This is a genomic window from Streptomyces sp. XY431 (assembly GCF_001279805.1).
Classification (GTDB): domain Bacteria; phylum Actinomycetota; class Actinomycetes; order Streptomycetales; family Streptomycetaceae; genus Kitasatospora; species Kitasatospora purpeofusca.
This window is the reverse complement of sequence record NZ_LGDO01000496.1, coordinates 1-40,613: the sequence shown is the minus strand read 5'-3', so window position 1 is coordinate 40,613 and position 40,613 is coordinate 1. Positions and strand designations below refer to the sequence as shown.

The window sequence follows — 40,613 nt, the reverse complement described above, 5'->3', positions numbered from 1 at the left end:
CACCGCCTCACCGTCGCCTGGCGCCGGGCCGAGCGCGCCTTCCCGGCCCCCGCGCCGGCCCCCCGCTCCGGCCCCCCGCAGCTGGAGGAGTCCCACGCACCCGCCGACACCGACCACGAGACCCGCGCCCTCGCCTCCCCGCAGGAGGCCCTGCTGGCCCGGGTCGCCGAGGTCTGCCGCACCCGCCACCCCGGGGCCCAGATCCGCCCGGTGGCCGGTACCACGACCCAGCTCTTCGTCACCTGGGCCGAGTCCGGTCTGGTCCGCCAGCAGCGGGTGGCCGCCTGCGTCGGCACCCCCACCGAGCAGGAGGTCGAGCAGTTCGTCGACGCCGTGCACGCCGACGGCGCCGGGCTCGACGCGGAACTCGTCCACGACGGCCCGCCGCCCTCCCGCGAACTGCGCGACCGGGCCCGCCGCCGCGGCGTGCGACTGCGCAGCTTCCTGGAGTTCCAGGGCCTGCTCGACCTGCGCGGCTACGTCGGCGCCCAGACCGAACGGCTCTCCACCGACAGCCAGTACCACCCCGACCTCTACCTCCCCCAGCGCTACCGCGACGCCGAACACCCCGGCGCCGACGAGCGCGAGGGCCTGGTCGACGAACTGCTCCGGCTGCTGGACTCCGACCACGGCCGCTTCGTGCTGCTGCTCGGCGACTTCGGCCGCGGCAAGACCTTCGCCCTGCGCGAGCTGGCCCGCCGGCTGCCCGCCGAACTCCCGCACCTGGCGCCCCTGTTCATCGAGCTCAGCGCGCTCGACAAGGCGCACTCGCTGGACGGCCTGGTCGCCGCCCACCTCACCGAGCACGGCATCGACACCCTCGACCTGCGGGCCTTCCGCTACATGCTCCGGCAGGGTCGGGTGGTGCTCCTGTTCGACGGTTTCGACGAGCTGGTCAACCGGGTCAGCTACGAACGCGCCGCCGACCACCTCCAGGTGCTGCTGGACGCGGCCGTGGACAACGCCAAGATCGTCGTCACCAGCCGCACCCAGCACTTCAGCTCCCACGAGCAGGTGCTCACCGCCCTCGGCGAGCGGGTCGGCCTGCTCCCGCAGCGCCGGCTGATCGCCGTCCAGGACTTCACCCCGCACCAGATCCGCGGCTACCTCGGCAACCGCTACGGCGACGAGGAGACCGCAAGCCGCCGGATGCGGCTGCTGGAGGCCGTCCCCGACCTGCTCGCGCTGTGCCGCAACCCCCGGCTGCTGAGCTTCGTCGCCGACCTCGACCACGACCGGCTGCGCGCCGTCGCCGGCGCCGGGCGGGCGCTCAGCGCCGCGGGCCTCTACGAGGAGGTCTTCACCTCCTGGCTGCGGTTCGAGGAGCAGCGCGGCCACGGCGGCCCCGGCGCCGCGCCCGGACTCGAGCTCGACCAGCTCTGGCAGGCCGTCACCCTGCTCGCCCTGCGGCTGTGGGAGAGCGGGCGCAGCTCCATCCCGCTGGACGAGATCGTCGACATCGCCGGTGTGCTCAACGGCCTCGCCGAGAACCGGATGCCCACCCCGCAGGTCGCCCACGCCGTCGGCTCCGGCAGCCTGCTGGTCCGCTCCGACGAGGGCATGTTCCACTTCATCCACGGCTCGGTGGGGGAGTGGCTGGTCGCCCGGGCCGCCGCCGAGGCGCTGGCCCGCGCGGACACCACCCTGCTCGCCCGCGGCCCGCTCAGCCGGCTCGCCGTCGAGTTCCTCTGCGACCTGGCCGACCACCAGGCCTGCCAGCAGTGGGCCCGTTCCGTCCTGGACGTCCCCGAGACCGCCACCGAGGCGGCCAGGACCAACGCCGTCAAGGTGCTCGACCGGCTGCGCGTCCCCGCCCACACCGACCTGCGCGGCGCCACCCTGGCCGGCGAGGACCTGTCGCACCGCGACCTGTCCGGCGTCGACCTGTTCGGCGCGGACCTGCGCGGCGCCCGGCTGCTCGGCGCCAACCTGTCCGGCGCGGACCTGCGCGGCGCCCGGCTGGCCGGCGCCCGCCTCGACTCCGCCGACCTCACCGGCGCGGACCTGCGCTTCGCCGACCTGCGCGGCGCCCGGCTGGTCCGCACCGACCTGCGCGGCGCCCGGCTGCGCGGCAGCCACTGGCAGAGGTCCGCGCTGATCTCCGCCGTCACCGACGAGGAGGTGCTCGCCGCCCCCGAGCTGCGCGCCGCCGCGATCGCCCCCGGGCTCCCGGTCGAGGCCGGGTTCAGCCCGTCCGAGGTCGGCGTCCCCTACGGCTTCGACGTGCGCTCCACCCGGCTGCCCGAGCCGGTCGCCTTCAGCCGCGACGGCCATCTGCTCGCCGTCGGCTCCGAGGACGGCAGCGTGCTGATCTGCGACGCCGTCACCGGCATCGCCCTGCGCACCCTCAAGGACCACATCGGGCGGGTCTACTCGGTCAAGTTCGCCGACGACGTGCTCGCCACCGGCAGCGCCGACGGCACCGTCCGGCTCTGGGACCCGGTCTCCGGCGAGTGCCGCCACCGCCTCGACGTGCACCCCGGCGGCGTCTGGCCGCTCTCGCTCGCCCGGGACGGACGGCTGGTCGCCACCGGCGACCTGAACGGCGTGGTCACCCTCTGGGACACCGTCACCGGCGAGCCCCGGCACCGCCTGCCCGGCCATGCCGCGCCCGTCTACACGGCGGTGTTCAGCCCCGACGGCGCGCTGCTGGTCACCGGCGACCAGCGCGGCGGCGGCCGGCTGTGGTCCACCGCGAACGGCCGCCGGCTCGCCGAACTCCCAGGCCACCGCGGCACCCTCTACCGCTCCGCGTTCAGCCCGGACGGCACCCTGGTGGCCACCGCCGACGGCGGTCCCGACGACGGCACCGGCGGCACCGTCCGGATCTGGGAGGTCGCCTCCCGCCGGCTGCGCCACAGCATGCCCGGCCACGCCGGTCGGATCTACACCCTCGCCTTCCACCCCGACGGCGACCTGCTCGCCAGCGGCGACACCGAGGGCCAGATCCGGCTCTGGAACCCGCTCGACGGCACCGCGGTCGGCCGACCGGAGGACTCCACCGGCAAGATCTACCAGGTCACCTTCGACGAGGCCGGCACCCGGTTCGCGGCCAGCGACAGCGACGGCGGCGTCCGGGTCTGGCGGGTCGGCCCCGCCGACGGCACCGGCGGCGCCCGGGAGGTGACGCCGCTGCGCCGGCAGCCGCCCGAGCACCGGGGCTCGGTCTGGGCCTGCCGGTTCCGGCCCGGTTCCGGCCGGGGCGGCGCGGAGAGCGACCCGCTGCTGGTCACCGGCGCCAACGACGGCCGGGTCCGGCTCTGGGACCCGTCCTCGGGTCGCAGCCGCCAACTGCTGCGCGGCCACGGCCGGCGGATCGGCTCGCTCACCTTCAGCAGTGACGGCGCCCTGCTGGCGGCCGGCGGCAACGACGGCCGGGTCCGGCTCTGGGAGCCCTCCACCGGCCGCCGGCTGCGCGAGCTCTCGGGCCGCAGCAGCCGACTGGTCTCGGCCGTGTTCAGCCCGGAGGAGGCGGTGCTGGCCACCGCCACCAACGACGGCGACCTGTGCCTGTGGAACGCCCGCACCGGCGAGTACCTGCGCGAGATGGACGTCGAGACCGAGCACGTCTGGGCGGAGGCGTTCAGCGCCGACGGCGTCCTGGTGGCCACCGCCAACGACGACGACACCGTCCGGATCTGGTACCGGCGCACCGGCGCCCACCTCAGCACGCTCCGCGAGCACCGGGGGCGGGTCCGCTCGATCGCGTTCAGCCCGGACGGGCGGCAGCTGCTGACCGGCTGCGACGACAGCCGGGTGCGGATCTCCGACATCGACGCCGGGCGGGTGGTGGCCGAACTCGACGGCCACACCGACCGGGTGTACGCCGTCTCGCCGGCCGCCGACAGCACCTGGCTGGCCAGCGCCTCCTGGGACGGCACCGCGGTGATCTGGGTGGACCGGGCCGTCCGGCACCGGCTGACCGGCCACGTCGGCCGGCTGTGGACCGCGGCCGCCCACCCGCGCCGCCCGCTGCTCGCCACCGCCGGGGACGACCGGGTGGTCCGGCTCTGGGACCCGCTCGCCGGCACCGAGGTGGCGGGGCTGCGCGGCCACACCGGCCGGATCCTGGCCGTCACCTTCAGCCCGGACGGCTCCCTGCTGGCCAGCGGCGGCGAGGACGGCACGATCCGGCTCTGGCGGATCCCGGAGGAGGGCCGACCGACCGCGCTCGCGACCCTGCTCGGCACCCCCGACGGCTGGGCCGCCCTGTTGCCCTCCGGCGCCTACAAGTGCGAGGGCGACGTCGCGGGCGAGTTCTGGCACGCCGTCGGCATGTGCCGCTTCGAGCCGGGCGAACTCGACTCCCACCTCCCCGGCGTCCACCGCCTCCCCCCGGAGGCCCTGCTCTGAGCCGCTCCGGCCACGGCCGGAGCGGAACGGGGCACGGCTGACGGGATTGCGGGGGCCGGGGGCGCACGGCGAGGGCCCCGCCGGTGGTACCGGCGGGGCCCTGCTGTGCTCAGTGGTTCACCCTGGTGGTGCGGATTCCGTTACCGGTACTGCTACTGGTACTGCACGGAGAGGGTGGCGCCCGCGAAGTCCTGCTGGGCGGCGAGGCTGAAGTAGACCCAGCCGGCCGGGGGGTTGGTGATGGTCAGCGTCTCGCCGTTGCCCGCGTTCGTGGACTTGGCGAGGAAGTTGCTGGTGGTGGCCCAGCTCGGGCCGCCGTAGTACAGGTCGGCGTTGCCGGTGCCACCGCTGCTGGTGAGGGTCAGCGTCTTGACGCCGGCCGGCAGGTTCAGGAAGTGGTAGCTGTAGTTGCCGGCGGCGGCGGCCAGGTTGTCACGGCGGCAGTTGTTGTCGAACTGGCGGGTGTCCGCGATGGTGCAGAGCGGGGTGGTCGGGGCGACCGGGCCGGTCGGGGCCTCCGGCAGCGGGCCGCAGTCGTTGCTGGCGCAGGCGCCGAGCCAGTTGCTGAAGTCGGCGTCGTAGCGGGTGCCGATGGTGGTCTTCAGGATGGTGCGGGCGCCGTTCCAGTCACCCGTGCGGTACTTGGCGAGCACGGCGTCCATGTCGGAGCGGTGCTGCTGCAGCATGTAGCGGGTGGCCAGCCAGCCCCAGCGGTAGACCCGGTTGGAGTTGGCGTCGGCGTCGGCGGTCTGGTCGTAGACGGTGTCGAAGAGCTCGCTGAGCTTGTAGGTCTTCTTGCCGGCCTCGGCGATCGCGTCGGCGTTGCGCACGTTGCGGTAGCCGAAGGAGATGTTCTCGGCGATGCCCTCGACCCACCAGATGGTCGGGGTCACGATGCCGGCCTCGAAGTCGCCGTACATGTTGTAGCGGCCGTCGAGGTAGTGGGTGTACTCGTGGTTCAGGTTCCAGATCTGGAAGTCCGGACGCAGCCAGGACGCCTCGTGGGCGATGAAGCGGGCCTGGTTGCCGGCCACGGCCGGGTTGCCCTCCTCGTACATGCCGCCGTTGTCGACGGCGATGTCGTAGAAGGCCCAGGCGTACAGCGAGTACTGGTCGTAGTCGTCGAAGGCGACGACCTCGAGGTTGGTGTTCACATCGCCGGCGACGGCGCCCTTGTCACCGATGATCTTGTGGAAGTAGGCATCCTGGTTGATCAGGCTGGTGCAGGTGCTCGCAAGCTGACCCGGGGACATGTCCTGGGCCTTGATCTGCAGGCCGTCGTTGCAGACCTTCTGGATCGGCAGGATGACCGGCATGAGGCGGGTGCTCAGGTCGCAGATACCGAAGTCCGCGCAGTGGCCCTTGTCGAACTCACGCGTGGCCCAGGCCAGGTTCATCGTGATCGGGGCCGTCGGGCCGACGTTCGGGTAGCGGTTGATCAGGTCCTTCATGATCGGCCGCAGCTGGGTCTTCAGCTCCGGGACCTGCAGCGCGTAGCCGAGGTAGCGGCCCATGTTGCTGACGATGTCGAAGCGGTTCAGCAGGGAGTCGTTACGGGTGATGAAGCCGGACCAGGCGTTGAGGATGCTGGGGTCGGCCTTGAGCGCGGCCTTCCAGCCCTTGCTGTCGTCCTTCGCCGCGAAGCCGTCCTTGAGGACCCACTCGAACTCGGTGACGGTCGCCGACATCCGCTCCGGCCAGGTGCCGGTGTAGTTGTTCAGCAGCCACTTGAAGAAGCCGGAGTAGCGGCCGAGGGTGTCGGTCTGGCCGATCACCTTGACGACCTCGACGAGGAGGTCGCCGTTGGCGGTGGTGGCGTCCTTGCTGTGGTTGTTGGCGAAGAACGCGTCCAGCCCGCCCTTGAGGGCGGTGGCCAGCGTCGGGCTGTAGCTGCCGATGGCGTTGGGGTTGGTCTCGTGCAGGTAGTAGCCCGCCCGCAGGAAGAGCACCAACTGGCCGACGGCGGTGCTGTTGTCGCCCGGGTAGGCCGGGGCGGCGTCGCGCAGGGCGTTGGCGACGGTCACCATGTTGGCCTCGCGGAAGGCGGAGCCCGAGGCGTTGACGTCGATGTTGAACAGCGGCCAGGTGCACTCGACCCGCGGCAGGGCCTTGAGCTGCTGGACCAGGGTGCTGCCCGAGGCGTTGAGCACCCCGGACAGGTCGGGACAGGGGTCCGCGGCGGCGGCCGAGAAGCCCTTGGCGGCCTTGACCGGAGCGGTGACCGGGGCGGCCGGCGGGGCGCTCTTCTCGGTGCTCTCCTGGGCGGAGATCTTGTAGGGGCTGGTGCTCTTGGCGTCGGGCGACTTGGGGACCGGAATCGACCGCGGCGTGGCGGTGGTGGTGGTGCTGGTGCCGGCCGGGGCGGTGGTGCCGGCCGGGGCGGCCTGGGCCTGCGGGGCGAACAGTCCGAGGGCGATGAAGAAGGCCGCGCCGAGCGCAGGGAGCTTGCGCGCGTTGGCCGTGTTTATCCGGGAGGGACGCATCTGTGGGGGCCTCCGGGGCCGTTCGGGGCCGCGATATGGGGGACGCGGCCACTCGATGTGTGACATGTAAAATGGCACACGCTCCCAGCCGTCGGGAAGGCCCGGGGGTCGAATAATCGATCGCCGCAACCGAAACGTTGTCAGGGGGCCCCGAGGTGGGGCATTTGTCCTGGTAGAGCTCAGGCGGCCGGGGCCGTGGAGCGTCCGGCGGCGGCCCGCGGAGTGAGTGCCGCCGCCTCCAGCGGGGCCGAGGGGTCGACCGAGAGGTCCGCCGGGGCCGGCTCGGCACCGGCCCGGACCAGCAGGTCGCCGACGGCCGCGACCATCGCCCCGTTGTCGGTGCACAGCCGCAGCGGCGGCACCCGCAGGGTGATCCCGGCCGAGGCGCAGCGCCGCTCGGCCAGCTCCCGCACCCGCGAGTTGGCGGCCACCCCGCCGACCACCACCAGCGTCCCGATCCCGTGGTCCAGGCAGGCCCTGACGGCCTTGCGGGTCAGCACGTCGGCGATCGCCTCCTGGAGCGCGGCGGCCGCGTCCAGGACGTTCGGCTCGGTGCCGGCGGCCCGCTGTGCCTCCACCCAGCGGGCGGCGGCGGTCTTGAGGCCGGAGAAGGAGAAGGCGTAGGGCGGGTCGTTCGGTCCGCTCAGCGGGCGCGGGAGGCGCACCGCGCGCCGGTCGCCCTCCCGGGCCGCCCGGTCGATCGCGGGCCCGCCCGGGTAGGGCAGGCGCAGGATCCGGGCGACCTTGTCGAAGCACTCGCCGGCCGCGTCGTCCAGGGTGTCCCCGAGGTGGACCACCGGATCGCGGGCCAGGTCGCGCACCAGCAGCAGCGAGGTGTGCCCGCCGGAGACGATGAGCACGACGCACGGGTCCGGCAGCGGCCCGCCGTCGAGCGTCGCGGCGGCCACGTGCCCGGCGAGATGGTGCACCCCGTACAGCGGGACGCCGAGCGAGAAGGAGTACGCCTTGGCGGCCGCCACCCCGATCTGCAGTGCCCCGGCCAGGCCCGGACCGGTCGTCACCGCCACCGCGCCGACGTCGGCCAGGGTGAGTCCGGCCCGCCGCAGGGCCTCGTCGACCACCGGCGCCATCGCGTGCAGGTGCGCGCGGGCGGCGATCTCGGGGACCACGCCGCCGTAGCGGGCGTGCTCGTCCATCGAGGACGCCACCGCCTGGCCGAGCAGTACGCCGTCGCGCACCAGCCCCGCGCCGGTCTCGTCGCAGGACGACTCGATGCCCAGCACCACCGGCGATCCGGCCACAGTGTCCACCCTTATTGCTTGTAGCTACTACCTGCAACTATTGTGCAACAAGGAACTGCGGTGAAGATCTCCGGGGTGGGAGGAATACGCAGGAGCCGGTGCTTAGTTTCTGCAACTGATACGCAATAGTGTTGACCCGGCACGATCGTCACCGTTGAACTCGCCGAAAGGGGCCGTGTCCTGATGGGCACCTACTCGCTTCCCGACCTGCCGTACGACTACTCCGCGCTGGAGCGCGCGATGTCCGCGGAGATCCTGGAGCTTCACCACTCCAAGCACCACGCCGCGTACGTCAAGGGCGCCAACGACACCCTGGAGCAGCTCGCCGAGGCGCGCGACAAGGAGCAGTTCGGCGGTCTGGTCGGCCTGCAGAAGACCTTCGCCTTCCACCTGTCCGGCCACGTGCTGCACTCGCTCTTCTGGGAGAACCTCTCCCCGGAGGGCGGCGACCGCCCCGACGGCGCCCTCGCCGACGCGATCACCGAGCACTTCGGCAGCTTCGAGGCGTTCAAGAAGCAGCTCACCACCGCCACCACCGGCGTCCAGGGCTCCGGCTGGGGCATCCTCTCCTGGGAGCCGCTCGGCAAGCGCCTGATCGTCGAGCAGGTCTACGACCACCACGGCAACGTCGGCCAGGGCACCACCCCGCTGCTGGCCTTCGACGCCTGGGAGCACGCCTACTACCTGCAGTACCGCAACGTCCGCCCGGACTACGTCACCAAGCTCTGGGACGTCGTCAACTGGCAGGACGTCTCGGCCCGCTTCACGGCCGCGACGAGCGCCTGACCCCTGCACAGGGGTGAGCCGCCCAAAAACACCTGACCCAGGGCAGGGCAGGTAGCGAAGGGCCCCCGGCCGGTGCGAACCGTCCGGGGGCCCTTTCGTTCCGGTCGGGAGGTTCATGCCGCGGGAACTGCTTCGGCTCCGAACTCCCTGTCACTCTGCGGCGTTGGCGCGCTTGGCGAGCTTGACCAGCTCCGGCGGCGCGCTCCGGCCCGCGAGGAGAACGAGCTCCCGAATTGCCGACCGGGCCGCCAGGTGAGCCCGGACACTCTCCGGTGCCAACTCCTCGGCTCGGAGGAGGCAATCGACGGCCTCCCCGAGGTGCCGCCGCTGCGCGTGAGCCCTTCCGAGGTCGACCAGCAGTCGTGACCTCCGCTCGGGCGAGAGCTGACCCGCATCGATCTGCTGCCCCAGGTCCAGCGCCTCGCCTGCGTCGCCGAGGTCGATCGCCGCCGACACCGCCTGGATCTCGACGTTGGTTGGGCCGAACTCCAGGTTGAAGTCGTTGCGATCCTCGCCGAGCAGCGCCGCGACCTCGCGTGCGTCGGCGAGTTCCTTGCGGGTCTGCTCGCGTTGGCCGGCGCGGGCGGCGGCCAACGCGAGGACCAAATGGAGTGAGCCGAGTACGGAGAGCGCTTCCGGCGAGGGCGGACCCGCAGCCGAGATGTGGGTCCGAAGGGCTGTCACGCCCTTCCCGGCCGCGTGTTCGGCCTGGTCCAAGCGCCGGAGCCGGACGAATGCGTGGGCCAAGCGGTAGATGCCTGCGAAGACTTGCAATGGTTGTCCGGACTGCTCGGCTGCGCGGATGGCCCGATCGGCGGCCACCCAAGCCGCATCGGCCTCGTCCTGGCGGACGAACGCTGCTGCGACTGCCTGATACGCCTGGCTGAGGAGGAGTTGGAGCTCCGATCGCTTCTCCGGCGAGGCGGTCCGTGCGGCGCTTTCGAGTCGTGGCAGGGTCTCGGCGACGGCGGTGCTGAGTTCCGCGAATCGGGCGTTGTGCGTCAGATGCCAGAGTTCCGCCACGGCGGTGGCCAACTGGGTGACGTCGGGCGCGGCCGCGGCGGGGTGCTCATCGAGCACGGCGTCGAGCGCGGGATGCCCCGAGAGCGAGAGCCGTACCAGGTCGAGGTCGTTGACTCGATCCGAAGTCGCCGACGTGGATCGGGACGGTGACGGGGCATCCGGCCTCAGCGTCTGGACGGAGACTCCGAGACCGTCCGCGAGCAACTGGAGTACGTCGAGACGTACGACCGGTTGGATGCCGCGCTCGACCTGCGACACCCAGCTGGCGGTCCGGTTGACGGCTGCGGCGAGCTGATCCTGGCGCATGCCACGACTCTTTCGGAGCTGGGCCACCCGGGCACCGAACGCTCGCTGCTCCTCGGGACTCACCGGCCGACCCCGTGGGCGGCCGACCTCTTGCCGTCGATCTCGTTCAGGAACGTGACCTCGAACGATTCGAGGTACTGGCCGCGCTCGGCCAGGAATCGGCGGACGTGAGGCTGCCGCTCGTGCTCCTCGAACGCCTCGCGGTCTGCGTACAGCTCGTAGAAGACCCGGATGCGCGGCTCGTCCGGCACGGCGTGATTGACATAGACGAGAGTGCCGGGCTCCTTGGTGCGGATCCCTTCAAGTGCTTCCCGTGCCAGTTCGTCGAAGGCGTGAGCGGCTGTCACATCACGGGCGACGAAGCGTACAACAAGGCCGAATCCCATGCTTCTCCCCTTCCTGGATCGGTCGAGTCTCGCACGACTCGGTGAAGAACTGCGAGTAGAAGAGATTCTTGACTCGCAGTTTTTCTGCGACTACTTTCAGTGTCGCTGCCGTGGCGGACAGCCACGATCGGCTCCCTTTCGCTGCCGTCTTCCGGCAGCGCTGTCCATCTGTGCTGGTGGAGGATCGATGGAGTGGAATGTGACCGTCAGCCCGCTCAGCAGTGCCCGGTTCCCGGTTCCGTTGGAATGGGGGGCGCCGCCGGCACCGGAGGCGGTGCCGGCGGCGCGGTGGCTGGTGGCGGCGATCGTGCGGGAATGGGGTGTGCCGCTCGCAGACGACGTGTTCAAGGACCTGGAGCTGTGTGCCAGTGAGGTGATCGCCAATGCGCTGCTGCACACCGGGGGCCGTTGTGCCGTGACCGTGCTCCGGCGTCCTGGACGGCTGCGGGTCGAGGTGACCGACAGATGCCCCGCGCTCCCGCGGCGGGAGCGCGGGGCCGAAGCGACCGGTGGGCGTGGGCTGTTGCTGGTGGAGGCCCTGGCCGAGGCGTGGGGCTGGTACCCGGAAGGCCCGGGCAAGGTGGTCTGGTTCGAGTTCCCCGAGCAGCACGAAGTGCCGTGCCCCCACGGGTGGGGCACGGCACTTCATCTCGCTGTGGCGTAGCGGGTTGCTCAGGTCGCCGGCGGCGTCCCGAATGCGTCCAGGATGCGGTCCGCCGCGAGCGTCGCGGTCATCGTGCCCTCGCGCACCCGGCGCTCCAGCTCGGGGACCAGGCGGCCCACCTCGGGGTGGGAGTGGAGCCGAGTGAGCAGTTGGTCGTGGACCATCGCCCAGGTCCACTCCACCTGCTGGTCGCGGCGCTTGGCGGCGAGCGCGCCGGTGGCGTCCAGGACCTTGCGGTGCTGCTGGAGCCGCTCCCAGACGACGTCCAGGCCGCCCCCGTCGCGGCCCGAGCAGGTCAGCACGGGCGGCGTCCACGGGGCGTCCGGGGGCTGCAACAGGCGCAGTGCGCCGGCGAGTTCGCGGGCGGCGGCCTTGGCGTCGAGTTCGTGCGGGCCGTCGGCCTTGTTGACCGCGATGACGTCGGCGAGTTCCAGGACACCCTTCTTGATGCCCTGCAGCTGGTCGCCGGTGCGGGCCAGCGAGAGCAGCAGGAAGGAGTCGACCATGCCGGCCACGGTGGTCTCCGACTGGCCGACGCCGACCGTCTCGATCAGCACCACGTCGTAACCCGCCGCCTCCATCACCAGCATCGACTCCCGGGTGGCCTTGGCCACCCCGCCGAGGGTGCCGGAGGTGGGCGACGGCCGGACGAACGCCTGCGGGTCCACCGCGAGGCGCTCCATCCGGGTCTTGTCACCCAGGATGGAGCCGCCGGTCCGGCTGGAGGTCGGGTCGACGGCCAGCACCGCGACCTTGTGCCCCTGCCCGGTGAGCATGGTGCCGAAGGCGTCGATGAAGGTCGACTTGCCGACCCCGGGTACCCCCGTGATGCCCACCCGGACCGCTCCGCCGGCGTGCGGCAGCAGCCTGGTCAGCAACTGCTGCGCCAGCGCGCGGTGGTCGGGCCGGGTGGACTCGACGAGGGTGATGGCCCGCGCGATGTACGCGCGCGAGCCCTCCCGCACACCCGTCGCGTAGCTGTCGAGGTCGATCGTCCGGGGCGGCATCCGACCCCCGCCTCAGAGCTCGTGGCCGAGGTCGGCGGCGAGCGACTTCAGGAGGTCGTAGGCGGCCTCCGGGATCACCGTGCCGGGCGGGAAGACCGCCGCGGCGCCCGCCTCGTAGAGGGCGTCGAAGTCCTGCGGGGGGATCACCCCGCCGACCACGATGGTGATGTCCTCGCGCCCGGCGGCGGCGAGTTCGGCGCGCAGCGCGGGCACCAGGGTGAGGTGGCCGGCGGCGAGCGAGGAGACGCCGACGATGTGCACGTCCGCCTCGACGGCCTGCCGGGCGACCTCGGCCGGGGTCTGGAACAGCGGGCCGACGTCCACGGTGAAACCGAGGTCGGCGAAGGCGGTGGCGATCACCTTCTGGCCGCGGTCGTGGCCGTCCTGGCCCATCTTGGCGACCAGGATGCGGGGCCGGCGGCCCTCGGCCCGCTCGAACCGCTCGACCAGTTCCCGGGTGCGCTGCAGGGGGGCGGAGGGGCCCGCTTCGTCTCGGTACACACCGGAGATGGTACGGATCTGGCCCGAGTGCCGGCCGTACACCTTCTCCAGGGCGTCCGAGATCTCGCCGACGGTGGCCTTGGCGCGGGCCGCGTTCACGGCCAGGTGCAGCAGGTTGCCGTCGAGCGAGCCGCCGCGCGAGGGCCCGGCCTCGGCGGCCCGGGTGAGCGCGTCCAGGGCGGAGCGGGTGGCGGCCTCGTCGCGCTCCTCGCGCAGCCGGCGCAGCTTCTCGATCTGGGCGGCGCGCACCGCGGAGTTGTCGACCTTGAGCACGTCGATCTGCTCGTCGCTCTCCACCCGGTACTTGTTGACGCCGATCACCGGCTGGCGGCCGGAGTCGATCCGCGCCTGGGTGCGGGCGGCCGCCTCCTCGACCCGCAGCTTGGGGATGCCGGCGTCGATCGCCTTGGCCATGCCGCCGGCCGCCTCGACCTCCTGGATGTGCTGCCAGGCGCGGTTCGCCAGGTCGTGGGTGAGCTTCTCGACGTAGGCCGAGCCGCCCCACGGGTCGATGACCCGGCAGGTGCCGGACTCCTGCTGGAGCAGCAGCTGGGTGTTGCGGGCGATCCGGGCGGAGAAGTCGGTCGGCAGCGCGAGCGCCTCGTCCAGCGCGTTGGTGTGCAGCGACTGGGTGTGGCCCTGGGTGGCGGCCATCGCCTCCACACAGGTGCGGGCGACGTTGTTGAAGACGTCCTGGGCGGTGAGCGACCAGCCGGAGGTCTGCGAATGGGTGCGCAGCGACAGCGACTTGGCGTTCTTCGGGTCGAACTGCTTGACCAGCTTGGCCCAGAGCAGCCGGGCCGCGCGCAGCTTGGCGACCTCCATGAAGAAGTTCATGCCGATCGCCCAGAAGAACGACAGCCGCGGCGCGAACGCGTCCACGTCCAGGCCGACGTCCAGTCCGGCCCGCAGGTACTCGACGCCGTCGGCCAGGGTGTAGGCCAGCTCCAGGTCGGCGGTGGCCCCGGCCTCCTGGATGTGGTAGCCGGAGATGGAGATCGAGTTGTACCGGGGCATCTTCTGCGAGGTGTACGCGAAGATGTCGGAGATGATCCGCATCGAGGGCTGCGGCGGGTAGATGTACGTGTTGCGGACCATGAACTCCTTGAGGATGTCGTTCTGGATGGTCCCGGCCAGCTTCTCCGGCGGCACCCCCTGCTCCTCGGCCGCCACGATGTACAGCGCCAGTACGGGCAGCACCGCGCCGTTCATGGTCATCGAGACGGACATCCGGTCCAGCGGGATGCCGTCGAACAGCTGGCGCATGTCGTAGATCGAGTCGATTGCCACGCCCGCCATGCCGACGTCGCCGGTGACCCGCGGGTGGTCGCTGTCGTAGCCGCGGTGGGTCGGCAGGTCGAAGGCGACCGACAGGCCCTTCTGACCGGCCGCCAGGTTGCGGCGGTAGAAGGCGTTGGACTCCTCGGCGGTGGAGAAGCCCGCGTACTGCCGGACCGTCCACGGCTGGTTGACGTACATCGTCGGGTACGGGCCGCGCAGGTACGGGGCGATGCCCGGGTAGGTGCCCAGGAAGTCCAGGCCGGCGAGGTCCTCGGCGGTGTACAGCGGCTTGACGCCGATGCCCTCGGGGGTGTCCCAGAGCTGCTCGTCGACGTCCTTGCCGGTGGCCTGCCGCCAGGCGGCGCGCCACTGGCCCTCGGTGGCTTCCGGACGGGCGGCGGGGGCGCCGTCGGCGTCCGGGTCGAGCCCGATCGCGGTGAAGTCGGGGATCATCGGGCCACTCCGATCTCGTCGAGCAGGGAGGTCAGGACAGCGACGGCGTCGCCGCCGGCGAAGACGAAGCCGTCCACGTCCGCGGGCGGGTTCTCGCCCGGCCGGCCGGCCAGCAGGATGCGTCGCGCGCCGGCCGCCCTGAGTGCGCCGGCCACCGCCTCGGCGTGCTCGCCGTACAGGGCGTCGCTGGAGCAGAGGCAGGCCACCGCGGCGCCGCTGGCGGCGAACGCCTCGGCGAAGGCCGCCGGGTCGGTGCCCTCGTGCGCGGTGGTGGCGATGCCGCCGGCCTGGAACAGGTTGGCGGCGAAGGTGGTGCGCGCGGTGTGCGCGGAGGCGTTGCCGATCGAGGCCAGGAACAGCGCCGGCCGCCCGCTGGTGGCCGCGAGGTGCGCGTCCGAGCGGTCGCGCAGCGCCTCGTAGGCCTCGGCGCGCCGCACCGTCGGCAGTCCGCCGCCGGGGCCGGCCGGGGCCGGCTCGCGGACCAGCGCCTGCTCGCCGAGGTTGGGGAACTCGCTGACGCCGGTGACCGGTTCGCGCCGCTTGGCGAGCCGGACCGAGCGCTCGGCCCAGGTGGCGGCGATCCGCTCCTCGACCAGGCCGGACTCCAGCGCGGCGCGCAGGCCGCCGGCCCGCTCGATCTCCTGGAACCACGCCCAGGCGGCGTGGGCGAGTTCGTCGGTCAGCCGCTCCACGTACCAGGAGCCGCCGGCCGGGTCGACGACCCGGGCCAGGTGCGACTCCTCCAGCAGGATCGCCTGGGTGTTGCGGGCGATCCGGCGGGCGAAGGCGTCCGGCAGGCCGACGGCCGTGTCGAACGGCAGCACGGTCACCGCGTCGGCCCCGCCGACCCCGGCGGCCAGGCAGGCGATGGTGGTGCGGAGCATGTTCACCCACGGGTCGCGGGCGGTCATCATCACGTCGGAGGTGACGGCGTGCTGGCGCTGCGCCGAGGCGGCCGGGGTGGCGCCGGAGGCCTCGGCCACCCGGGCCCAGAGCCGGCGCGCGGCGCGGAGCTTGGCGATCGTCAGGAACTGGTCGGCGTCCGCCGCGTAGCGGAACTCCAGCTGGCCGAGCGCGGCGTCCACGGAGAGGCCGGCGGCGGTGAGCGTGCGCAGGTAGGCGACGCCGGTGGCCACCGAGACGCCCAGCTCCTGGGCGGGCGAGGCGCCGGCCCCGTGGTACGGCAGGGCGTCGACGGCCAGCGCGCGGATGCCGGGGAAGCCCTCGGCGCAGCGGGTGGCGAGCGCGGCGGCCTCGGCGAGCAGGGCGTCGGTGCGCGCGGCGTCGCCGGTGCGGGCCTGGAGGCCGAGCGGGTCGGCACCCAGGGTGGCGACGGCGGAGCCGGGGGAGACCTCGCGCTCCCGGTACAGCGCGAACAACTGCTCGGCGGCGGCGGGGAACTCGGCCCCCGCGTCGAGGACCACGCCGGCCAGGTCGAGGTAGACGCCGGTGAGCGCCTCGCCCAGCGCGGTGACCGGCAGCCCCGCCCCGCCGAGCTCCAGCCAGAGCGAACCGCCGCCGTGCTCCAGGTCGGCCAGCGCGGCCTGGTTGGTGCGGCGCGGATCGGGGTCGCTGTGCCGCTGGCGGACGTCCCAGCCCGAGACCGAGGCGCCCTGCGGCCGGGCGCCGCGCACGAACGGCGGGAAGCCGGGGAGTCCGGGGTCGGCCGGGGCGTCCTCGGCGGTGTACAGCGGGCGGGCGCGCAGCCCGTCCTGGAGCGCGGTACCGAGCGCGTGCTCGGCCGCGGCGCCGTCCTCGGGCTGCGCCCCCGCCTTGCGGAGCACACCCTCGACGAGGGTCTGCCACTGCTCGCGGTGGGCGGCCGGGAACTCGGCGGCCAGGGGAAGCCCTTCGGGCGGGACCGTCATGCCCCGCAGGTTAGCGCCCGTGCGCGGGGGCGCAGGAGAGGCGAAGGGTGTGACCTTGCCCTCTCTGTGCACTCTGTTGCACTACCGGTGCCGCCGGGGGCGCGCGAGGGGGGTGCGGGAGGTGGTGCGGGCCGGGTGGTGAGTGGGCGGCATGTGGGCGGGTCGGGGGCTGTGTGCGGGCGGCTTGCGCAGGCCCGGCGGTCATCTACTAAGTTACTTGGTAGAACGTGGGTGGAGGGCGTCGCACCCCCGGCGCGCCGGCCTGCCCGTTCACCCGCCCGAGTTCGCCCCGTTGGGTCCGTTCAGTCCGTTCAGTCCGTTTGCCCCGTTCGCGCCGTTCGGTCCTTTCGGTCCGATCCTCACCCCTTCTCGCCGCCAGGAGACCGCCACCATGGGAAAGCGCCGTAAGCCCAGCCCGCCCGGCCGGGCCCGTCTGGCGGTCCTCACGACCGCGATGGCCGGTGGCGTCGTGCTCACCGCAGGACCCGCCCAGGCCGAGCCGGCACCGGGCCTCGCCGCCGTGAAGGAGGAGGTCGACCGGCTCAACGAGGAGGCCGAGCAGTCGATCGAGCGCTACAACGGCTTCCAGGAGAAGCAGCAGAAGCTCCAGGGCGAGGCGGGCCGGATCCAGGAGAAGGTGGCCCGGGGCCAGGACGCGATGAACGAGCTGCGCACCCAGCTCGGCGGCATCGCGGCCGAGCAGTACCGCAACGGCGGCATCGACCCGTCCGTCCAGCTGATGCTCGACTCCGACCCCGGCATCTACCTGGCCCGGGCCGCCGCCCAGAACCAGGTCGTCGACTCGCAGGCGGCCCTGCTGCGCCAGGCCCTGGCCGAGCAGCGCCGGCTCGACCAGGACCGCGCCGAGGCCACCGCCACCCTCGCCCAGCTCGACGGGGCGGCCGTCGCGCTCGCGGGCGAGAAGAAGGCGGTCCAGGAGAAGCTGGCCAAGGCCCAGGCGCTGCTCAACAAGCTGAGTGCCGCCGACCGGGCCAAGGTCAACGCCCAGGAGGCCGCCGCCACCCGGGCCTCGCGCTCCGCCGCCGAGCGGCCGGCTTACCCGGGACCCGCCACCGGGCGGGCCGCCGCCGTCGTGCAGTTCGCGTACTCCCAGCTCGGCAAGCCGTACGTCTGGGGCGCCACCGGCCCGTCCGGCTACGACTGCTCCGGCCTCACCGGCGCCGCCTACCGCGCGGCCGGGGTCCAGCTGCCGCGCGTCTCCCAGGCCCAGTGGAACGCCGGCGCCCGCATCGCCCGCGCCGACCTGCAGCCGGGCGACCTGGTCTTCTTCTACGGCGACCTGCACCACGTCGGCCTCTACATCGGCGACGGGAAGATGATCCACGCCCCGCGCACGGGGAAGAACGTGGAGGTCCTCCCGATCGACGCCATGCCCTACGTCGGCGCCGTTCGGCCGTGACCGGTGCAGTCCGGCCGTGAGCGGCGCCGTCCGGCCGTGACCGGTGCAGTCCGGCCGTGACCGGTGCAGTCCGGCCGTGACCGGCACAGCGGCCGGGCGGAGGCACCGCCGCTGTCAGTCGACGATCAGCAGACTGGCGCCGTTCGGCGCGCTGGAGCGGTGGGCCTCCGCGTCGTCGGCCACCTGGTAGCTGCCGCCCCGCCCGGTGACCACGACGCGGCCGTCGTCGAGGGTGGTGACGAGCTCGCCCTCCAGGACGAACAGCACGTGGCCCTTGCGGCACCAGTGGTCCGCGACGTAGCCGGGGCTGTAGTCCACCCGGCGGACCCGGACCTCGCCGAACTGCTGCACGCGGCTGGTCACTTCCCCGCTCTCGCCCGGCTTGCGGTCCTCGTCGACCTGGTTCCAGTCGGTGGCGGTGAAGGGGAAACCGGTGAGATTCATGCGGTCACCCTAGTCACACCGGACGCGGCCGGGCCCTCCCGGTGTCACGGGTGCGGGGCGCAGGCCAGCAGGTAGGGGAGCAGCGGGGCGGCGAGGGCGGCCAGCCGGTAGGCGGGGGCCGGGGGCGCGGGGGTCCGGGCGAGGCGCTGGACGCGGGCGAGCACGCCGGTGGACGCGGCGGCGAGGCCGGCCGGTCCGGCCCCGGTCCCGGCGGTGGCCAGGGCGTAGAGCGCGCCCGCGAGTTCGCCGGGGGTGACCCGGGCGAGCGCGGCGTCGTCGGCCGCCATCTCCAGCAGCAGCGCCACCTCCGCCCGCCCGAGCCGGGCCAGCGGGAGCCGGCCGAGGAGGAGCGCGAAGGTGTCGGCGGCGAGCAGGACCAGGTGGTGGCGCCCGCGCAGGTGCCCGTACTCGTGGGCGACGGCCGCGGCGAGCCGGCGCTCGTCCAGCAGGTCGACGGCGCCCCGGGTGGCCACCACCCGGGCCCGGCGGCCGGGCAGGCAGTAGACGGCGGGCCGCGGGTCCTCCAGGACGAGCAGCCGACGCCCCCGGTCCCGGGTGGCCACCAGGTCGAGCGTCTCCCGGTGCCGCCGCCGGGCCCGGGCGGCCCGCGTGGCGAGCACGGCGGCGACCGCCGCGACCGCGCCGCCGGCCGCGGCCGGGGCCCACCAGTCGTGGGCGTGCGGCGCGACGGCCGGTTCCAGGTGCGGGAGCAGGCCGACGAGCCCGGCCGGTTCGTGTCCGAGCGGCGCCACCAGGTGGTGCGCGGCCAGCAGCAGTCCGGTGCCGAAGGAGGCCATCAGCGCGAGCCAGACGGTCGCGCCGAGGGCCGGCCGGGCCTGGAGCCGCGGCGAGCCGGCCAGCCGCCGCGGGAGCAGGACGCCGACCAGGAGCAGGTGGAGCGCGAGCAGGGCCAGGGTCACCGGTCGCCGTCCCGCGCCTTCACCTGCTCCAGGGCGGCGAGCAGGGCGGTCGCCTCGTCGCCGCTGATCCGGTCGACGAAGTGCAGCAGGGCCCCGGCGCGGTCCGGGCTGGTCTCCAGGGCCTGGTGCATCAGCTGCGCGGTGTACGACTCCCGGGTGCAGGTGGGCTCGTAGACCCAGGCCCGGCCGACCTTGGTCCGCCGCAGCCAGTCCTTGGTGTGCAGGATGTCGGCGACGGTGTTGACGGTGGTGTAGGCGACCGGGCGCTGCCGCTGCAGGTCGTCGACGACCTCGCGCACGGTGGCCGGGCGGCCCCAGGACCAGAGCCGGTCCATGATCTCGGCCTCCAGATCGCCCAGTCCGCGCAGCACCCGTCCGCTCCTCCGCCGTCCCGCCCCCGGGCGGTCCTGCCCCTGGTGGCCCTGCTCCGGTGCCCTGTCCCGGGTCTCCTGTCCCTGTGCCCGGCGCCCGCCCATCGTACGGCCGGGCCCGGCCGCGGGGCGGGCCGGCGCTCAGCGGCGCATCCGCCGGAGCAGGTCGGTGGCCGCCGCGGGCCAGTGCGGGTGCTCGAAGCCGAACCCGGCCGCCAGCAGCCGCCCCGGGGCCACCGCCCGGCTCTTCAGCAGCAGTTCGGTGTCCGAGCGGAGCGCGAACGCGCCCAGTTCGGCCATCCAGCGGGTGGCCGGGAGCCCCACCGGGATGCCCTTGGCCCGCCGGATCGTCCGCATGAACACCCGCTGCGGCACCGGCGTCGGCGCGGCGAGGTTGACCGGTCCGGCGATGTCCTCCCGGTCGAGCAGGAAGCGCACCGAGCGGACCAGGTCCCGGTCGTGGATCCACGACAGGTACTGGGCGCCGCCGTCGACCGACCCGCCCAGGCCGGTCCTGGCCAGCCGCAGCAGCTGGTCGAAGGCGCCGCCCGCCTCCGGGCTCATCACCATGGCGCAGCGCAGCGCGACCCGCCGGGTGTGCGGGGTGGCCGCCTCGGTCTGCTCGCGCTCCCAGGCGCGGGCGATCCGCACGCTGCGCTCCCAGTACGCGGGGACGCCGGGCTCCTCGCCGCCGATGACACCGGTGTCCTCGTCGTGCGGGGTGCCGTAGGTGTGGGAGTAGATGGTGGCGGTGCTCATCTGCAGCCAGACCCGGGGCGGGCGGCGGGCACCCGCGATCGCGCGGCCGACGGCCCGGGTGGAGTGCACCCGGGAGTCCATCATGTCGCGCAGGTTCTCCTCGGTGTAGCGGCAGTCGACGCTGCGCCCGGCGAGGTTGACGACGGCGTCGGCGCCGTCGATCGCGGCGGTCCAGCGGCCCAGCGAGCGGCCGTCCCAGAAGATCTCCTGGTCGCGCCGGGGCCGGCGGGTCAGCACCAGGACCTCGTGGCCGTCGGCGGTGAGCGCCCGGTCCAGGATGCGCCCGATATGGCCGGTCCCGCCGGGTATGACGATCCTCATCTCGGATCCCCCCTTTGAACGATTGGTCGTGCGCACCCTAGCGGTCGACCTGAACGTGTTCAAAATGCCGGTGTCGCCAGGACATGGCCGGAAATGTGTCCGAATCCGTGGAACCACCACCGCTGTTCACCCGACTGGTGGTCCGGATCCGATCGTCTGCTCGCCCAAGCTCGCCCAAGGAGTGCTCGCGCATGTGCGGAATCACCGGCTGGGTGTCCTTCCACCAGGACGTCCGCCACAGCGCCCCCGTCATCGAGGCGATGACCGCCACCATGACCCTGCGCGGCCCCGATGCCGGCGGTGTCTGGCTCGGCCGCCACGCCGCCCTCGGCCACCGCCGCCTCGCCGTCATCGACATCGACGGCGGCGCCCAGCCCATGCCCGACCGCCGGGACGAGCCCGGCGTCGTCCTCACCTACAGCGGCGAGGTCTACAACCACCACCAGCTGCGCGCCGAACTCCGCGCCAAGGGCCACCGCTTCGAGACCCGCAGCGACACCGAGGTGGTGCTCCGCGCCTACCAGGAGTGGGGCGACGCCCTCGTCGAGCGGCTGGAGGGCATGTACGCCTTCGCCGTCTGGGACGAGCGCGAGCAGCGCCTGCTGCTGGTCCGCGACCGGCTCGGCGTCAAGCCGCTGTTCTGGGCCGAGATCGACGGCGGCCTCGCCTTCGGCTCCGAGCCCAAGGCGCTCTTCGCCCACCCGGAGATCACCCCCACGGTGGACGCCGACGGCCTGCGCGAGGCCTACAGCCTGCTCTTCAACACCGGCCCCACGGTCTGGGCCGGCGTCCGCGAGGTCCACCCCGGCGCCCTGCTCGTGCTCGACCGCGCCGGGATCCGCGAGACCCGCTACTGGGAGCTCACCGCCCGCCCCCACACCGACGGCCTGGACGCCACCAAGGAGCGGATCGGCGAGCTCGTCAACCGCGCCGCCCGCGCCCAGCTGGAGGCCGACGTCCCGCTCTGCAGCCTGCTCTCCGGCGGCCTGGACTCGACCATCGTCACCGCCCTGGTCGCCGACGAACTGCGCCTCCAGGAGGGCCCGCAGGCCAAGCTGCGCTCCTACGCGGTCGACTACAGCGACCAGGCCGAGCAGTTCACCGGCGACGTGCTGCGCACCGGCCACGACACCCCGTTCGCCGCCGAGGCCGGCGCGTTCATCGGCAGCGACCACTCCACCGTGGTGCTCGACCCGCGCACCCTGCTGGACCTGGAGCACCGCCGCGCCGTCGTCGTCTCCCGGGACTCGCCGATCGGCGTCGGCGACATGGACACCTCGCTCTACCTGCTGTTCGGCGAGATCCGCAAGCACTCCACGGTCGCGCTCTCCGGCGAGGCGGCCGACGAGGTGTTCGGCGGCTACCCGTGGTTCCACAACCCCAAGGCGCTCGCCGCGCAGACCTTCCCCTGGCTGCTGGTCACCGGGGACGAGGCGGCCATGCCGATCAACCCGGACCTCGCCGCCCACCTGCGGATCGCCGAGTTCCGCGACGACACCTACCGCAGCGCGCTGGCCGCCGTCCCGCACGCGGACGGCGAGAGCCCCGAGGAGCACCGCCAGCGCGAGATGCAGCACCTGTCGATGACCCGCTGGCTGCGCCAGCTGCTGCACCGCAAGGACCGCCTCTCGATGGCCCAGGGCCTGGAGGTGCGGGTGCCGTACTGCGACCACCGGCTGGTCGAGTACGCGTTCAACACCCCCTGGGCGATGAAGAGCTACGACGGCCGGGAGAAGAGCCTGCTGCGCGCGGCCGGCCAGGGCATCGCCCCGGACTCGGTGCTGTGGCGGCCCAAGAACCACTACCCGGCGACCCACCACGCCGACTACAACGGCGGGCTGCAGCGGCTCGCCCGCGAGGCGCTGGACGCGCCGCACGTGCGCGACATCGCCGACGAGACGGTGATCAAGGCCAGCCTGGACACGCCGGCCGACCAGCTGGAGTGGGGCCACCGGCTCCGGCTGGAGCGGGTCGTCGACCTCGCGCTCTGGCTGGACCACCACCGCCCTGCCCTCGCGGTCTGACGGACCCTCCGCACCGACCGGCCCGGTGGGGCCCGACACACGCGTGTCGGGCCCCACCGGGCCGTCCCGGTTAGGCTGCCGGGAGGCGAGGGCGAGCGGCAGGAGGGCCAGGATGCGCGACCCCCGGCACGGACCGCTGGTGGCGATGCTGCTGGTGCTCACCGTGGTCACCGGACTGGTCGACGCCGTGAGCTACCTCGCCCTCGGGCACGTCTTCGTCGCCAATATGACCGGCAATGTGATCTTCCTCGGCTTCGCCCTGGCCGGCGCGCCCGGCCTCTCCGCGCGGGCCTCGCTGGCCGCCCTCGCCGCCTTCCTGGCCGGCGCGCTCGCGGGCGGGCACCTCGCCCGGCGCCGCCCCGCCCACCGCGGGCGGCTGCTGGTCCTCACGGTGGCGGTCCAGTCGGCGCTGTTCGCCGTCTGCGCCGTCCTCAGCGCGGCCCTCGGCCACACCGCCGAACCGGTCCGCTACACCCTGATCTGTGTCCTGGGCGGTGCGATGGGCCTGCAGAACGCGGTGGTCCGCGCGCTCAAGGTGCCGGACCTGACCACCACCGTGCTGACGATGACCCTCACCGCCCTGGCCGCCGAACGCGCCGGCCCCCGCCGCCTGGCCTCGGCCGCCTGGATGTTCGCGGGCGCCCTGCTCGGCGCCGTGCTCGTCCTGCACGCCGCCGTCCCGGTCGCCCTCGCCGCCGCCCTCGCCCTCCTCCTCACCGTCGCCGCCCTCACCCACCACGCCTCCGGCCACCCCGCCGCCCCCTGGACCCGGCCCGATCCGGCCGGCTGACCGGCTGTCGGCGGGTGCGGCCCCGCCCCGCCCCGGCTCAGGGGCGGGTGGCGAGGAAGGCGTCGAACTCGGTGCCGCCGTACCAGTGGGTGGTGCGGCCCTGCGGGGTCATGCCGAGGCGGCGGCAGACCGCGGCGGAGCGGTCGTTGCCGGGGCGGACCATGGCGTGGATCTCGGTGAGGCCGTCGGCGAAGCCCTTGGCGAGGGCGGCGGTGGCGGCCTCGGTGGCGAAGCCGTGGCCCCAGGAGTCGGGGTGCAGGTGCCAGCCGACCTCGATCTCGCCGTCGCCGGTGCCGTCCGGGTCCGTCAGCGGGATCAGGATCACCGAGCCGACCACCACACCGGTGTCCTTGCGCTCCAGGGCCCAGATCCCGTAGCGGGGGTCGGCCGAGCGCTGCCGCCAGCGGTCGATCATGGCCGGCGCCTCGGCGGGCGACTCCAGGGCCTTCGGGGTGGCGCCCAACCACCGGGCGACCTCCCAACGGGAGTAGGTGTCGAACGCGCGCTCGACGTCGCTGTGCTGCCAGAGGCGGGCGGTCAGCCGTTCGGTACTGAACAAGGGTGTCTCCACAGGGTGGTCGGGGGTTCTCGTGCCGTTCAGTCGTCCTGCGGCTGGCTGGCGCGGCCGGACCAGCGGGGCTCCCAGTGGGCCCAGGAGCGTTCCCAGTCGCGGGCGGCCCGCCGGTCGAGGGCGCGCAGCCGCAGGGCGAGCAGGCCGCCGATCAGGGCGGCCAGGGTGGCCGTGGCGGCCAGGCCGGTGCAGACCACCCCGACGGCCAGGCCGACCGCGGTGGCCGGGGGAGTGGCGGGCCGCCCGTCGCCGTCGACCCAGAGGGTGACGGTGGATCCGGTGGCGGCGCTGCGCGGGGCCTCGACGGTGCCGGTGCGGGCCAGGCCGTCGGGGGAGGTCCAGGAGACCGAGGTGTCGACCCGCTTCTCGTAGCCGCCGCTCCACCGGCCGGCGCCGGTGTCCTCGGCACGGAGCCGGCCGAGGACGAGCGCCTCGGTGCGGTGCAGTCGGCCGCGTTCGGCCTCGGCGGCGCGCCCGGCGGTGCGGTGGCCGAGGACGGCGGCGGCGGCGATCCCGGCCAGGCCGAGGACCAGGGCGAGGCCGGCGGCGAGCCAGGCGCGGCTGCGGGCGCGGTCCACCGGACGGGCGAGGGGTTCGCGGGCCCGGACGGTGCGTCGGCGGCCGAGGGCGCGGCGCAGCGCGCGGCCGGCCCGCCGGGGCGGCGGCACGGTGCGGGCCGGGCGGGGTGTCCTGGACACGATGCGTGCTCCTCACGGCGGTTGGCGTGCGTGGGCCCCGTCGACTCCAATTTCCCCCGGCACCGCCCCCGGGCACAAGAGTCGGTCACCAGGCCGGGGCGAGGGACTCCCGGTCCCCGACCGGGTGCCGGGACCGGGACGTTCGGCCCTCGGCGGGCCGGGGGTCGAAGGGGCAGGCTGGCACCGGCCGCGCCCCCCGTGCCGGGGGCGCGGTGGTCCGGCCCGCTGTGGGGGCTCGCCGGGCCGCCGTGCAGGGCGGGGGACGGGTTTTGGGGCCGTCCCCCGCCTGCGGTGTTCCAGGCCCCAGGATCGGCCCGCCCGGTCGGGCGACACGGTGTTTTCGCAGGTCATAGCCGTATTCTCGCGAGCTATACACTCGGTGTATATCCCTGGTGTATGTTCTTCCTATGAGTGTTCCCCTCACCCTTCTCGGGCTGCTGGAGCGCGAGCCGAGCCACGGCTACGACCTCAAGCGCGACTACGACGCCTTCTTCGGGCGCGGCAAGCCCCTGCCGTACGGTCAGGTCTATTCCACGCTCGGCCGCCTGGCCCGGGACGGCAAAGTCGTCGCCGGCGAGGCCGAGCCCGGCGACGGGCCCGAACGCAAGCGCTACGTCATCACCGAGGCCGGGGTGACCGAGTTCGAGCACTGGCTCGCCGAGCCCGTCGCCCCCGAACCCACCCTCCAGTCGGTGCTGTTCACCAAGGTCGTGCTCGCCCTGCTGCTCGGCCGCGACGCCGAGGCGTACCTCGACACCCAGCGCGCCGCCCACCTGTGCCGGATGCGCGAGCTGACCGAACTGCGCCGCACCGGCCCGCTGGTCGACGCCCTGCTCGCCGACCACGGCCTCTTCCACCTGGAAGCGGACCTCCGCTGGATCGACCTGACCACTGCCCGCCTGGACGCCCTCGCCGCGGAGGTACGCGCATGAGCCCCCTGATAGAAGCCCGCGACGTCGAACTCGCCTTCGGCGAGACCCCGGCCCTGCGCGGCGCCAGCCTGGCCGCCGAGGCCGGGGAGGTGCTCGCCGTGATGGGCGCCAGCGGCTCCGGCAAGTCCACCCTGCTGCACTGCCTGGCCGGAATCCTCGTCCCCGACGCGGGCGAGGTGCACTTCGACGGACAGCGGATCGACCGGCTGGACGAGAACCGGCGCAGCGCCCTGCGCCGGGACGCCTTCGGCTTCGTGTTCCAGTTCGGCCAGCTCGTCCCGGAACTGACGGCCGAGGAGAACATCGCCCTGCCGCTGCTGCTCGGCGGCGTCCGGCGGGCCGCCGCCCTCGCCGAGGCCCGCCCCTGGTTCGCCCGGCTCGGCCTCGACGGCCTGGGGAGCCGCCGCTCCGGCGAACTCTCCGGCGGCCAGGCCCAGCGGGTCGCGCTCGCCCGCGGCCTGGTCACCCGCCCCCGGGTGCTGTTCGCCGACGAGCCGACCGGCGCGCTGGACTCGCTCACCGGCGAGCAGGTCATGGAGCTGATGGTCGGCGCCGCCCGCGAACAGGGCACCACCGTCGTCCTGGTCACCCACGAGCCCCGGGTCGCCGCCTACGCCGACCGCGAGGCCGTGGTCCGGGACGGCCGGGCCCGGCTGCTCTCCACCGGGTACGCGCCGGGTGTCGCGGAGCGGGTCGCCCCGTGATCACCTTCGCGCTGCGCCTCGCCGTCAGCGGCGGCCGTCAGGCCGTCGCCCGGCTGCTCACGATCACCGCCGCCACCGCCGTCGGCGTCGGCCTGCTGCTCTCCACGCTCGCCGCCGTGAACGCCGTCGGGGCCGCCAACGACCGGATGCTCTGGTCCAACAGCGGCGCCAAGAGCCGCACCGAGACGGCGAACGTCGATCCGCTCTGGTGGCGCGACCACGGCCCCGAGTTCTACGACGGCAAGCGGCTGCTGTACATCGAGGTCGCCGCCACCGGTCCGACCTCGCCCGTCCCGCCGGGCATGGCGAAGCTCCCCGCGACGGGCGAGTACTACGCCTCGCCCGCCCTCGCGAAACTGATTCGCGAGACACCGGCCGACCACCTGGCCGACCGCTTCCCGGGCCGGCTCGTCGGAGAGATCGGCAAGGCCGCGCTCGCCTCCCCGGACTCCCTGGTCCTGGTCGAGGGCCAGGACCGGACCGCCCTCGCGGCCCGCCCCGGCGCCCGCCCGATCACCACCATCGCCGACCGGCTCCCGGACTGCCAGGCCGACTGCCCGGGGGGCGGCGTGCGCGGCGACGCCATGACACTGATCCTCTCCGTGGTCGCCGGGGCGCTGCTGTTCCCCGTGGTGATCTTCATCGGCACGGCCACCCGGCTCTCCGCCGCCACCCGGGAGCAGCGCTACGCCGCGATGCGCCTGGTCGGGGCGACACCCCGGCAGATCACCGCGATCGCGGCCGTCGAGTCCACCCTGGCCGCCGTGGCCGGCACCGTCCTCGGCTTCGTGGTGTTCCTGCTGCTGCGACCGCTGGTGGCGACCGTCCCGTTCACCGGGGAGCGCTTCTTCACCGAGGACCTCACCCTCACCGCCGTCCAGTGCGCGGCCGTGCTGCTCGGCGTCCCGCTCGCCGCCGCCGTGGCCGCCCGGCTCGCCCTGCGCCGGGTCACCGTCTCCCCGCTCGGCGTCAGCCGCCGGGCCACCCCGAAGCCGCCGTCCGTCTGGCGGGTGGCGCCGCTGCTGGCGGGGCTCGCCGAACTCGCCTGGTTCGTCGGCCGCCGCCCGCAGACCACCAACGGCCAGACCGCCGCCTACCTGACCGGCTTCCTGGTGGTCATGTTCGGCCTGGTGGTCGCCGGCCCCTGGCTGACCATGGCCGTGGCCCGGCTGGTCGCCGCCCGGACCAGCCGCCCGGCCACCCTGATCGCCGTGCGCCGGCTCGCCGACGACCCCAAGGCCGGGTTCCGCTCGGTGGCCGGCCTGATCCTGGCCCTGTTCGTCACCACCGCGACGGTCGCCATCATCGGCACCATCGACCTCAACCGCGGCGAGCTCAGCGGAGACCCGCAGACCCGGGTCGCGGTGGAGCACGGTGTCATGGCCGGCGAGCCGCCGATGACCGATGCCCTCCCGGAGCGGGTCCTCGCCGACCTGCGGGCCGTGCCCGGCTTCCAGGGCCTCGCCGTCGCCCACGCCAACCCGGACGGCCTGGCGCACGATCCGGACGCCCCGCCCGACTGGCCCGAGGCCTCCCTGGTGTCCTGCGCCGACCTCGCCCAGACCCCGGCGGTCGGCCACTGCGCCCCCGGCGCCGCCGTCGCCGCCGTCGAGCCGTTCGGCTTCCTGAGCCTGACCTCGCAGGCCGCGAAGGAATGGCCGACCGCGCCGATCACCGCCGAGGCCGTCGACCGGCTGCCCGTGGTGTCGCTCTACGTGACGACGGACGGGACGACCGCCGCCAAGGAGCGCGTCCGCACCCTGCTCAGCCGGGCTTTCCCGGACCAGCACGCCCGGATGGTCCAGGACTGGGGCTCCGCCCAGCAGAAGGAACTCGCCGGCTGGCGGCAGCTGGCCGACGTGGTGCTGCTCACCACCCTGCCGATCGCCGGCTGCAGCCTGGCGGTCAGTGTGGTCGCGGGCCTGTCCGACCGGCGCCGGCCGTTCGCGATGCTCCGGCTCACCGGGGCGCCGCTGCGGATGCTGCGGGTGGTGATCGGCCTGGAGAGCGCGCTGCCGCTGCTGGTGGTGTCGGCCATCGCGATCGGGACGGGCTTCGGCGCGGCCGCGATGTTCCTCAAGTCGCAGATGGACTACGACCTGGTTTCGCCCGGCGCGGTGTTCTTCGGCCTGGTGCTGCTCGGGCTGGCGTCCTCGCTCGGGATCATCGCCTCCACGCTGCCGCTGCTGAAGCGGATCACCGGACCGGAGGCGGCCCGCAACGGCTGAGGCCCGGCCTCGCCGGACATGCGTGGAGCCGGCCGGACGTGCGTGAACCCCGTGCAGGACAAGCGCGAACCCCGCCCCCCTCGAACCGGGGGAGCGGGGTCCACGCGCGTGCGGACCGGCGACGGCTCAGCGGAGGACGGGGTAGGCGTGCGTCCCCGGCCGGGGCGCGAACCCCAGCTCCGCCCGCCAGGCGCCCAGCACCAGCCCGGACGGGTAGAACATCGGCTCCGGCAGCGCGTCCAGCGGCGGCCGCTCCCAGCCGCCGCAGGAGTGCGGCTCGGTGACCACCGCGGCCGCCAGGCTCGGCGGGGCGAGCACCGCGGCGGTGAGCCGGGGGCGGCCCAGTTCGTGGTCGAGCAGCACCGCGAGCACCCGCATCTCCTCGGCGGGCAGCACGATCCCGGTCTCCTCGGCGAGCTCGCGCGCGGCCGTCCGCTCGAAGGACTCGCCGGGGTCGACCTTGCCGCCGGGCAGGCTCCAGGTCGGCGGCTCGCCGGCCGTGGTGCGGCGGCCGATCAGCACCCGGCCGTCCCCGGTGGGCACGATCACTCCGGCGCCGAGCAGCGGTGCGTGGGTCACGTCGGTTCCTCCGAACGGGGTGACGGGTTGACGGGACGGCGTGACGGCGGGACGGCGTGACGGCGTGACGGCGGGACGGGGTGGCAGGACGGCGCGGGGACGCGACGTCCTGCCGGACGGCTACCAGGCGGCGCGCTCGAAGTCCTTGAGGAAGCACCCGAAGAGGTCCTCGCCCTGCTCGCCGCGCACGATCGGGTCGTAGACCCGGGCCGCGCCGTCGACCAGGTCGAGCGGAGCGTGGAAGCCCTCGTCGGCGAGGCGCATCTTGTCCGGGTGCGGGCGCTCGTCGGTGATCCAGCCGGTGTCGACGGCGGTCATCAGGATGCCGTCGGTCTGGAACATCTCCACCGCGCTGGTGCGGGTGAGCATGTTGAGCGCGGCCTTGGCCATGTTGGTGTGCGGGTGGCCGGCGCCCTTGTAGCCGCGGGAGAAGACGCCCTCCATGGCGGACACGTTGACCACGTACTTGCGGCGGGACGCCGAGGCGGCCATCGCCGGGCGGAGCCGGCTGATCAGGATGAACGGCGCGGTGGAGTTGCAGAGCTGGACCTCCAGCAGCTCCACCGGGCCGACCTCGTTGACGGTCTGCACCCAGCTGTTGGTGTCCGCGAGGTCCGGGACCAGGCCGCCGGCGTCGATCGCCGTCCCGGCCCGGATCCGCTCCGGCGTCGCCGAACCGGTGACCAGGGCGAGCGAGGTGACGTCCTCGGCGGAGATCCGCTCGGCGCTGTCCGAGGCCTGGTGCGGCAGCGCGGGCAGGTCGACGCTGCCGCTGTTGAAGCGGCCGATGGTGGTCGACTGCGGCAGCTCGCCGGCCGGCAGCGGCGCCGACTCGGCGGCGACCAGCTCCCGGTAGGACTCCGGCGGGCGGCGCACGGTCTGCGCGGCGTTGTTGATCAGGATGTCCAGCGGGCCGTCCGCCGCGACCTCGTCGGCCAGCGCCATCACCTGGGCCGGGTCGCGCAGGTCGATGCCGACGATCTTCAGCCGGTGCAGCCACTCGGCGCTGTCCGGCATCGCGGTGAAGCGGCGGATCGCGTCGTTGGGGAAGCGGGTGGTGATGGTGGTGTGCGCGCCGTCGCGCAGCAGCATCAGCGCGATGTACATACCGATCTTGGCGCGGCCGCCGGTCAGCAGCGCGCGCTTTCCGGTCAGGTCGGCGCGGGCGTCGCGCCGGGCCCGGTTCTTGGTCGCACAGCCCTGGCAGAGGTTGTGGTAGAACGCGTCGACCTCGATGTAGCGCTGCTTGCAGATGTAGCAGGAGCGGGGGCGCTCCAGGATCCCGGCGATCTCGGTGGTGGTGACGGTGGTCAGGCCGAAGGCGCCGGCCGTCTCGTCGTCGATCCGGCTCGGGGCGCCGGTCGCGGTGCGCGCGGTGACCTCGCGGTCGTTGGCGGTCTTGCGGGCCCGGGTCTCCTGGCGGCGGCGCTGCTTGAGCGTGCGGAATATGCCGCCGACGGCCTGGCGGACGGTGATCGCGTCCGGGTGGTCGACGTGCAGCTCGTCCAGCTCGGCCAGCACCTCCAGGCAGAGCCGGAGCCGCTCGGGGTCGAGGCCGGGGCCGTAGTCGATCTCCTCGATGTCCTCTTCGCCCCGCTGCTGTCCGCTGTCCACGCCCGCTGCTGCCGTCGATCCCGCCGCCATGCCTCTGCCGTTCCCGCTCGCCTCGCCGATCACGGCGTCCGCCGCGTCTACCGCGTGAATGCTACGGGAGCGGCCCCGGCCGGGGCGAAAGCCCGGGATTTGGATGATCCTCCATATCTACGCGCGGAGCTTTGATCATGGCTTGTACGCAGACCCAGCAAACAGCGGCCAGCTGGCGTTTGTCCTACCGGTACCGGAGAATCGAACGTTGGGTGCAGGGGCGCCCGAGTGCGCCCTGCGGCCGTGCCGCACCCGCACCCGAGGTGTAATTTCTCCCAGCCAGAGAGCCCCGTTTCATGCGCTTCCTGAACGACCTCATGCCCTCGTACGACCTCACGTACGACGACGTCTTCATGGTCCCCAGCCGATCCGCCGTGGGCTCCCGCCAGGCTGTCGACCTCTCCTCCAACGACGGCACCGGCACCACCATCCCGCTGGTCGTGGCCAACATGACCGCCATAGCCGGCCGTCGGATGGCCGAGACCGTCGCCCGCCGCGGCGGCCTGGTCGCCATCCCGCAGGACATCCCGACCGAGGTCATCGCCGAGGTCGTCGGCTGGGTCAAGCAGCGCCACCTGGTGCACGACACCGCCATCACCCTCGACCCCGGCGCCACCGTCGCCGAGGCGCTCTCGCTGCTGCCCAAGCGCGCCCACGGCGCGCTGGTCGTGGTCGAGGACGGCCGCCCCGTCGGCGTCGTCACCGACTCCGACTGCCAGGGCGTCGACCGCTTCACCTCGCTCGCCGAGGTGATGTCCCGCGACCTGCTGCTGCTGGACGAGGGCATCGACCCGCGCGACGCCTTCGACAAGCTCAGCGAGGCGCACCGCAAGCTCGCCCCGGTCGTCGACCGCGACGGCCGGCTGGTCGGCCTGCTCACCCGCAAGAACGCGCTGCGCGCCACCCTCTACACCCCGGCCGTCGACGCCGCCGGCAAGCTGCGGATCGCCGCCACCGTCGGCATCAACGGCGATGTCGCCGGCAAGGCCAAGGCCCTGCTGGAGGCCGGCGCCGACACGCTGGTCGTGGACACCGCGCACGGCCACCAGGAGTCGATGATCAGCGCGCTGCGCGCCGTGCGCGGGCTGGACCCGCAGGTCCCGATCGTCGCGGGCAATGTCGTCTCGGCGGCCGGTGTGCGCGACCTGGTCGAGGCCGGCGCGGACATCCTGAAGGTCGGCGTCGGCCCGGGCGCCATGTGCACCACCCGGATGATGACCGGCGTCGGCCGCCCGCAGTTCTCCGCCGTGCTGGAGTGCGCCGCCGAGGCCCGCCGCCTGGGCAAGCACGTCTGGGCCGACGGCGGGGTGCGCCACCCGCGCGACGTCGCCATGGCGCTGGCCGCCGGCGCGTCCAATGTGATGGTCGGCTCCTGGTTCGCCGGCACCTACGAGTCGCCCGGCGACCTCCAGACCTCCGCCGACGGCCGGCAGTACAAGGAGTCCTTCGGCATGGCCTCCAAGCGGGCCGTGAGCAACCGCACCGCCCAGGACTCCTCGTACGACCGGGCCCGCAAGGCGCTGTTCGAGGAGGGCATCTCGCACTCCCGGATGTTCCTCGACCCGGCCCGCCCGGGCGTCGAGGACCTCATCGACTCCATCGTCGCGGGCGTGCGCAGCTCCTGCACCTACGCGGGCGCGGCCAGCCTGGAGGAGTTCCACGAGAAGGCCGTGGTCGGCATCCAGAGCGCGGCCGGCTACGCCGAGGGCAAGCCGCTGCACTCCAGCTGGGCCTGATCACCGCCCGGCGCGCGTTGCGTCGGTGGCCGGCCTGCTCCTCGCCACGGGGAGCAGGCCGGCCACCGGCGGTTCGGCCGTACGCAGGCCGACCGCCGGGGCCCGCAGGCCCAGCGGCAGGAGCAGCGCACGGCCGAGCAGCCCGACCGCCCCGTCCAGCGCCGTCGCGCACGCCCGCGCCGCCGACGGCCGCCCGCGCAGCCCCCAGAGCAGCCGCACCGAGCCCCAGGCCGCCTCCCGAGCGGTGCCGACCGACCACGCCCCGATCCGGTGCGTCATCGGCTCCAGCCGCTCCAGCACGTCAGGACCGGGCATCAGCTGCTCGCGCACGGCCGTCTCGGCCTCCGCCAGCAGACCGTTGATCCGGTGGTAGTCGTCCTCCAGCTGCTCCGGCTCCCGGCCGAGCCGCCGGCAGGTGTCGACGACGGCGAGCGGCAGGTCGTGCTGGATGTGGGCGTTCATCCCGGCCAGCGCGAACTGCAGCGGGTGCACCTCCGGAGCGGCGCGCAGCTCGAACAGCGGCCGCCAGCAGGCCGGTGGCCGCCGCCCCGCCGCGACCGCGTCCACCGCCAGCAGGTAGCGCCCGGCGAACAGCACGTCCAGCTCGGCCACGGCGGACGGATCGGCGAACGTGCCCAGTCCGGCCCGGACGCCCTCGGTCACCGTCAGGTACATCCGGTTGAACACCGCCACCCCGTCGGTGGGCGGAAGTCCGGCCTCGATCGCCCGCAGCCGCCGGACCACGCCGTCGACCCCCCGCGCTCCGTCCGTGCTTCCCGTGGGCACCCCGACCATCCGTCACTCTCCGATGTCGATCGTGTATTGATCGCATCATCGTGACAGCAGTCGGACGTGCCGCACCGGCGCCGCGCCTCAGCCCAGTTCGTACTCCAGGACGTACGTGTGCCGGCCCTCCTCGTCCACCTCCAGCTCGAACACCCCGGTGATCCCCGCCAGCTCGCCCGTGCCCGTGCCCGCGACCACCCGGATCGCCAACCGCTCGCCGTGGCTCCCCGGCGCCGAGTGCTGCAGCACGAACGACCCCTGCCGCCCGTCCAGCGCGCCCGTGAACCGCTCCACCGCCACGTACGCGGCCGGGCCGCCCGCGCCGTCCAGCACCGACAGCATCCGCACCACGCCCGCCCCGGTCAGCCCGCCCGTGAACTCCTTGGTGATCCGCACCCGGCCGAGCGTCGCGCCCGGCTGCTCGTCCGTCTCCTCCGGCTCGAACGCCGTCACCTCGAAGGCCCCGCTCGCCCTGCCGCCCATCGCACCGTCCCCTCGACGAAAGCCCGTGCGCCCGGTCAGGTACCGACCGCGGACCCACCCTCGCACGCCCCACTGACAACCGCCCCGGAACGGCCCGCGGTCAGAGGCAAGCGGAAAGCGGCAAGAGGCAAGCGGCAAGCGGTCGGCGGTCAGCGGTCCCAGCGGACGGCGAGCGCGGCGGCGTCGTCGGCGAGGCCGCCCGGGGAGACCCAGGAGGCGAGGTCGGGCAGGAGGGCGTCCATCAGGTCCTCCGGGGTCCCGGCCGGGAGCTCGGCGAAGCGGGCGGGGAGGGGGTAGAACTCGCCCGCCGCGTCACGGGCCTCGGAGACCCCGTCGGTGTACAGCAGCAGCAGGTCACCGGGCGACGGGTCGACCGGCTCGGCGGTGTAGCGGCCGTCGCCGAGCAGGCCGAGCAGGCCCAGCGGCGGGGCGTGCCGGGCGGGGACGAGTTCGGTGACCCGGCCGGCGCGGCGCAGCAGCGGGTGCGGATGGCCGCAGTTGACCAGCAGGGCCGCGTTGTCCCCCCGGTCCACGCCGAGCAGCACCGCGGTCACGAACCGCCCGTCGGCGGGCCGCCGGGCCAGCGCGGCGTCCAGGTGCTCGGCGAGCCGGGCGAGGTCCGGTTCGGTGCGCGCGGCCGTGCGGAAGGCGCCGAGCACGTCCGCCGCCGTCTCGACGGCCGGCAGGCCGTGGCCCTGGACGTCCCCGAGCAGGATCCGGATCCCGAACGGCGTGTCCACCACCTCGTACAGGTCCCCGCCGATCCTCGCCTCGGCGGCCGCCGCCACGTAGCGGACGGCGATCCGCAGTGGCCCGATCCGCTCGGGCGGCGGGCGCAGCAGGGCCCGCTGGGCCGCCTCGGCGACGGTCCGCACCTGGAACAGCTCGCGTTCGCGGGCGGCGATCAGCACGACGTTGGCGGTGCTGGCGAGGGTGGTGGCGGTGATGGTGATCAGCGAGGCGAGGTGGACGGAGAGCGGCAGGTGGGAGTTGAACTCCTCCAGCAGACCGGCCACGACCACGGCGGCCGCGCCGGTGGCGAGCGGCACCCGGGCCCGGCGGGTGGTGGCCCCGACCAGGACGGGCGCGGCGGCGAGCACGGGGGAGAGGGTGCTGCCGGGGCCGGTCAGCAGGTCCGTGAGGACGGCCCCGACCAGCAGCAGGAAGGCGCCGCCGAGCAGCAGCCTGGTCCGCCGCGGCAGCCGGGGCGGCGGCACGGCGTCCGGTGCCGCGGCGCCCTCGGGGCCCTCGCCGCTCGCGCTCACGCACCTGCCTCCAGGCCACTCGACGGTCCGACGACTCGACGGCGGCGCCCGCCGGGGTGCCGCCCCCTCCGTCCACTCTCCACCGCCGCCCGCCCCACCGGCATCCCGGCGCCCGTCCCACTGTCCTTCCGCTGCCCGCCGTCCCCGCCCGTCAGTCCTCCGCCCGCCGTCCGTCCGGGGGCCGGGAAGAACTAGGCTGACCGACGCGATGAGACGTAGGAGCGCGGCCCCGACCTCCCCCCTGCCGCAGCGGCAGGGGGTCGATCCGGTGCATCTGCGGCTGCCGGTGACCGGCGGGCCGTGGGAGACCGTGCGGGAGTACCTGGGGGAGCGGCTGCCCGCGGTGGCGGCGGAGCGGGTGGACGGGCTGCTGCGGGCCGGGGAGGTGGTCGGCGAGGACGGCCGGTCCGTCGGCCCGGCCGACCCGTTCCGGCCGGGCGCCCACCTGTGGTTCTACCGGGAGCTGCCGGCCGAGGTGCCGGTCCCGTTCGAGCTGGAGGTGCTGCACCGGGACGAGCACCTGGTGGTGGTCGACAAGCCGCACTTCCTGGCCACCACCCCGCGCGGGCGGCACGTGGTGGAGACGGCGCTGAGCCGGCTGCGGCACACGCTGGCCCTGCCCGCGCTGAGCCCGGCGCACCGGCTGGACCGGTTGACGGCGGGGCTGGCGATGTTCGTGGTGCGGCCGCAGGACCGGGGCGCCTACCAGTCGCTGTTCCGGGACCGGCTGGTCCGCAAGGAGTACCGGGCGGTGGCGGCCTACGACCCGGCGGTGGAGCTGCCCCGCACCGTGCGCAGCCACATCGTGAAGGAGCGCGGGGTGATCGCCGCCCAGGAGCTGGACGCGCCGCCGAACAGCGAGAGCCGGATCGCGCTGCTGGAGCGGCGCGGCGGGCTGGGCCACTACCTGCTGCGGCCGTCCACCGGGCGGACGCACCAGCTGCGGCTGCACATGAGCGGCCTGGGCCTGCCGATCCTGGGTGACCCGGTGTACCCGGTGGTGCTGCCGGAACCGGCCCCGGACGACTTCCGCCGCCCGCTGCAACTGCTCTCCGCCGCGATGGAGTTCACCGATCCGCTGACCGGCCGTCCGTGCCGCTTCGAGAGCCGCCGGACCCTGGCGGCCTGGTCGGACCCGGAGTCCTGGTAACCCGTCCGCCCGCCGCCCCGGAAGGGGTGACCGCGCCCACCATGACCCGCACCGCCGTCCCGCGGTCCCGCCGTTCTGCCGTCTGGATATGATCCACCGTCCGATCGGATGATCATCTGGAAAGAGGTCCCATGCGGCTCACCCATCTCCTCCGGCGCGGCGCAACGGTCCTGGCCGCCACCGCCCTGCTGGGCTCCGGCGCGGTCACCGCCCACGCCGACCCCGGTCTCCCCACCATCGGTTATGGCTACCCGAACAGATCCACCTCGGTGCGTTGCGTCCAGTACTACATCAACCAGCTGACGCACAGCCACATCATGGAGGACGGGCGGTTCGGCCCCGAGACCGAGCGCGCGATCAGGGGGATGCAGGAGCGGGCGGACAGGGACTGGGGCACCCACCCCCTGAAGGCCGACGGGTACTTCGGCCAGGCGACGGGCCAGGTCGTGCTGGAGCGCATCAAGCAGAACCCGTGGCTGGTCGACGACTACCAGCGGGCTTCCACCTGCGGCCACTTCGTCCCTTCGTACACGGTCGTCCTCAACTGATCAACCCTCGGCGGGCCGGGGCCCCGGACCCGGTTCCGCCGCGGACTCACCGCTCCAACAGCCCCGGCGGCAGCTCCAGTTCGAACCACACCACCTTGCCGTCCGGCGTCTGCCGGGTGCCCCACCGGTGGGCGAGCTCGTTCACCAGGTGGATGCCGCGCCCGCCCTCGTCCTCCTCGTCGGCGCGCCGCATCCGGGGCGTGCCGGCGTCCCGGTCGGCCACCTCCACGGTCAGCGTGCGGTTGCACAGCAGCCGCAGCTGGGTCGGAGACCCCGCGTGCACCAGCGCGTTGGTGATCAGTTCGCTGGTCAACAGCTCGGCCCAGTCGGCCAGCGGCGCCAGCCCCCAGTCGGTCAACGTCTCCCGGGTGAACCGGCGCGAGTGGGCCACCATCGCGTGGTCGTCGTCGAGCGGAAGGGTGGCGATCCGGTCCGAACCGGCCGGCCGGGCCTGCGCCATGATGACCGCGATGTCGTCCTCGCTGCTGCGGCCGGTGAGTTCGGAGAGCACCGCGTCGCAGGTCTGCTCCAGCGACCCGCGCCGGTCCGCGATGGTGCGGCACAGCAGCTGCAGCCCCTCGTCGATGTCGCGGCCGCGCCGTTCGACCAGGCCGTCGGTGTAGAGGGCCAGCAGACCCTCCTCCGGGAGGGTGAACCCGACGCTCTCGAACGGGACTCCGCCGACCCCGAGCGGCGCGCCGGGCGGCAGTTCGAGCAGTTGGGCGTTCCCGCCGGTGTCGGCCACCACCGGCGGCAGGTGGCCCGCGCAGGCGGCGGTGCAGCTCCGGTCGACGGGGTCGTACACGACACAGACGCAGGTGGCGAACTGGCCCTCGCCGATCGCCGTGGTGGCCTCGTCCAGCCGCTGCATCACCCGGTCCGGCGCCAGCTCCAGCGTGATCAACGTCCGGGCCACGGTGCGCAGTTGGCCCATGGTCGCGGCCGCCCTGATGCCGTGCCCCATGACGTCGCCGACCACCAGCGCGACCCGGCCGGAGGACAGCGGGACGACATCGAACCAGTCCCCGCCGACCTCGCTCACCACACTGCTCGGCAGATAGCGGTAGGCGATCTCCAGCCCCAGCGTGCGGTGGATCTCCTGCGGCAGCAGGCTGCGCTGGAGGGTGAGCGCCGTCTCCCGCTCCCGCCGGTACAGCCGGCCGTTGTCGATGGCCAGCGCGGTGCGCCCGACCAGCTCCTCTGCCAGCGCGCGGTCCGCCGGGCCGAACGACAGCGGATTGCGGGTACGGATGAACTCCGCGCCGCCCAGCACCAGTCCGCGCGCCAGCAACGGCACCATCAGGTACGAGTGCACACCCGCGTCCATACCCGGCTGAACCCGGTCCTCGGAGGCGACGATCCGGCGCAGCGCCGCCTCGTCGACCTCCGACACCAGGATGGACCGCCCGGTGCGCAGGCTCTCCGCGTACACCTTGGCCGACTGCGAGGTCTCGCCGATCGCGTCGGCCGCGTCCGACATCAGCCCGTCGGCGTCCAGTTCGCCGACCGCCACCGCCCGCATCAGCACCGAGCCGTCCGGCGGCACCGGTGCCGGTTCCTCGCCGCCGAGCACCGCCTCGCGCAGATCGACGGTGACGAAGTCGGCGAACCGGGGGATCACCACCTCGATCAACTCGTGGGCGGTGCGGTAGAGATCCAGGGTGGTGCCGATCCGGTTGGACGCCTCGTTGAGCAGCGACAGCCGCTGCTGCGCGGCCCACGCCTCGTCGAGCGCGCGCTGCCGGGCGGCCGCCGCGTCCCGCTCCCGGGTGAACAGCAGCGCGTTGTCGATCGAGACGGCCGCCCGCACCGCCAACTCCCCGGCCAGTGCAAGGTCGTCGTCCTCGTACGGGCGCTCCAGCACCGTCCGGTAGAACGCCGCGACGCCGACCGGCGAACCGCGTGCGATCAGCGGCACCACCATGAACGAGCGGACCTGCTGCTCGTGCACCGCCGCGGCGCGCACCGGATCGTCCCGGAACCAGGCCATCCCGGCCTCGTCCATCCGCGGGACCAGCACCGGACGGCGGTGGCGGAGCGCCCAGGCGTACGGGGAGGAGGCCGGGAAACGGTGCACCCCGCCGCTCCGGTCGATCGGCCGCAGGGTGGAGCGGTCCGCCGAATGGAAGGCCATCCGCCGCAGCAGCGCCGAGCCGTCGCCGGACGGCCGCGCCTCGCGCTCGCCGCGCACCAGGTCGTCCAGCACTTCGACCACCACCGTGTCGGCCAGCCGGGGGGTCGCCACGGCGGCCAGCTCCTCGGCGGTCTGGGCGAGGTCGAGGGTGGTGCCGATCCGGGCGGAGGCCACGTTGACCAGCGCCAGACGCTCCTGCGCGGCCTTCGCCTCGCGCAGCGCCTGCTGGCGGGCGAGCACGATCTGGTGCTGGCGCAGGTAGAGCCGGGCGTTGTCGATGGCCACGGCGGCCCGGGAGGCGAGCTCGTCACCGAGCGTGATGTCGGCCTCGGCGAAGGACTCCCGTTCGCCGCGCCGGGAGTAGACGATCATGCCGAGCGTGGTGCCGCGCGCCACCAGCGGGGTGATCCGCACCGAACGCGGACGGTCACCGAGGAACGCCTGCCGGCGGCTCTCGGTGATCGCGTCGCTCAGCGGCGGCAGTTCCCAGGACGGCACCACCACCGTCCGCCCGGTGGCCAGCGCCCGGGCGTAGGGGGAGTCCGGGGTCACCTCGTACACGGTGTCGACCGGCAGCGCCTCGGCCGGGTACAGCGGATCGGAGGTGGCCAGGGCCAGCCGGCGCACGTGCTGCGGCGCGGACGGGTCCAGCGGCTCGACGTTCCGGCCGGCCGCCAGCGCCTCCAGGGCGAAGACGCCGCTGATGTCGGCCACCTTGGGCACCATGGCGTCGGCCAGCTCCCGGGCGGTCTGCCGCAGGTCCAGCGTGGTGCCGATGGAGGCGGTGGCCTCGACCAGCAGGGCGAGCCGCTCCTGCGCGCGGGCGGCGCGGGCGTCGGCCCGGAAGCGCTCGGTGATGTCGATGATGGTCGAACTCACGCCGAGCACCCGGCCGCCCGGCTCCTCCAGCCGGAAGTAGGAGGCGGACCAGGCGTGGTCGTGGGTCGGGTCGCCCGGGGTGCGGCCGTGCGAGCGGGCGTCCAGCACCGGTTCGCCGGTCTCCAGCACCCGGCGCATCACGGCCTCGCTCTCGGCGCCGTTGATCCCGGGCAGCAGCTCGGTCAACCGGTGCCCGAGGTGCCGCGCGACCGGCAGCCCGTTGACCCGGGCCAGCGCCTCGTTGATCCGCACGAAGGCGAGCTGGGCGTCGTAGACGGCCATCCCGACCGGGGACTGCGAGAAGAAGCCGTCCAGCACCGCCAGGTCCGCCTGGATCCGGCGCAGCGTGGTCACGTCCGAGGCCACCGCGAGCACCAGCGGGCTGCCGGCCGGACCGGCGATCGGATGGGTGCGGAACTCCAGGTTGACGTGGTGCCCGTCCCGGTGGCGCACCGGGAACACCCCGGACCAGCCGCGGCCGTCCAGGATCTTCTGGAACAGCTCCAGCACGTCCGGCCGCTGCTCCTCCGAGGCCAGCAACTGCGCGGCCCGCGCGCCGATCGCCTCCTCCGCGGAGTAGCCGAGCAGGGCCTCGGCATCACTGCTCCAGTGCAGGATCCGGCCGTCGGCCTCGATCAGCGCGGTGGCGATCGGCACCATCAGCAGCGCGTCGGGCCCCTCGGCCGGTTCCGGGCGCACCCCACCGCCGGACGGCACCCGCCCGGGCCCGTCGGCCCCGCGCTCACGACGCTCGTTCACCATGCTCGGTCACCATGGCCAGCACCGCCCGGAGATCGTCCCCATCAGCCCTGCCATCCTCCCACGCCCCCCACCACCCCCGCACGACACACCCG

General features: G+C 73.9%; 31 protein-coding genes. 12 read left to right on the top strand and 19 right to left on the bottom strand.

Annotated features, from left to right (window positions below; translation table 11 throughout):
- A partial coding sequence (locus ADK60_RS35085; RefSeq protein WP_053650909.1) for an NACHT and WD40 repeat domain-containing protein occupies positions 1 to 4,353 on the top strand: 4,353 nt, incomplete at its 5' end.
- Between the two features lie 152 nt (positions 4,354 to 4,505).
- On the opposite strand, the gene ADK60_RS35080 is transcribed toward ADK60_RS35085, so the two are convergent.
- Together ADK60_RS35080 and tsaD are read right to left on the bottom strand one after the other, a co-directional pair.
- On the bottom strand, positions 4,506 to 6,836 hold the full coding sequence (locus tag ADK60_RS35080) for a M9 family metallopeptidase (protein ID WP_053650908.1): 2,331 nt from the start codon (positions 6,834 to 6,836) through the stop codon (positions 4,506 to 4,508).
- Between the two features lie 179 nt (positions 6,837 to 7,015).
- The gene (gene tsaD, locus ADK60_RS35075; RefSeq protein ID WP_053650907.1) at positions 7,016 to 8,098 is read right to left on the bottom strand and encodes a tRNA (adenosine(37)-N6)-threonylcarbamoyltransferase complex transferase subunit TsaD; all 1,083 of its coding nucleotides are present in this window, start codon (positions 8,096 to 8,098) and stop codon (positions 7,016 to 7,018) included.
- A 183-nt stretch (positions 8,099 to 8,281) separates the two neighbouring features.
- Between tsaD and ADK60_RS35070 the strand changes: the two genes are divergently transcribed.
- The gene (locus ADK60_RS35070; protein WP_045941719.1) at positions 8,282 to 8,884 is read left to right on the top strand and encodes a superoxide dismutase; all 603 of its coding nucleotides are present in this window, start codon (positions 8,282 to 8,284) and stop codon (positions 8,882 to 8,884) included.
- Positions 8,885 to 9,034: 150 nt separating this feature from the next.
- On the opposite strand, the gene ADK60_RS35065 is transcribed toward ADK60_RS35070, so the two are convergent.
- Both ADK60_RS35065 and ADK60_RS35060 read right to left on the bottom strand, forming a co-directional pair.
- The gene (locus ADK60_RS35065) at positions 9,035 to 10,276 is read right to left on the bottom strand and encodes a helix-turn-helix domain-containing protein (protein ID WP_063783359.1); all 1,242 of its coding nucleotides are present in this window, start codon (positions 10,274 to 10,276) and stop codon (positions 9,035 to 9,037) included.
- On the bottom strand, positions 10,273 to 10,599 hold the full coding sequence (locus tag ADK60_RS35060) for a putative quinol monooxygenase (RefSeq protein WP_053650905.1): 327 nt from the start codon (positions 10,597 to 10,599) through the stop codon (positions 10,273 to 10,275). The genes ADK60_RS35065 and ADK60_RS35060 overlap by 4 nt, the downstream gene beginning before the upstream one ends.
- A gap of 187 nt (positions 10,600 to 10,786) precedes the next feature.
- Between ADK60_RS35060 and ADK60_RS35055 the strand changes: the two genes are divergently transcribed.
- Positions 10,787 to 11,263 carry an ATP-binding protein gene (locus ADK60_RS35055; protein ID WP_053650904.1) on the top strand — a complete coding sequence of 159 codons (477 nt, stop codon included), beginning with the start codon at positions 10,787 to 10,789 and terminating at the stop codon, positions 11,261 to 11,263.
- An 8-nt stretch (positions 11,264 to 11,271) separates the two neighbouring features.
- Here the strand turns inward: ADK60_RS35055 and meaB are convergent, their stop codons facing one another.
- Genes meaB through ADK60_RS35040 form a run of 3 tightly spaced genes read right to left on the bottom strand, consistent with a single transcriptional unit; the run spans position 11,272 to position 16,373 of the window.
- Entirely contained in the window at positions 11,272 to 12,270 is a 999-nt protein-coding gene (gene meaB, locus ADK60_RS35050) for a methylmalonyl Co-A mutase-associated GTPase MeaB (protein ID WP_053650903.1), read from the bottom strand.
- 12 nt (positions 12,271 to 12,282) lie between these two features.
- Positions 12,283 to 14,505: a methylmalonyl-CoA mutase gene (scpA, locus tag ADK60_RS35045; protein ID WP_053650902.1), complete on the bottom strand. Its 2,223-nt coding sequence runs from the start codon at positions 14,503 to 14,505 to the stop codon at positions 12,283 to 12,285.
- Complete coding sequence (locus ADK60_RS35040; RefSeq protein ID WP_053650901.1) at positions 14,502 to 16,373, bottom strand: methylmalonyl-CoA mutase subunit beta; 1,872 nt, start codon at positions 16,371 to 16,373, stop codon at positions 14,502 to 14,504. The genes scpA and ADK60_RS35040 overlap by 4 nt, the downstream gene beginning before the upstream one ends.
- 391 nt (positions 16,374 to 16,764) lie before the next feature.
- On the opposite strand from ADK60_RS35040, the gene ADK60_RS35035 reads away from it, so the two are divergent.
- On the top strand, positions 16,765 to 17,793 hold the full coding sequence (locus ADK60_RS35035) for a C40 family peptidase (RefSeq protein WP_053650900.1): 1,029 nt from the start codon (positions 16,765 to 16,767) through the stop codon (positions 17,791 to 17,793).
- Between the two features lie 114 nt (positions 17,794 to 17,907).
- On the opposite strand, the gene ADK60_RS35030 is transcribed toward ADK60_RS35035, so the two are convergent.
- From ADK60_RS35030 to ADK60_RS35015, 4 genes are all read right to left on the bottom strand, one after another.
- Entirely contained in the window at positions 17,908 to 18,237 is a 330-nt protein-coding gene (locus tag ADK60_RS35030) for a DHCW motif cupin fold protein (RefSeq protein ID WP_045941708.1), read from the bottom strand.
- Between the two features lie 44 nt (positions 18,238 to 18,281).
- Positions 18,282 to 19,157, bottom strand: a complete 876-nt coding sequence (locus tag ADK60_RS47925) for a M56 family metallopeptidase (RefSeq protein WP_053650899.1) — start codon at positions 19,155 to 19,157, stop codon at positions 18,282 to 18,284.
- Complete coding sequence (locus ADK60_RS35020; RefSeq protein ID WP_045941713.1) at positions 19,154 to 19,525, bottom strand: BlaI/MecI/CopY family transcriptional regulator; 372 nt, start codon at positions 19,523 to 19,525, stop codon at positions 19,154 to 19,156. The genes ADK60_RS47925 and ADK60_RS35020 overlap by 4 nt, the downstream gene beginning before the upstream one ends.
- Before the next feature lie 144 nt (positions 19,526 to 19,669).
- A complete protein-coding gene (locus tag ADK60_RS35015) occupies positions 19,670 to 20,608 on the bottom strand; it encodes a TIGR01777 family oxidoreductase (RefSeq protein WP_045941706.1) in 939 nt (312 codons plus the stop codon).
- A gap of 191 nt (positions 20,609 to 20,799) precedes the next feature.
- On the opposite strand from ADK60_RS35015, the gene asnB reads away from it, so the two are divergent.
- Entirely contained in the window at positions 20,800 to 22,632 is a 1,833-nt protein-coding gene (asnB, locus tag ADK60_RS35010) for an asparagine synthase (glutamine-hydrolyzing) (protein ID WP_053650898.1), read from the top strand.
- A gap of 112 nt (positions 22,633 to 22,744) precedes the next feature.
- Positions 22,745 to 23,422: a YoaK family protein gene (locus ADK60_RS35005; protein WP_053650897.1), complete on the top strand. Its 678-nt coding sequence runs from the start codon at positions 22,745 to 22,747 to the stop codon at positions 23,420 to 23,422.
- A gap of 37 nt (positions 23,423 to 23,459) precedes the next feature.
- On the opposite strand, the gene ADK60_RS35000 is transcribed toward ADK60_RS35005, so the two are convergent.
- Both ADK60_RS35000 and ADK60_RS34995 read right to left on the bottom strand, forming a co-directional pair.
- The gene (locus tag ADK60_RS35000) at positions 23,460 to 23,981 is read right to left on the bottom strand and encodes a GNAT family N-acetyltransferase (protein ID WP_063783358.1); all 522 of its coding nucleotides are present in this window, start codon (positions 23,979 to 23,981) and stop codon (positions 23,460 to 23,462) included.
- Between the two features lie 38 nt (positions 23,982 to 24,019).
- Entirely contained in the window at positions 24,020 to 24,691 is a 672-nt protein-coding gene (locus tag ADK60_RS34995; RefSeq protein ID WP_053650895.1) for an Rv1733c family protein, read from the bottom strand.
- Between the two features lie 407 nt (positions 24,692 to 25,098).
- Here ADK60_RS34995 and ADK60_RS34990 point away from each other — a divergent pair, with 407 nt between their 5' ends.
- The 3 genes from ADK60_RS34990 to ADK60_RS34980 are packed head-to-tail and all read left to right on the top strand — an operon-like array spanning position 25,099 to position 28,555.
- Entirely contained in the window at positions 25,099 to 25,623 is a 525-nt protein-coding gene (locus ADK60_RS34990; RefSeq protein WP_053650894.1) for a PadR family transcriptional regulator, read from the top strand.
- A complete protein-coding gene (locus ADK60_RS34985; RefSeq protein ID WP_045941700.1) occupies positions 25,620 to 26,327 on the top strand; it encodes an ABC transporter ATP-binding protein in 708 nt (235 codons plus the stop codon). Before ADK60_RS34990 ends, ADK60_RS34985 begins: the two co-directional genes overlap by 4 nt.
- On the top strand, positions 26,324 to 28,555 hold the full coding sequence (locus ADK60_RS34980) for an ABC transporter permease (protein ID WP_053650893.1): 2,232 nt from the start codon (positions 26,324 to 26,326) through the stop codon (positions 28,553 to 28,555). The genes ADK60_RS34985 and ADK60_RS34980 overlap by 4 nt, the downstream gene beginning before the upstream one ends.
- A gap of 126 nt (positions 28,556 to 28,681) precedes the next feature.
- Here ADK60_RS34980 and ADK60_RS34975 read toward each other — a convergent pair whose 3' ends face one another.
- Both ADK60_RS34975 and ADK60_RS34970 read right to left on the bottom strand, forming a co-directional pair.
- The gene (locus tag ADK60_RS34975; RefSeq protein ID WP_053650892.1) at positions 28,682 to 29,134 is read right to left on the bottom strand and encodes a nucleotide triphosphate diphosphatase NUDT15; all 453 of its coding nucleotides are present in this window, start codon (positions 29,132 to 29,134) and stop codon (positions 28,682 to 28,684) included.
- A 120-nt stretch (positions 29,135 to 29,254) separates the two neighbouring features.
- Positions 29,255 to 30,778, bottom strand: a complete 1,524-nt coding sequence (locus tag ADK60_RS34970; RefSeq protein WP_079008943.1) for an SDR family NAD(P)-dependent oxidoreductase — start codon at positions 30,776 to 30,778, stop codon at positions 29,255 to 29,257.
- A gap of 296 nt (positions 30,779 to 31,074) precedes the next feature.
- On the opposite strand from ADK60_RS34970, the gene ADK60_RS34965 reads away from it, so the two are divergent.
- Positions 31,075 to 32,514: a GuaB1 family IMP dehydrogenase-related protein gene (locus ADK60_RS34965; protein ID WP_045941697.1), complete on the top strand. Its 1,440-nt coding sequence runs from the start codon at positions 31,075 to 31,077 to the stop codon at positions 32,512 to 32,514.
- On the opposite strand, the gene ADK60_RS34960 is transcribed toward ADK60_RS34965, so the two are convergent.
- The 3 genes from ADK60_RS34960 to ADK60_RS34950 all read right to left on the bottom strand — a co-directional run bounded on the left by ADK60_RS34960 (position 32,515) and on the right by ADK60_RS34950 (position 35,048).
- Positions 32,515 to 33,309: a DUF5995 family protein gene (locus tag ADK60_RS34960; RefSeq protein ID WP_063783357.1), complete on the bottom strand. Its 795-nt coding sequence runs from the start codon at positions 33,307 to 33,309 to the stop codon at positions 32,515 to 32,517.
- Between the two features lie 78 nt (positions 33,310 to 33,387).
- Positions 33,388 to 33,783 carry a DUF3224 domain-containing protein gene (locus ADK60_RS34955; RefSeq protein WP_045941696.1) on the bottom strand — a complete coding sequence of 132 codons (396 nt, stop codon included), beginning with the start codon at positions 33,781 to 33,783 and terminating at the stop codon, positions 33,388 to 33,390.
- A gap of 149 nt (positions 33,784 to 33,932) precedes the next feature.
- Complete coding sequence (locus ADK60_RS34950) at positions 33,933 to 35,048, bottom strand: PP2C family protein-serine/threonine phosphatase (RefSeq protein ID WP_053650891.1); 1,116 nt, start codon at positions 35,046 to 35,048, stop codon at positions 33,933 to 33,935.
- A gap of 208 nt (positions 35,049 to 35,256) precedes the next feature.
- On the opposite strand from ADK60_RS34950, the gene ADK60_RS34945 reads away from it, so the two are divergent.
- Positions 35,257 to 36,198, top strand: coding sequence for a pseudouridine synthase (locus tag ADK60_RS34945; protein ID WP_045941695.1), 942 nt, complete (start codon positions 35,257 to 35,259; stop codon positions 36,196 to 36,198).
- Positions 36,199 to 36,329: 131 nt separating this feature from the next.
- Entirely contained in the window at positions 36,330 to 36,746 is a 417-nt protein-coding gene (locus ADK60_RS34940) for a peptidoglycan-binding domain-containing protein (protein WP_053650890.1), read from the top strand.
- A gap of 46 nt (positions 36,747 to 36,792) precedes the next feature.
- On the opposite strand, the gene ADK60_RS34935 is transcribed toward ADK60_RS34940, so the two are convergent.
- The gene (locus ADK60_RS34935; RefSeq protein ID WP_079008942.1) at positions 36,793 to 40,521 is read right to left on the bottom strand and encodes a SpoIIE family protein phosphatase; all 3,729 of its coding nucleotides are present in this window, start codon (positions 40,519 to 40,521) and stop codon (positions 36,793 to 36,795) included.
- Positions 40,522 to 40,613: the final 92 nt, after the last annotated feature.

Excerpts from the sequence above, each read along its gene's own strand:
- ADK60_RS35015 (WP_045941706.1), bottom strand. The coding sequence starts at position 20,608 with ATGAGGATCGTCATACCCGGCGGGACCGGCCATATCGGGCGCATCCTG.
- meaB (WP_053650903.1), bottom strand. The coding sequence starts at position 12,270 with ATGCCGCCCCGGACGATCGACCTCGACAGCTACGCGACGGGTGTGCGG.
- ADK60_RS34985 (WP_045941700.1), top strand. The coding sequence starts at position 25,620 with ATGAGCCCCCTGATAGAAGCCCGCGACGTCGAACTCGCCTTCGGCGAG.
- ADK60_RS34940 (WP_053650890.1), top strand. The coding sequence starts at position 36,330 with ATGCGGCTCACCCATCTCCTCCGGCGCGGCGCAACGGTCCTGGCCGCC.
- ADK60_RS34955 (WP_045941696.1), bottom strand. The coding sequence starts at position 33,783 with ATGGGCGGCAGGGCGAGCGGGGCCTTCGAGGTGACGGCGTTCGAGCCG.
- ADK60_RS34960 (WP_063783357.1), bottom strand. The coding sequence starts at position 33,309 with ATGGTCGGGGTGCCCACGGGAAGCACGGACGGAGCGCGGGGGGTCGAC.
- ADK60_RS35060 (WP_053650905.1), bottom strand. The coding sequence starts at position 10,599 with ATGGGATTCGGCCTTGTTGTACGCTTCGTCGCCCGTGATGTGACAGCC.
- ADK60_RS34970 (WP_079008943.1), bottom strand. The coding sequence starts at position 30,778 with ATGGCGGCGGGATCGACGGCAGCAGCGGGCGTGGACAGCGGACAGCAG.
- ADK60_RS35070 (WP_045941719.1), top strand. The coding sequence starts at position 8,282 with ATGGGCACCTACTCGCTTCCCGACCTGCCGTACGACTACTCCGCGCTG.
- ADK60_RS35035 (WP_053650900.1), top strand. The coding sequence starts at position 16,765 with ATGGGAAAGCGCCGTAAGCCCAGCCCGCCCGGCCGGGCCCGTCTGGCG.
- ADK60_RS35055 (WP_053650904.1), top strand. The coding sequence starts at position 10,787 with ATGGAGTGGAATGTGACCGTCAGCCCGCTCAGCAGTGCCCGGTTCCCG.
- ADK60_RS35040 (WP_053650901.1), bottom strand. The coding sequence starts at position 16,373 with ATGACGGTCCCGCCCGAAGGGCTTCCCCTGGCCGCCGAGTTCCCGGCC.
- ADK60_RS34965 (WP_045941697.1), top strand. The coding sequence starts at position 31,075 with ATGCGCTTCCTGAACGACCTCATGCCCTCGTACGACCTCACGTACGAC.
- ADK60_RS35080 (WP_053650908.1), bottom strand. The coding sequence starts at position 6,836 with ATGCGTCCCTCCCGGATAAACACGGCCAACGCGCGCAAGCTCCCTGCG.
- scpA (WP_053650902.1), bottom strand. The coding sequence starts at position 14,505 with ATGATCCCCGACTTCACCGCGATCGGGCTCGACCCGGACGCCGACGGC.
- asnB (WP_053650898.1), top strand. The coding sequence starts at position 20,800 with ATGTGCGGAATCACCGGCTGGGTGTCCTTCCACCAGGACGTCCGCCAC.
- ADK60_RS35030 (WP_045941708.1), bottom strand. The coding sequence starts at position 18,237 with ATGAATCTCACCGGTTTCCCCTTCACCGCCACCGACTGGAACCAGGTC.
- ADK60_RS35005 (WP_053650897.1), top strand. The coding sequence starts at position 22,745 with ATGCGCGACCCCCGGCACGGACCGCTGGTGGCGATGCTGCTGGTGCTC.
- ADK60_RS34990 (WP_053650894.1), top strand. The coding sequence starts at position 25,099 with ATGAGTGTTCCCCTCACCCTTCTCGGGCTGCTGGAGCGCGAGCCGAGC.
- ADK60_RS34945 (WP_045941695.1), top strand. The coding sequence starts at position 35,257 with ATGAGACGTAGGAGCGCGGCCCCGACCTCCCCCCTGCCGCAGCGGCAG.
- ADK60_RS34935 (WP_079008942.1), bottom strand. The coding sequence starts at position 40,521 with ATGGTGAACGAGCGTCGTGAGCGCGGGGCCGACGGGCCCGGGCGGGTG.